The organism is Nostoc sp. UHCC 0870 (assembly GCF_022063185.1).
Taxonomy (GTDB): domain Bacteria; phylum Cyanobacteriota; class Cyanobacteriia; order Cyanobacteriales; family Nostocaceae; genus Trichormus.
Window position 1 is genome coordinate 5,976,858 of record NZ_CP091913.1, and the last position, 57,671, is coordinate 6,034,528.

At 39.6% G+C, this 57,671-nt stretch carries 45 protein-coding genes and 1 CRISPR repeat array (2 of these 46 cut by a window edge); of the genes, 32 read left to right on the top strand and 13 right to left on the bottom strand.

Annotated features, from left to right (window positions below; genetic code table 11):
- Positions 1-3,217: the 3' portion of a beta strand repeat-containing protein gene (locus L6494_RS25360; RefSeq protein WP_237990496.1), read on the top strand. It extends 575 nt beyond the left edge of the window; 3,217 of the gene's 3,792 nt are visible here — the last part of the coding sequence; its start codon lies beyond the left edge, outside the window; the stop codon is at positions 3,215-3,217.
- Between the two features lie 468 nt (positions 3,218-3,685).
- Here the strand turns inward: L6494_RS25360 and L6494_RS25365 are convergent, their stop codons facing one another.
- Positions 3,686-4,084 carry a PEP-CTERM sorting domain-containing protein gene (locus L6494_RS25365; RefSeq protein WP_237990497.1) on the bottom strand — a complete coding sequence of 133 codons (399 nt, stop codon included), beginning with the start codon at positions 4,082-4,084 and terminating at the stop codon, positions 3,686-3,688.
- Between the two features lie 400 nt (positions 4,085-4,484).
- Here L6494_RS25365 and L6494_RS25370 point away from each other — a divergent pair, with 400 nt between their 5' ends.
- The 5 genes from L6494_RS25370 to L6494_RS25390 all read left to right on the top strand — a co-directional run bounded on the left by L6494_RS25370 (position 4,485) and on the right by L6494_RS25390 (position 9,750).
- Positions 4,485-4,778 carry a hypothetical protein gene (locus L6494_RS25370; RefSeq protein WP_237990498.1) on the top strand — a complete coding sequence of 98 codons (294 nt, stop codon included), beginning with the start codon at positions 4,485-4,487 and terminating at the stop codon, positions 4,776-4,778.
- The gene (locus tag L6494_RS25375; protein WP_237990499.1) at positions 4,741-6,048 is read left to right on the top strand and encodes an NB-ARC domain-containing protein; all 1,308 of its coding nucleotides are present in this window, start codon (positions 4,741-4,743) and stop codon (positions 6,046-6,048) included. Before L6494_RS25370 ends, L6494_RS25375 begins: the two co-directional genes overlap by 38 nt.
- Positions 6,049-6,367: 319 nt before the next feature.
- Positions 6,368-7,849: a serine hydrolase gene (locus L6494_RS25380; protein ID WP_237990500.1), complete on the top strand. Its 1,482-nt coding sequence runs from the start codon at positions 6,368-6,370 to the stop codon at positions 7,847-7,849.
- Between the two features lie 210 nt (positions 7,850-8,059).
- Complete coding sequence (locus tag L6494_RS25385; protein ID WP_237990503.1) at positions 8,060-8,671, top strand: DUF4129 domain-containing protein; 612 nt, start codon at positions 8,060-8,062, stop codon at positions 8,669-8,671.
- Complete coding sequence (locus L6494_RS25390; RefSeq protein WP_237990504.1) at positions 8,668-9,750, top strand: DUF4350 domain-containing protein; 1,083 nt, start codon at positions 8,668-8,670, stop codon at positions 9,748-9,750. Before L6494_RS25385 ends, L6494_RS25390 begins: the two co-directional genes overlap by 4 nt.
- 210 nt (positions 9,751-9,960) lie before the next feature.
- Here L6494_RS25390 and L6494_RS25395 read toward each other — a convergent pair whose 3' ends face one another.
- On the bottom strand, positions 9,961-10,941 hold the full coding sequence (locus L6494_RS25395; RefSeq protein WP_237990506.1) for a magnesium transporter CorA family protein: 981 nt from the start codon (positions 10,939-10,941) through the stop codon (positions 9,961-9,963).
- Between the two features lie 210 nt (positions 10,942-11,151).
- On the opposite strand from L6494_RS25395, the gene L6494_RS25400 reads away from it, so the two are divergent.
- Entirely contained in the window at positions 11,152-11,853 is a 702-nt protein-coding gene (locus L6494_RS25400; RefSeq protein WP_237996276.1) for a Uma2 family endonuclease, read from the top strand.
- Positions 11,854-11,968: 115 nt separating this feature from the next.
- On the top strand, positions 11,969-12,919 hold the full coding sequence (locus L6494_RS25405) for an AAA family ATPase (protein WP_237990507.1): 951 nt from the start codon (positions 11,969-11,971) through the stop codon (positions 12,917-12,919).
- Positions 12,920-12,974: 55 nt separating this feature from the next.
- Here L6494_RS25405 and L6494_RS25410 read toward each other — a convergent pair whose 3' ends face one another.
- The 4 genes from L6494_RS25410 to L6494_RS25425 form a co-directional block, all read right to left on the bottom strand.
- A complete protein-coding gene (locus tag L6494_RS25410) occupies positions 12,975-14,753 on the bottom strand; it encodes an ABC transporter ATP-binding protein (RefSeq protein WP_237990509.1) in 1,779 nt (592 codons plus the stop codon).
- Between the two features lie 82 nt (positions 14,754-14,835).
- Positions 14,836-16,590, bottom strand: a complete 1,755-nt coding sequence (locus L6494_RS25415) for an ABC transporter ATP-binding protein (protein ID WP_237990511.1) — start codon at positions 16,588-16,590, stop codon at positions 14,836-14,838.
- Between the two features lie 149 nt (positions 16,591-16,739).
- On the bottom strand, positions 16,740-17,081 hold the full coding sequence (locus L6494_RS25420) for a LysR family transcriptional regulator (protein ID WP_237990513.1): 342 nt from the start codon (positions 17,079-17,081) through the stop codon (positions 16,740-16,742).
- A gap of 333 nt (positions 17,082-17,414) precedes the next feature.
- Positions 17,415-17,987: a pyridoxamine 5'-phosphate oxidase family protein gene (locus tag L6494_RS25425; protein ID WP_237990514.1), complete on the bottom strand. Its 573-nt coding sequence runs from the start codon at positions 17,985-17,987 to the stop codon at positions 17,415-17,417.
- 435 nt (positions 17,988-18,422) lie between these two features.
- Here L6494_RS25425 and L6494_RS25430 point away from each other — a divergent pair, with 435 nt between their 5' ends.
- Entirely contained in the window at positions 18,423-19,415 is a 993-nt protein-coding gene (locus L6494_RS25430) for a glutathione S-transferase family protein (RefSeq protein WP_237990516.1), read from the top strand.
- Between the two features lie 28 nt (positions 19,416-19,443).
- On the opposite strand, the gene L6494_RS25435 is transcribed toward L6494_RS25430, so the two are convergent.
- The gene (locus L6494_RS25435; RefSeq protein WP_237990517.1) at positions 19,444-20,295 is read right to left on the bottom strand and encodes a WYL domain-containing protein; all 852 of its coding nucleotides are present in this window, start codon (positions 20,293-20,295) and stop codon (positions 19,444-19,446) included.
- Positions 20,296-20,394: 99 nt separating this feature from the next.
- Here L6494_RS25435 and cas3 point away from each other — a divergent pair, with 99 nt between their 5' ends.
- The 13 genes from cas3 (at position 20,395) to L6494_RS25500 (ending at position 37,063) form a co-directional block, all read left to right on the top strand.
- Complete coding sequence (gene cas3, locus L6494_RS25440; protein WP_237990519.1) at positions 20,395-22,611, top strand: type I-D CRISPR-associated helicase Cas3'; 2,217 nt, start codon at positions 20,395-20,397, stop codon at positions 22,609-22,611.
- Between the two features lie 275 nt (positions 22,612-22,886).
- Positions 22,887-23,132, top strand: a complete 246-nt coding sequence (locus tag L6494_RS25445) for a hypothetical protein (RefSeq protein WP_237990521.1) — start codon at positions 22,887-22,889, stop codon at positions 23,130-23,132.
- Positions 23,133-23,144: 12 nt separating this feature from the next.
- Positions 23,145-24,164, top strand: coding sequence for a PDDEXK nuclease domain-containing protein (locus tag L6494_RS25450; protein WP_237990523.1), 1,020 nt, complete (start codon positions 23,145-23,147; stop codon positions 24,162-24,164).
- 17 nt (positions 24,165-24,181) lie between these two features.
- A complete protein-coding gene (gene hepT / locus L6494_RS25455) occupies positions 24,182-24,619 on the top strand; it encodes a type VII toxin-antitoxin system HepT family RNase toxin (protein ID WP_237990524.1) in 438 nt (145 codons plus the stop codon).
- Positions 24,612-28,073, top strand: a complete 3,462-nt coding sequence (cas10d, locus tag L6494_RS25460) for a type I-D CRISPR-associated protein Cas10d/Csc3 (protein ID WP_237990526.1) — start codon at positions 24,612-24,614, stop codon at positions 28,071-28,073. Before hepT ends, cas10d begins: the two co-directional genes overlap by 8 nt.
- Positions 28,074-28,119: 46 nt before the next feature.
- Positions 28,120-29,136, top strand: a complete 1,017-nt coding sequence (gene cas7d, locus L6494_RS25465; protein ID WP_237990528.1) for a type I-D CRISPR-associated protein Cas7/Csc2 — start codon at positions 28,120-28,122, stop codon at positions 29,134-29,136.
- Complete coding sequence (cas5d, locus tag L6494_RS25470) at positions 29,136-29,843, top strand: type I-D CRISPR-associated protein Cas5/Csc1 (RefSeq protein WP_237990529.1); 708 nt, start codon at positions 29,136-29,138, stop codon at positions 29,841-29,843. Before cas7d ends, cas5d begins: the two co-directional genes overlap by 1 nt.
- A 20-nt stretch (positions 29,844-29,863) precedes the next feature.
- On the top strand, positions 29,864-30,475 hold the full coding sequence (locus tag L6494_RS25475; protein ID WP_237990531.1) for a 2OG-Fe(II) oxygenase: 612 nt from the start codon (positions 29,864-29,866) through the stop codon (positions 30,473-30,475).
- Positions 30,476-30,626: 151 nt separating this feature from the next.
- A complete protein-coding gene (gene cas6 / locus L6494_RS25480; RefSeq protein WP_237990533.1) occupies positions 30,627-31,445 on the top strand; it encodes a CRISPR-associated endoribonuclease Cas6 in 819 nt (272 codons plus the stop codon).
- A 125-nt stretch (positions 31,446-31,570) separates the two neighbouring features.
- Positions 31,571-32,161, top strand: a complete 591-nt coding sequence (gene cas4 / locus L6494_RS25485) for a CRISPR-associated protein Cas4 (protein ID WP_237990535.1) — start codon at positions 31,571-31,573, stop codon at positions 32,159-32,161.
- Positions 32,162-32,229: 68 nt separating this feature from the next.
- A complete protein-coding gene (gene cas1d / locus L6494_RS25490; protein ID WP_237990537.1) occupies positions 32,230-33,234 on the top strand; it encodes a type I-D CRISPR-associated endonuclease Cas1d in 1,005 nt (334 codons plus the stop codon).
- Positions 33,235-33,292: 58 nt separating this feature from the next.
- Positions 33,293-33,580 carry a CRISPR-associated endonuclease Cas2 gene (gene cas2 / locus L6494_RS25495; RefSeq protein ID WP_190701461.1) on the top strand — a complete coding sequence of 96 codons (288 nt, stop codon included), beginning with the start codon at positions 33,293-33,295 and terminating at the stop codon, positions 33,578-33,580.
- Between the two features lie 212 nt (positions 33,581-33,792).
- Positions 33,793-36,227: direct repeats of the CRISPR family, unit length 37 nt; unit sequence ATTGCAATTTCATTAACTCCCTATCAGGGATTGAAAC.
- A gap of 140 nt (positions 36,228-36,367) precedes the next feature.
- A complete protein-coding gene (locus tag L6494_RS25500) occupies positions 36,368-37,063 on the top strand; it encodes a type 1 glutamine amidotransferase (RefSeq protein WP_237990539.1) in 696 nt (231 codons plus the stop codon).
- Positions 37,064-37,141: 78 nt separating this feature from the next.
- Here L6494_RS25500 and L6494_RS25505 read toward each other — a convergent pair whose 3' ends face one another.
- From L6494_RS25505 to L6494_RS25525, 5 genes are all read right to left on the bottom strand, one after another.
- Positions 37,142-38,839 carry an alpha/beta hydrolase gene (locus L6494_RS25505; RefSeq protein WP_237990541.1) on the bottom strand — a complete coding sequence of 566 codons (1,698 nt, stop codon included), beginning with the start codon at positions 38,837-38,839 and terminating at the stop codon, positions 37,142-37,144.
- A 550-nt stretch (positions 38,840-39,389) separates the two neighbouring features.
- Positions 39,390-40,328 carry a DMT family transporter gene (locus tag L6494_RS25510; RefSeq protein WP_237990542.1) on the bottom strand — a complete coding sequence of 313 codons (939 nt, stop codon included), beginning with the start codon at positions 40,326-40,328 and terminating at the stop codon, positions 39,390-39,392.
- 106 nt (positions 40,329-40,434) lie between these two features.
- Positions 40,435-41,610, bottom strand: coding sequence for a GNAT family N-acetyltransferase (locus L6494_RS25515; protein WP_237990544.1), 1,176 nt, complete (start codon positions 41,608-41,610; stop codon positions 40,435-40,437).
- A 170-nt stretch (positions 41,611-41,780) separates the two neighbouring features.
- Positions 41,781-42,386, bottom strand: a complete 606-nt coding sequence (locus L6494_RS25520; protein WP_237990546.1) for a TetR/AcrR family transcriptional regulator — start codon at positions 42,384-42,386, stop codon at positions 41,781-41,783.
- A gap of 167 nt (positions 42,387-42,553) precedes the next feature.
- Complete coding sequence (locus L6494_RS25525) at positions 42,554-43,186, bottom strand: GNAT family N-acetyltransferase (RefSeq protein ID WP_237990548.1); 633 nt, start codon at positions 43,184-43,186, stop codon at positions 42,554-42,556.
- 199 nt (positions 43,187-43,385) lie between these two features.
- Here L6494_RS25525 and urtA point away from each other — a divergent pair, with 199 nt between their 5' ends.
- The 6 genes from urtA to hisC all read left to right on the top strand — a co-directional run bounded on the left by urtA (position 43,386) and on the right by hisC (position 49,747).
- A complete protein-coding gene (gene urtA, locus L6494_RS25530; protein ID WP_237990550.1) occupies positions 43,386-44,702 on the top strand; it encodes an urea ABC transporter substrate-binding protein in 1,317 nt (438 codons plus the stop codon).
- Between the two features lie 105 nt (positions 44,703-44,807).
- On the top strand, positions 44,808-45,968 hold the full coding sequence (locus L6494_RS25535; protein WP_237990551.1) for an ABC transporter permease: 1,161 nt from the start codon (positions 44,808-44,810) through the stop codon (positions 45,966-45,968).
- A 39-nt stretch (positions 45,969-46,007) separates the two neighbouring features.
- Positions 46,008-47,126: an urea ABC transporter permease subunit UrtC gene (gene urtC / locus L6494_RS25540; RefSeq protein WP_237990553.1), complete on the top strand. Its 1,119-nt coding sequence runs from the start codon at positions 46,008-46,010 to the stop codon at positions 47,124-47,126.
- On the top strand, positions 47,101-47,841 hold the full coding sequence (gene urtD / locus L6494_RS25545; RefSeq protein ID WP_237990554.1) for an urea ABC transporter ATP-binding protein UrtD: 741 nt from the start codon (positions 47,101-47,103) through the stop codon (positions 47,839-47,841). The genes urtC and urtD overlap by 26 nt, the downstream gene beginning before the upstream one ends.
- Before the next feature lie 67 nt (positions 47,842-47,908).
- Positions 47,909-48,607, top strand: coding sequence for an urea ABC transporter ATP-binding subunit UrtE (gene urtE, locus L6494_RS25550; protein WP_237990556.1), 699 nt, complete (start codon positions 47,909-47,911; stop codon positions 48,605-48,607).
- A gap of 87 nt (positions 48,608-48,694) precedes the next feature.
- Positions 48,695-49,747 (top strand): histidinol-phosphate transaminase, encoded by a 1,053-nt coding sequence (gene hisC, locus L6494_RS25555; RefSeq protein WP_237990557.1) that lies wholly within the window; start codon positions 48,695-48,697, stop codon positions 49,745-49,747.
- Positions 49,748-49,884: 137 nt separating this feature from the next.
- Here hisC and L6494_RS25560 read toward each other — a convergent pair whose 3' ends face one another.
- Positions 49,885-51,732 (bottom strand): bifunctional serine/threonine-protein kinase/formylglycine-generating enzyme family protein, encoded by a 1,848-nt coding sequence (locus tag L6494_RS25560; protein ID WP_237990558.1) that lies wholly within the window; start codon positions 51,730-51,732, stop codon positions 49,885-49,887.
- Between the two features lie 640 nt (positions 51,733-52,372).
- Here L6494_RS25560 and L6494_RS25565 point away from each other — a divergent pair.
- From L6494_RS25565 to L6494_RS25580, 4 genes are all read left to right on the top strand, one after another.
- The gene (locus tag L6494_RS25565) at positions 52,373-52,987 is read left to right on the top strand and encodes a hypothetical protein (protein WP_237990559.1); all 615 of its coding nucleotides are present in this window, start codon (positions 52,373-52,375) and stop codon (positions 52,985-52,987) included.
- A gap of 180 nt (positions 52,988-53,167) precedes the next feature.
- A complete protein-coding gene (locus L6494_RS25570) occupies positions 53,168-53,539 on the top strand; it encodes a hypothetical protein (RefSeq protein WP_237990560.1) in 372 nt (123 codons plus the stop codon).
- 409 nt (positions 53,540-53,948) lie between these two features.
- Positions 53,949-55,577 carry an iron uptake porin gene (locus L6494_RS25575; RefSeq protein WP_237990561.1) on the top strand — a complete coding sequence of 543 codons (1,629 nt, stop codon included), beginning with the start codon at positions 53,949-53,951 and terminating at the stop codon, positions 55,575-55,577.
- Between the two features lie 802 nt (positions 55,578-56,379).
- Positions 56,380-57,671: the 5' portion of a bifunctional serine/threonine-protein kinase/ABC transporter substrate-binding protein gene (locus tag L6494_RS25580; RefSeq protein ID WP_237990562.1), read on the top strand. It continues 1,282 nt past the right edge of the window; 1,292 of the gene's 2,574 nt are visible here — the first part of the coding sequence; its start codon is at positions 56,380-56,382; the stop codon falls past the right edge of the window.

The window sequence follows — 57,671 nt, forward strand, 5'->3', positions numbered from 1 at the left end:
GCGGGGTTTTGTTGGTGCTTATTACTACTCTGGTGGTGAATCGAAAGAAGCCTTTGGTTGGAGAACTAGAGTAGAAGCACGTCCGACTGACTTTTTGAATTTTGGTCTGTCTCTACAGCACGATGACTTATTTGATACCCGCTTGGTATTTACAATTGGTGCGAACTTTCCTGGTAGCGGTGGTAGAGGAACTAAACCTAAGAAAGATAGTGCTTTGTTGCGGATGGCAGAATCAAGCGATCGCCAATCTGCTATCTTAGTAACTAATGAACGCAGAAATGATACAGTTGTTGCTACTGGGACTAATAATCAACCACTGACAATTATCTATGTCGCCAATAACGGTACTGGTAACGGTACTTTTGAATCTCCATTGGGTAGTGTCACTAATGCAGTAGGCATAGCCAAAGCTAATAATATTATTTACGTTCTGGCTGACACCCCAACTACCATTGCTCCTTTTACTATCCCCGATGGTGTTCAAGTTTTATCTAGCGCATTGGCGCAAACAGTGAACACTCAACAGTTTGGACTGGTGACATTACCTTTGTCTGGAAATGGTATTTATCCTGTCATTACTGGTTCTGTGACTGCGGAAAATGGTTTGGTGACATTGGGTAACAACACAGTTTTATCTGGGTTTGATATTCAGGTGCAAGGTAGTGATGATGCACGAGGTATTAAGGGAACAAACATTAGTAATGTCAGAATTTTAGATAATAAAATTACTAATGCTTTGAGTGAAGGTATTTACCTAGAAAATGTCACAGGGATTGTAGAAATTGCCAGAAATACTATCACTGATACACGGAATCCCGCTACTGATACTAGCCTAGAAAGTGGAATTTTTGTTTGGAATTATCAAGATAATACTAATTTAAGCATTACTGATAATCGCATTGCGACTAATTTCAATGCCGCAGATTACAGAATTGATGGGATTGAGGTTAACCTCTGCCGAGATGTAGATCAATTATTTGTCAGTAAAACTTGTGCTAGTAATGCCAGTATCACAGCCACAATTACTAATAACCAAATCATTCATAATGGTCAAATTAGTGGTGGTGCTGATGGTATTGATATCAATTTAGGTAATTTAGGTAAAGGTACGTTCACAATTAGCAATAACACACTCACGAATATTCCTGATGAGGGTATTTCTATTAATGCCGTTGCCAATTCTGAAGGTGATTTCACCATTGCTAATAATATTATTACTAATGTTGGTGATAGTAGTATTGAGGTTGATTTATTCCTACCAGATCCTAATATATCGCCTGCGGTGAATTTGTTTAATAATAGCCGCACTCAGTTTGTGATCACAGGGAATACTTTGGATGGAACTGATAATGATGGTATTGACTTTGCTGTAGCGGATAATGCTGATACAACTATAACTATTGCTAATAACACTATCCAAAATATTGGTGATGGTGATAGTGGCGATCGCGGTATTCAATTAGCAGCAACAAATAATGCTATAATTCGCCCCACTATTACTAATAATACCATCACTAATGTTACTGGAGATGGCATCAGCTTAAGTCAAGTAACTGATGCGACAGTGACAAACAACAATCTTAATAATATAAATAGTGATGGTATAGAAATAGACAACGCTAGCGGTAATAACAATATTTCTAGTAATACCATTAGTAATGTATCTAATGATGGCATAGACATAAATGTCATAACTAATGCTAATATTACCAACAATAATATTAGCAATGCAGGTGATGACGGCATTTACATATACGATGCTAGCGGTGATAACAATATTTCTAGCAATACCATTAGTAATGTATCTAATGATGGTATAGACTTAGACGACGTAAATAATGCTAATGTTACCAACAATAATATTAGCAATGCAGGTGATGATGGCATTTACATAGACGATGCTAGCGGTGATAACAATATTTCTAGCAATACCATTAGTAATGTATCTAATGATGGTATAGACTTAGACGACGTAAATAATGCTAATGTTACCAACAATAATATTAGCAATGCAGGTGATGACGGCATTGATATAGATGATGCTAGCGGGAATAACAATATTTCTAGCAATACCATTAGTGATGTGTCTGGTGATGGTATAGAAATAGATGACGGAACTAATTCTAATGTTACCAACAATAATATTAGCAATACAGGTGATGACGGCATTGATATAGATGATGCTAGCGGGAATAACAATATTTCTAGCAATACCATTAGTGATGTGTCTGGTGATGGTATAGAAATAGATGACGTAACTAATGCTAGTGTTACCAACAATAATATTAGCAATGCAGGTGATGACGGCATTGATATAGACGATGTTAGCGGGAATAACAATATTTCTAGCAATATCATTAGTGATGTATCTGGTGATGGTATAGAAATAGATGACGGAACTAATGCTAATGTTACTAATAATAATATTACCCGTGCGGGTGATAACGGCATTGATATAGCGGATACTCAAGGGACTATCAATGTTGATAGCAATACTATCACTGATGCTCAACAAGAAAGCATTAGCTTATCAGAAGTGACAGGTACAGTGAGCGTCAGCCAGAATATTGTTAATGGCAATAATAGTAATAATGGGATTGCGATCGCTAACACTACAGGCACAACAAATTTAACTATTAATAGCAATCAACTCACAGAAAACTTTAATGATATCCGCGTAAGTTTATCTGACACAACTGGCACATTACAAATTAATGACAACACCATCACTAATAATGGTACTGCCATAGATGTACAGTTAGGAGAAAATACTAACTTAACCAGTGTTAGCCTCAACAATAACCAAATTACAGGGGTAGATGCTAGTATCACATCATCAGGTATTAATCTTCAAGCATTTGATAATGCGGCGGCTGATAATGTGACTGCTTCTGGAAATACTATCAACACTATCACCAATGGCGATGGCATGAATTTCCAACTCAATGGCACTAGTACAGCTACTTTCCAAATCGCTACTAACATAATTAGCAATATCAGGGATACTGATGCTGGAGACTTCAACTTTACTGACGGTATTAACTTTGAAATTTTTGATGCTGCTAGTTCAACAGTAGAACTATCCAACAATGTAATTGATCAAATTCAGGGATATGGTATTAGCGTTACCAATTTTAGCTCTGGTATTGTTAATGTAACCATTATGAATAATCAGATAACTAATACCCAAGACGGTGAAGTCTTTACTGCTCCCTAATCCCTAACTTTTCAAACCAGAGAGACGCAAACTTTTGCGTCTCTACAAGTTTTAGATTCTGGCTAAGAGGTTGTTTGAAAAGTCTCTATTGGTGTAACAAAACATTTTAGATCCCCCTAAATCCCCCTTAAAAAGGGGGACTTTGAGAAGCTTTCCCCCCTTTTTAAGGGGGTTAGGGGGGATCGACAAGTGCTTTCAAATGAGACAAATTAGGAAGCGATACCTGCGGTGGGCTACGCGTGCTTTGTTTGAGTTTTTACCCTAACCATCAGAGCATAACATCTGAAAGCGATCGCACCGAGATTTGACTTAGCATGATGCGATGGCTACGCCCGCCGCAGGCATCGCCTGATTTTGCTTTATTTACATTTGTTTACATTATGGAATAGAACGCCCAAAATCCAACATGGATGATGGGATTGGGTTTCTTTTCGTCCACCCAATCCACATTTTTTGCTACTAATGTGGTTAAGCTTTTTTGCTATCTTTTCTCTTTAACATTAGACCAAAGCCAACAGCCAAAATAGAACCAAGAGTAGTTAAAGGTTCGGGGACTGATTGAGAATTGGCATTTGTTACTGAAGCAGAAGTTCCTAATAAGACAAACTGATATTCACTATCATTTAAATAACTTTCCCACGACAGCCCTTGGGGAAGTTCAATTGGTTTAACTAATCCAACTCCGCCGGGTGATAATAATGATGATGGTATGTTGTCATTGCCGCTAGTGTTGTCATTGCCGCTAATAATGCTGGAATCAAAACTGGCGGCAAACGCAGGGGAGGCAATGGTGAAGCTGCTCAAACTCAAGAAACTAACAACCATAGCCTGATGAAGTCTGCGTGCCATAAAAGTTGTATTCAACATAATAAAACTCCTAGAAATTGGTGAAAGTGCTTGGTGAGTAAATGTCTTATTCGTTATTAGTTGGGAAGACTTAACCCCAATATGGGCTGAACCCTTAGCCTTTCCATGTCCTTGTGGAAGGGCTAAGGGTCAAACCCTAAAATACAAAGAAGTACAGCTAAGTAAAATTACTTATGACAAAAATTATAATACTTGGTTACTTACTAACTTCGGCTATAAAAATTACTGACTTATTATGACTTTCGACTAAGTTTAATGATTTTTAATTTTATTTTTAAAAAGGTAATTTAGTTAGTCTAAAAATCAATGAAATTATTTTTTGAGATAATATTCAATCCATATATATTTGCTTAAACGCTGTTGTAAACTCAATAGATATCCCCAAGAAACATCATCCCAAATGCCAAGGTCGTTGAAAGTTCGCCATGACTATATGGATCAAGTCAAAGTAGCACTGGTACGTAATGGCTACCCCAACCAAACAAGCTTGGCTAATGATACAGGACTAGCTCTAGCCACAGTTAGCAAATTCCTCACAGGGAAACCAGTTAGTCATGCAAATTTTGAAGAATTATCTCATAGATTAAATCTGGATTGGAGAGAAATCTCTATACCTAATCCTCAATCAAAAGTTTTAAGTAATAATATATATTTATTTGCAAAAAAAAAACACATCCTGGGGCGCAGCAATTGATGTTTCCTCATTTCATGGACGCGCACAAGAACTGACACAGCTAACCTCATGGATTCTAGAAGATGGCTGTCGCTTAGTGACAGTCTCAGGTATGGGTGGTGTGGGGAAAACGACTTTAGCCACTAAATTAGCATTATCAATTCAAGATCAATTTGAGTATGTCATTTGGAGGTCAATACAACATACTTCTCCAGGAAATGACCTTTTAACTGAATTAGTATCATTTTTATCCAATCAGCAAGAAACCAAACCCGACATTAATCTGCTGATTCATTATCTACGTACTTCCCGATGTCTATTAATTTTAGACAACCTAGAAACAGCCTTAGATGGGAATTTGAGGGGAAAGTATCGCTCAGATTATCAGGTATATAGTGATTTAATCCAAGCGATCGCCAAAGCAAACCATAATAGCTGTATGGTTTTAACATCTAGAGAAAACCCAACTGAAGTTTTTACAGTAGAGGGAGCAGGTTTAAAGATGCGTTCCCTCAAGTTGGAAGGTTCTCAAGAAGCAGCTCTTCACCTACTACAATCAAAGCAACTGCTAGGTTCAGATGAGCAAAAACAGGAATTGTGTCTTCTCTACAGTCATAATCCTTTACAAATAAATATGGTGGCTAATGCCATCATCGGGCTATTTGATGGCAACATAGACAAATTCCTAGAGCAAAATACCTTATTACTCAGTAATATCAGTCAATTAATCAAGCAGCAGTTACATCATATTTCTGACCTAGAATGGCATATTATGTACTGTATAGCTATTAATCAGCAAGTAACAAATATTGATACCTTAGCTAAAAGTATTTGGCTGACTGTTCCTAAATTCCAACTTTTGAATGCAATAGAGCGATTGATTTGGTGTTCATTAATTGAAAAACAAGCTCAAGGTTATATCCAAAAGCATACTGTGATGGAGTATGTAGTAGAGCGGCTGAAAGGGCAGATTTTAATTGAACTGATAAATAAAGAATTTCTATTGTTTAATAAATATCTACTGTCTACGGAAAACACAAAATATTGCGTCATAGAAAACCACACTTCAGTAAATTTAATAGGCATCGCAGACCAATTTTGTAATCATTTTCCGTCAAGAATAGCTCTCAAAAGACACATTCAGGGCATCATAGAGGAAGTGCAAACTTTTCGGCAGGGCTTATCTGAATATGGAATATCTAATCTTATTCATCTCTGTAATTATCTGAAAATTGATTTAACAGAAGCGCAAAAAGAGATACTACAATATTGCATTAAAGAGATTACATAACTCTTATTGTAAAATTTTTGGTCGATACTCTTGACAAAATCCTGATCTGAGCGAGTGAAACAGCCCTGCTTCCCTTGTAGGTCAGGAGTTGGGGGTTAGGTTTGAGAGAAAGTTGCACACGGCGTTAAGATAAGCAATTATTTCCCAAATTATTTAATATGACATAAACTAAACACAAAAATGCTACTAAGTAGTATTTAGGGAACTGGGTAGACCAGGATATATGAAAAAGGGTCTAGAGTCTAGGGACTAGAGGCGAGTAAAGTTTCCTCTGCCTCCTGACTTAAACAACAATTAGAGTAAGTTACAAGGAGTAGCAGTGTCAGAGTCAGGTGACAAACTAAGAAATTTTTCGCAGCGACAACCTGTAACCCGTCGCCAGCGATCGCATAAAGTTCAAAAAGGCGAACCGAAAAAAGTTAAAATTCCTAATCAGCAGCGTGCAGCGACAGGTGCGGCAGTCGTCACACGCTTGGATAATAATATTTTGCCTCCCCCCATTGCTCCTGGGACGAGAAAGTCCAAACAAGGACTAATGATGCCAACTGCCGTCAAACCCATGCCTACTGCAACTAGGCAGATGCCAACCCCGCCTAGAAATGTCAAGGTAAAAACAGTACGAGTGCAGAAACAGCCCTCACCAAAAATGGGTAGACGAGTATCAAAAAAAACGCGGTTAAAGCCAATGGCTAGAGCGATTTTGTACGCCATCCGCCTATTGATTGTAGGAGTTGGTATTGGTGCTATTGTCGGTACGGTATTATCAGTCTTAGACCCCGCCAACCACACCACTCCGACAAATCCAACGACATCTAACAATAGTGGACAAGTGCAACCAAAACCAGGCACAACTAACTCATCTACTGGCTTATACCTCTCCCAAGAAATCCCGACTTTAAAAAATGCCGTCCAAGAGTTGGCAGCAGCTAATCCCAATCTCACCCCTGGGGTGTTCCTAGTGGATTTAGACACCGGGGGATACGTAAATATTAATGCTGATAACAGCTTACCTGCGGCCAGCACAATTAAAGTGCCAGTTTTAATTGCCTTTTTCCAAGATGTAGACGCTGGTAAAATTCGCCTAGACGAAATGCTGACCATGCAGCAGGAGATGATGGTTGGTGGTTCGGGAAATCTACAATCCAACCCAGCCGGAACGCAGTATGCTGCTTTAGAAGTGGCAACTAAAATGATCACCATCAGCGACAACACCGCCACCAATATGCTGATTACCCGCTTAGGAGGGATAGAAGCAGTTAATCAGCGTTTTCAGAGTTGGGGACTGACCAGCACAGCCATTCGCAACCCACTACCAGATTTACAAGGCACAAACACCACCAGCCCCAAAGAATTGGGGAATTTGCTGGCTATGGTGAGTCAGGGCAAATTAGTTAGTATGCGATCGCGTGATCAAATACTTGATATAATGCGGCGCACAGAACGAGACCATCTCCTACCTTCTGGGTTAGACCAAGGCGCACGCGCTTACCACAAAACAGGCGATATTGGCACTATGCTAGCAGATGCTGGTATAATTGATACCCCTACTGGTAAGCGTTACATTGCAGCCGTCATGGTGCAACGCCCCCACAACGACCCCCGTGCAGAAAAACTCATTAGCTCAATTTCTCGTACTGCTTACCAAGCCTTTAGCCAAAGTCCTCCCACACCTAGCAATACCACCAGTACCATACCCCCAACTGGTTATCAATCTCCCATTATCGCTGCACCTGCACCCCAAACACCCATTAGTGGTTATCAACCGCCTGTAGTGAATCAACAATATTACCCACCCAGATAAGTCAAAGCAATTCGCAATTCGCAATTCGCAATTCGTAATTCGCAATTCGTAATGGACTAACGTCCCGCTCCGCTCTAAGCGCAGCTATGCCGCAGGCTTTACGCAATTGCAATCAGTGGAGGCTTGAACCCACATAATTACCAATTACCAATTACCAATTTGGTCAATAGGTAAAGGGTAGGGGGTGGAAAACAATATCATCCGTTTTTTATGTCTACAGAAGCTTTTGCAAAAACTAGCTGGGAGTGGCAGTTATCTCAGTTCCAACAACAAATAGGAGAATGGTTAGAATACCAGTCTTACCGCTTTGAAAGAGTTCTACCAGAATTGTCTCCTGACTGGAAACTTAGTCCTTGGGTGACTAATTTATTGAGCTTTTTGTTTTGGTTGGTAATAGCTTTATTCTTGGCTATAGTAATTTGGCGTTTATGGCGAGAATTCAGCCCTTATATATATGCGTGGCTGGGTAATAATGGTAATTCTGTCCGTTCTCGGTCAAAAGTGCCTAGTGAAAATGTCTCTATGACAACTTTGTTAGAGCGATCGCAAAAATTGTATCGTCAAGGTAACTACCGTGAGGCGTGTCGTTGTCTTTATTTAGCCATTTTGCAACACCTGCACGATACAAAAATTCTCCTCCACCAACCCAGTCGCACTGATGCAGAATATCTGCAATTGCTCAGATCATCTAGTCAGACTTCCATTCAACCATACGAAACTTTGATGGCGACTCACGAACAATTATGTTTTGGGAATGGGGAGATGTCACCAGAAAATTATGAGCAGTGTCGCCAAGCTTATCGGGAGATTACACAGCAATGAAATCTTCAAAACGTAATGCTTGGCTAGGTGCGATCGCCATCGCCGTAATATTTATACTAAGCTTCATTTCTGCCCCCACCACGAAAATTTACATAGGTTCTAGCTATAGCCGCGCCGCCGATGGCTATGGTGCTTGGTACGCTTATATGCAGCAGCAAGGAACTACCATTCAACGTTGGCAAAAACCCCTAGAAAAGCTAGAAACTGAGAAAAAACCAGCTACCCTTCTCAGGGTCATGAGTTATCTGAGAGAGCCAGATTTGTTACCTGATGAGCAAGAATGGTTAGATAAAGGCAATGATTTAATAATTTTAGGTGTGCGATCGCGAGTTAGTCAATCTGATTTTCAGACGTTGCAAACATCAGCAGTGGGTGAAGTGAAGATTGCTACACGCAGACGTTATCAAAAAGCTAAACAGGACAAAATTTTGTTAGGCGATCGTTTTGGGGCTGTGGTTTGGCAAGATACACGCAAGCAAGGTAAAGTCATTTTTTCTACCACTCCCTATTTAGCCGCCAACGCCTATCAAGACGACTTGAATAATTTTAAATATCTAGCCAGTTTAATTACCCAAAACGGCAATCTATTATTTATAGATGAATACATTCACGGCTATAAAGATGCTGATGTCAAAGAAACAGAAGGTCAAGGAAACCTGATCAATTATTTGGCACAAACTCCTCTATTAGCTTTACTTGTACAAGCTGTTATTTTATTGTTAGTGCTGATTTGGTCGCAAAATCGCCGTTTTGGTCAACCAAAAGCTTTAGAGACACCAGTTATAGATAATAGTGAAGCATACATCCAAGCTTTGGCAGGGGTATTACAAAAAGCTGAATCCAGCGACTTTGTTGTCGAAATGCTCGGTAAAGAAGAACAATTACAACTCCAAAAAGCGTTGGGGTTAGGATCAGTGCCGCTAGAACACCAAACTTTGCTAGACTTTTGGGTGGAAAAAACAGGTAAAAATGCCGCAGAATTATATACTGTCTTAAAATTGCCAGCACGCAAACGTCGTGTCAGTCAGCGAGATTTATTTAACTGGCTGGCAAAATGGCGAACATTGAGGGAGTTTTAAATGAGTAATGAGTAATGAGTAATGAGTAATGAGTAATGAGTAATGAGTAATGAGTAATGAGTAATGAGTAATGAGTAATGAGTAATGAGTAATGTTCAATCGGACACTAATTGTCTTTAATTTTGAATTTTGTAGCTTGCTTCCCGATAGGGTATTTTGAATTTTGAATTGGAGCGTTCGCGTAGCGTCTCGTAGAGAAGCGATTTGACACTACAACCAACGTTGTTGTTTAGCAAATACAATACTACCAACTACAATTAATACCATCACACTAATCACAGCAGGATAAGACCAAGGTTGCTCTAGTTCTGGCATATATTTAAAGTTCATCCCGTAAAAACCAGTAATGAAAGTAAGTGGTAAAAATATAGTCGAAAGGATCGTTAAACGATCAATTCGCTCACTGGTTTGACTAGCAATGTTATCGCGTTGAATTTCCATTAATTCTGACATCCAAGCCCTCAAAGCTTGATATTCTTGCCAGAGATTATCAACTTGATAAACTAATTCTTGATTAAATAATGCTTTTACTGGCTGAGTAATCCACTGGAAATCTTCATAATTCATGCGAGCTAGAAGCGACTTGATATTTTGAAAATTCCGCCGACCAGAGCGAGTAGATTGCCTCATTGCAGCAATTTTATGGTAAGTTGTTTCATCAGCAGAAATCGCTAATACTTCGTCTTCTAAATCATCAAGTTGTCGAGAAATATATTCAAATACACTATGATAATTGTTTAAAATATCTTTTAAGATTAAATATAAAATATAATCAACTCCCCAGTTTTGAACATCTATAGTTCGCTTTTGAATATTGTTGATTAGTATAGTTAAAACTTTAACTTCCGTTATTTCAAAAGTAATAATAAAATTTCTGCCTAACACAATACTACCACGCGCCACCTGAAATTCTTGATTTTTTACTTGATGCGTGAGGATTTCATAGCCATCAAATAAGCAATCTTCCATATCTTCATCAATTCCTGTAAGGGAACGGTTGAAAATCATGTCAATTCGAGATGGATCGAGTTGGAAGTGTTTAATAATTTTTGCAGTTCCAGTCCGATCACGAAATTGAATACAGCGCAGCCAGATATTATGAGAACCATCAATTTTTTTCAGCACCGTATCAACATCTTTGCTAGCAAACAATTCTAGATGATTCTGAGAAAAAGTTAGGAGGGTGAGCATATAGAGATCCTAATTCATTTTTGATAATTACCAATTGATAATTGACAACAACTCATGCTTTCCATAAATATCACGAATTTGTTGATCGCGCATGATTTATGGGGTTAGCGATTGAGTTAATACTCCACACCTATGCAGGCGAATCGCTTCTCCAAAAATCGCTATAATTTGGGTGAATACACTGGTGGAAAAGATTTGGGGCAACTAGTCATGTTAAACTTCAACCTACCAAGGTACTTACCTTCCGCCGACGAACTACCTGACTCTGATGAAACACCAGTGGATAATGAACTGCAAGAACTCATCCCAGGACTGCTAAAAGCAATTTTGCTGCTACTGTGGTCTGAACGCATGGACTGGTTCTTTGGGGTAGATATGGGGATTTATTATCACCCTGATAAACCTCCCATTGTCCCAGATGGGTTTCTCAGCTTAGGAGTAGAACGATTTTATGATGAGGAACTGCGTCCCAGTTACGTGTTGTGGGATGAACAAGTTTTACCCATGTTGGTGTTAGAAGTCGTCTCCCAAAACTATCGCAAAGAATACAGCGATAAATTAGATGACTATGCAGCTTTAGGTGTACTTTATTATGTGATTTATTCTTCTCGTCGTCGCCGCAAACCTCATTTAGAAGTACATAAATTAGTTAACGGTAAGTATGAGTTACAGCCGGGAAACCCCGTTTGGCTACCAGAAATTGGTTTAGGAATTGGTTGTGAAAGGGGAAATTATTGTGGAGTAACGCGGGAATGGATGTATTGGTACGATGAAGCAGGAAAGCGTTATTTCACACCAGAAGAACAGATTAAACAAGCACAACAACAGGCTAAACTTGCAGAACAACGCGCTCAAGAGTTGGCGGAACAATTAAGAGCGTTGGGAATAAATCCAGATCATCTGGATAAATAAGAGGTATTGGGGAAAAATTAAGTCAAAAGTCATAATTTATGCAAAGTTAGATTATATACTGACCTGACAGCAGTCATAATTGAACCCTCATATCCCCCTTTCTGCACTGAAATTTATGAGCGAAACCCGTCCAGTCTTAATTAACCTTGGTGAAAAACTTAACCAAATTATCGTCGGACAATCCCGCCTAGTACACCAGCTACTCATAGCACTATTATCAGGCGGACACATTATTTTAGAAGGTGTGCCAGGAACGGGTAAAACTCTCCTTGTAAAAGTGTTAGCGCAACTTATTCAAGCAGAGTTTAGCCGCGTGCAATTAACACCGGATGTCTTACCGTCAGATATTACTGGGACAAATATTTTTGATTTAAATAGTCATAGTTTCACGTTGAAAAAGGGGCCTGTATTTACCGAGGTTTTATTAGCAGATGAAATTAATCGTACTCCCCCCAAGACACAAGCAGCTTTGTTAGAAGCAATGGAAGAGATGCAAGTCACGCTGGATGGTGAAAGCTTGCCATTGCCGGATTTATTTTGGGTAATTGCTACACAAAACCCCCTAGAATTTGAGGGGACTTATCCTTTACCAGAAGCGCAACTAGATAGGTTTTTATTCAAGCTAGTGGTAGATTACCCTGACCAAACCGCCGAAAAGCAAATGTTATTAAATCGTCAGGCTGGTTTTGCTGGGCGACGCTTAGAAATTAATCGGTTGCAAGCAGTTACAACAGTAGCGGAAATTTTACAAGCAAGACAAGCAGTTAAAAGCGTCAAGGTATCTGAGGCAATTATTGACTACTTGTTAGCATTGGTAAGAGCATCACGCCAGTCAGTTGATTTAGCTTTGGGTGCGTCACCCCGCGCGACTGGTGCTTGGTTACAGACTTCTCAAGCTACGGCGTGGTTAGCTGGACGAGATTTTGTCACCCCAGATGATATCAAAGCAGTTGCATCGCCTCTGTTGCGTCATCGTCTGATTCTCAAGCCTGAAGCAATGCTGGATGGATTACAAATTGATGCGGTAATTGCATCGGTAATGAATCAAGTACCAGTACCCAGGTAGTAATCAATATCTATACTTAGCTAAATCTCAACTGGCTGAACTAACTATTATCCAGTCAACCTGTAGATACTTCTATTGTTGTCGCACCCAGTTGAAGAGCATAAAGATTGGCATAAACACCTTGCTGGTGAATCAGTTGTGCATGAGTACCCCATTCCACAATTTCCCCTTGCTGAATCACTAACACCTGATCAGCTTGGGTGACGGTGCTAAGGCGGTGAGCAATGACAAAGCTGGTACGACCTTGCAATAAACGGGCGATCGCATCTTGTACGAGTGCTTCTGTACGGGTATCTATACTACTGGTTGCTTCATCCAAAATCAAGATGCGGGGATTGATTAACACGGCACGCGCAATACTGATCAGTTGTCTTTGTCCTTGGCTGAGAGGCGCACCCCGTTCACCCAACTTAGTTGTGTAACCCTGGGGTAGAGAGGTAATAAACTCATGCACATTGGCCATTTGTGCCGCCGCTTCAATCTCGGCTTGAGTAGCATAAGGCGCACCAAAGGCAATATTTTCCGCTACAGTCCCACTAAACAAAATATTATCTTGCAAAACAATCCCAATCTGACGGCGTAGACTCTCTTGGGTGACACTACGCACATCAATACCATCGATTTTTACTGCACCATCGGACACATCATAAAAACGCAATATGAGGTTAATGATTGTCGTTTTACCTGAGCCAGTATGCCCTACCAATGCCACCATCTGTCCTGGATGAGCGTGTAAATTTACTCCTTTAAGAACTAGTTGTTCTGGGTTATAGCCAAACTTGACATTCTCAAATATCACCTCACCTTGAATGGGAGGCATTTTGGTAGCATCCGGTGCGTCTTGGAGTTGTGATGGTTCATCTAACAGCAGAAAAATTCGCTCTAGTCCGGCAAAGGCAGACTGAGCTTGGGTATAAAACTGACTGAGGATTTGGATGGGGCGGAAAAATTGCTGCACATAAAGTAAAAAGGATGTCACCACACCCACTGTCGCCCCACCTGTGACAGCGAGATAGCCACCGTATGCTAATACACCTGCTGTAGCTAGAGTGTTCAGAAAGTCAATCGACGGTAAAAAGGCCGAAGTAATTGCTACTGCTTCCACGTTGGCATCACGATTAGCAGCATTAAGCAGATCAAATTCTGCAATGTTAAGATGTACACGATTGAATGCTTGTGCTTCCCGCACACTGCCGATATCTTCTTCCAACTTGGCAGAAAGTTTTCCAATTGTCTGTCGTGTAACGCGAAATTTAGTCCTTGCCCATCGAGCAAACAAGCTAGTAGTAAAAATCATCAGTGGTACAACTAAGTTGCTTAACAGGCCGAGTTTTAGGTTGATTGAGAGCATCGCAATCACAATGCCAACCAAACTAAAAGTATTGCCTAGCATTTGAGCAACGGTTTGTCCAAAAGCTTGATTGACAGTATTCACATCATTGAGCAACCGACTCATTAAATCGCCAGCTTCACTGCGGTCAAAAAAGCTGAGTGGTAGACTCTGGATTTTGAGGAAAATATCTTGTCTCAGTTGCGCCAGCAATCGTTGCATAATCCAGCCGACGCGAATAATTTGACCCCGGATTGCCCAGATACCAAATCCATAGATTAAACCTAGTAGTCCTAATAGTCGCAGCAACCCCTGCAAATTTCCTTTTGCTATGAGGTTATCAACTGACCAACCTAGCAAGAATGGCCCAATCGCTTGGGTAGAAGCACCGATTAAGACTAATGTCAGTGCTACGGGAATTTCTTTACGAAAGGGGCGCAAGTATCCTAAGAAACGCCGGATGGTGGAAAGTTTTTGAGTTTCCTCTTGCTCAGATGCAATCACTAGAATTTACCCCTTAGTCATTAGTAGTTTTTCCCCCATACCCCCATACCCCTACACCCCTATCCCCTACACCCCTACACCCCTACACCCTCACACCCCTATCCCCTTGTTTCTTAACTTGAGATTCTAAAATCGCACCGTAGAGTGGGCTGGTTTGCATTAATTCCTCGTGAGTGCCTTGGGCTGCTAATCGTCCTTGATCTATCAGAAAAATGCGATCAGCATTTTTGACGGTACTAATCCGTTGAGCCACAACAAAAGTTACACAAGCTTTTTGGCGCATCATGTCATCTAATGCGGCTTGAATTTCGGCAGCCGTTTTCGCATCCACGGCTGAGGTACTGTCATCCAAAATCAGAATACTATAATCTGTGAGTAAAGTCCGAGCGATCGCAATCCGTTGTTTTTGTCCACCAGATAACCCAACGCCCCGTTCACCCACAATCGTCTCATAACCATCGGGTAGACTGGTAATGAAATCATGGATTTGGGCAGTTTTGGCTACCTCAATCACCTCCTCTAGTAGTGCCTTGGGTTTGGCGTAAGCGATATTCTCACGCAGAGTACCAGAAAATAATGTAGTTTCCTGAAATACGATACCGATGTGTGTTCTCAAACTTTTCAGTGTAAAATCTCGCACATCCCGCCCATCAATGCGAATCGCGCCTCTGGTGACATCATAAAAGCGAGGAATCAGGTTCATAATCGTACTTTTGCCAGAACCTGTCATCCCTAACACGGCAATTAGCTCTTTGGGCTTAGTTTCAAAAGATACATTCTTCAGGATTTCGGTAGTTGCGCCAGGATAGCGAAAGGAGACATTTTCAAATGTGATTCTGCCGCCACAGGTATCAAAGGCGATCGCATCGGGGCGATCGCGAATATCGATTGTGGCATCTACCACCTCATAGATGCGTGCAGCTGAAGCTGCTGCTTGGGCGATCGCAGGTGCAGCAAAGCCTATCAGCAAAATTGGTTGGAAAATCAATACTAGATAGGAGTTAAACGCCACTAGTTCGCCAATGGAAAAGCTGTCCCTAATGATTTGCGCTCCTCCGTAGCCAAACACCGCCAGCGTCACCAAATTACTCAGCAAGAAGATAAACGGGAATGTACTACGGATGGCACGAATTGTCTTCATGTTAGCCGTGACTAATTCATCATTGAGGCTGGTATAACGCGACTTTTCTGCCGATTCCCGCACGAAAGCTTTTACGACCCTGATACCAATGAGATTCTCTTGCAATACAGCATTTAGCTCACTCAGTTTTTCTTGTACCTGTCGGAATATTTGGTCGTTACGGGTGACGAATCGCGCCATTAACCATGCGGATAAGGGTACTACCGTCAAGGAAATTAACGCCAGTTCCCAATTCATCACCAGCAACAGTACCGCAATCGCCACCAATGTCACGACTCCACCGATGACTTGAATTAAACTAGTGCCAATAAAGGTGCGGATTTGCTCAATATCATTGGTGACGCGGGTTAATAGTTGCGAAGTCTGTGACTGGTCATGATAGCTAAAACTGAGATTTTGAATCTTGCTGAAAATCTTGTTGCGTAGGTCATAGGCAACGCCTTGAGAAGCTGATTCTGCTAAATAACTTTGACCAAAGTTAAATACACCACGAGCGATCGCTGCGGCTACCATCCACGCAGCACTGTATATAACTATCTGTAAATCTTGCTTGACAATGCCCTGATCTATTGCCCAGCGAAATAGTTGAGGAGTCACCGCATTTGTAACTGTCAAGAGCAGTAGACTGATCAAAGCCCCCAGCGAAATCAATCCGTAATTCCTCAAACTCCCTAGCACACGCCAGATTGCTTGCATTGACGAATTTTCCTGGGGTTCTGATGGTGAAACCACTGGAATTTCTCCCTCATGTGTTTTTAAAATTATCACCTACAAACGAGTTTAAAAGGCCAGAGGAACTGCTGGGGTAGTTTCTTAAAAGACTAAACGTGGCAGAATGGCTGCACTTAATCCTGACTCCGAAAAGATGCTACCCGCACATGACCACCATGTAAACCTTTGTGCAGGTTGGCTTCTTGCTGCATCATCTCTAGATGCTGCATTGCTTGACGAGCATGATGTAAAATTCGCTCTCCCGCCGAGGTCAAAACTGCACCGTAACGACCTCTAGCAAATAAAGGTACACCTAGTTCTTCTTCTAAAGTAGCGATCGCATGACTAACTGCTGGTTGAGTAAGTTGTAATTCTAAAGCTGCTTCACTGAAATTGCCGCGCTCCGCTACTGCAACTACGGCGCGAAGTTGGGAAATTTTCATGGATAATTTATGAGGATAAATATTGGCAGGCATACGAACGTATAAGTCTAGAGGTTCATATCTGTCTCTGGATTGAACAAATTTACAAGTATCAACAATATGACGAAATAACTCTGGTGATTGGTTATTAGTTATTCTTCTAAATCCCCATTTCTTCTTACTAAATTTAGTTTCATCTTTTAAAGATATCCCACCAACTTAGTTAATTTTTTCACTCCCTAGCATGATTTTTCTACCCAACTTTTGATATAAACGCAAGGCTAGATTAGTTTGTGGGATACTGACTAAATGTTCCTCAAAAATCGGTCTGACTTGAAAAAGGGGTGTAGGGGTGTAAGGGTATAGGGGTGTAAGGGAAAGACTTTTTCATGTTTTCTTGTGTACGTAGGGTAATTTACTCAGGGGAGTAGCCAACCCGTCAATACTGACAATATTTTTCTGTTGTTGATACTCTTTGACTCCCTCTTCTCCTTTTTTATCCGCCCAATTGACTAGAGTTTGGCGTTGACCTTTATATTCATAAAGTGGTACACCAAACCCACAAGATGTCTGCACACGTTCCACATCAACAACGATAATCTGACGAGTTCCAGGAATTGGGGGAAACAATGAGTATAATAAATGCCAATCAGGGGAACTTGGTAAAATTGTTCTGCCCCGTCCATAGAGACGTAATATACAAGCAGGTTCTGCAAAGGCGCAAAACATTAAAGTAATCCGCCCGTTTTCTTCGATATGGGCTGAAGTTTCGTTACCACTACCTGTTAAATCTAGATAAGCTACCTGATGGGGAGAAATCAGGCGAAAACCATCTAATCCTTTAGGTGAGAGATTTACATGACCATCAGGACTCAAGGGTGCAGAAGCAACAAAAAATATTTGTTGGGCTGCAATAAAGTCTTGCAGTTGTGCTGTAATACAGTCAAAAACTTTAGACATAGACTTTAACAATTCAAAATTCAAAATTCAAAATTCAAAATTAAATCCAAAGAACCCCACCCCCAACCCCTCCCCGTTCACGGGGCTACGGTGTATACACAAGTTATCGAATCACAATCAGTCCTCTGTTTACCCCACCCTAACCCTCCCCTTGGAAATGGGAGGGAACTAGATTTTCCGGTTTCCCCCCTTTCCAAGGGGGGATTAAGGGGGGTAATTCGACTTGTGTGTACACGGTAGGTTCACGGGGAGGGGAGACAAAGCGTAGCTGTGGCGGGGTGGGGTTGAATGACTATTGGAAGCATAACTAATTATTTGAACCTGATCTGATGCAGTTAAGTCTGATGGCGAAGTTAGCACTATACATTTTTCCGCTAGCATTCTATCAGGCGCAAGAAAAAATCTGGATTTACTCCACAGGGTTAGCTATCTATCATGACTAGTATCACCAAAACTCAGAAAAAGGGCAAGTCTTTACCTCCAAAGCTTATCATTGGCATGGGTAAATTTGTGTGGACAACCCTTTGGCAGATAATGATGTCAAAACTTGCTCCCCGGAATCAATCAGGAGAATATATTCGCCCTAGTAGCGAATTTAGAAATTTTATCAAAACCGGGGAAGATAGCCCCTATCCACCAGCAACCGGACGTTATACCCTTTATGTAGGTATGGGTTGTCCTTGGGCGCACCGCACCTTAGTAGTTCGGGCGTTGAAAGGATTAGAAACTGTGATATCAATATCGGTGGTTTCTCCTTCTGCGAAAACGGGCGGCTGGGTATTCGACACTCCCGAAGAAAATTGCTCTACTCTAGCGGAGTTATATGCTCTTGCGAAACCTGGTTACAGTGGACGCTCTACAGTGCCGGTATTATGGGACAAACAAACAAAGACTATTGTGAATAATGAGAGTGCAGATATTATTGTGATGCTGAACTCGGAATTTAATGAGTTTGCTTTAAATCCCACACTGAATCTCTACCCAGAGGAGTTAAAACAGCAGATTGACTCTTGGAATGAGAAGATTTACACCTATGTCAACAATGGCGTATATCGTTGTGGTTTTGCTCAGACACAAGAGGCTTACAACAAAGCTTGTGATCAGCTATTCACAACTCTAGATGAGATTGAGGCTGCATTGGCTCATAGTAAATATCTCTGCAAAGATGATGTCACTTTAGCAGATGTGCGGCTGTTCACTACGTTGTTCCGGTTTGATATTGTCTATTATGGTTTGTTTAAGTGTAACTGCCGTAGAATCAAGGATTATGAGCATTTGAGTGTCTATTTACGTAACTTATATCAGCTAAAAGGTGTTGCTGATACTTGTGATTTAGACAGTATAAAGCGAGATTACTACGGCAATCTTTTTCCCCTCAATCCCAGTGGAATTATTCCCTCTGGGCCTGATATGTCTTATTTGAATTAGACGCATGAGGGTTTTAGGAAAAAAGTTGTCAGTCATAATTTTGACAACAACTTAAAAGCTTTTCTTTGATCAGCGATCGCACATTGTCTGGCGATACAATCACACAATCGGGGGTATATTGCATGATTTCCCGAATAAACCAAAATGTATTAGGTACACGCCTCACAACTCGCCGCACTCGTTGTTTGTCTGGTAGCCACTCATTGAAAATATCTTGGGGTTTGGCTTGATAAGCAAAAGCTAAGTTATTTAATAAGTGCATTTCCACTTCGATTTGGTCTAAGTGCGATCGCCATTCACCGTCAATTTGCGTAACGGCAGCATCTAGTATGCGGTCTAAACGAAAACACCAATTATGGGTAAGTTCTGGGATATCCAAGTTTCCTGCTGTCTCCTCACACCAGCAATCAAGATACTCTCGCTTTTCGTGGGGGGTAATTTTGGCATAACGCACTGTAAAATTAAATACTCGTTCGGCTGCATCTTGATAGGAAAGTTGAAAGGGTTGTTCACGGAGAATATAGCGGTCTATTTGTACCCGCCAAGCTGGGGGCGTGTTCCCTAGGAAGGCTTGAATTTCGTTCCGCAGTGGGGTTGATAATTCGCCGCGTTCTAGTAATAATTCAGCAATAATTTGTGCTTGTTCAACTTGTCCAATATCGGTTAAAGCACCAATACACCGATGTAAGGCGCGGATGCGCGATTCTTGCCAATCATTATTTTTACCAATGATTAACTGACGTTGTGCGATCGCTTTGATGAGTTTGGAGATATTGGGATCATCTCCCCACATCATACCGAACTCACGCGCGATCGCTTCTAGTTCGGCTTTATCTCGTTCTGTTACCGACAGGGTTATAGACTGACCTTTACGACTCATGAAAGTATACGGACACTTTTATACTTATTTATCTTGCCAACTTTTATTTTGCGTGCCAATATAGTTTTTAACAACCAGTTACGGACACTATTTAAGTTTATGTCCGAAAATTACAAAATCACTCTCAAACCCGTTTATTCCCAAACAGTCCCCACACCTGATGGGGTGCAAATACCTAAAGATTGGTCACTATCTTGGCATCAAGTCGCTACCTTAGAAGCACTACGCAATCCCAATATTGACGTAGTATTCAACACTGCTATGACAGGCGACGGTAAAAGTCTCGCCGGATACCTGGATATTTTGCAAAGACACTCTCCGGTTTTAGGGCTATATCCCACAAACGAACTCGCCAGAGATCAAGAAAAACAAATTAGAGGATATATTGATAAATTTCAGCCTGAACATAAACCGCGTGTTAATCGTTTAAGTGGACAAGAATTAGAAATTTATGCTGAAGAAGAAAACTTAAAAAAAGGAGTAGCTTTAGAAACTCGCGCTGGGCAATCTGAAATTTTGCTGACCAATCCTGATATTTTTCACTATCTACACTATGGGGCATATTTACTTTATAAAGATAATCCAGATAAACTCTGGAACAGAATAGATAAGCATTTCAATGTCATTCTTTTTGATGAATTCCACGTATTCCAAGCACCACAAATCGCCAGTGTAATCAACACAATGCTATTGATTCGTCACACCAACAGAAGTAAAAAGTTTTTATTTCTTTCTGCTACACCAAATCCGCAATTAATTGAGAGACTTAAATTAGTAGGTTTTCGCTGCCATGAAATCAACCCACTTGAAGAGGATAAATATCAATTTACTGATAATCTTACTAAATCTGAGCATCTAAAAACCCAATCTTGGCGAAAAGTTGTAGGGAAAATATCATTGCAGTTTATCTGTTTAGAATCTAAGCCTAAAGCTTCTGAAACTTGGTTAAAAGATAATGCAGCATTGATTTTAGATCATTTACAAAAGTATCCAGGTAGCAAAGGTGCAATTATTCTTAGTTCTATTGCTGCTGTGAAACGATTAAAGGATTTTTTTACACCTTTTCTCCAGCCGTATAATTTCACAGTTGAAGAAAATACTGGTTTATCTGGAAAAAAAAGTAAAGAAGAATCGTTAAATGCTGATTTAGTTTTGGGAACTAGCACTATTGATGTGGGTGTTGATTTCACAATCAATTTCTTGTTTTTTGAATCAGCCGATGCAGGTAATTTTATCCAGCGTTTAGGGAGACTAGGAAGACATGATGCTTATGAACGTAACGGACAGCAGATTAATTTTACTAACTTTACTGCTTATGCACTTGTCCCTGAATTTTTGGTGAAAAGGCTTTTTGAAAAAGATGAGAAGGATGAAGCACCACCATTGAAGTCAGGCGAAGTTTATGAACGTCCATTTTTTCATGATCAAATTAGGGATAAATACCGCAAAATTAATGATTTTACAGGCTATTACTTTAAATGGGGTGTTGTTCAATCTATGCGACTGGTTCGACAGTTGGGACATCCTAATATTAGACAGCAATATGCAGCAGGTAGTCAGGAAGCACTAAAGAAAGATTGTGAGATAGTTTTCAGCACTGATAAAAGACAAGCCAATCTTAAAGCAGCTTTTGTCCGTAGCAAAGAATGGGAAGAAAAATGGCACAAACTTTCAGGAACAGATAAGGGAAATCCGATTTTAGAGGAGGCTGTGAGTTTTCGGGGTAAGAGTCCTTTACTGTGTGGAATTTACGATAATACCGAGCAAAATGAGGCTGATAAGTTCAAAACCTACGATTTACCAGGAATTCTCAGCAACTTGGAAATTGAACCGATGAAGGGGACAGAATTTGAACGGTTGCGACAAGTAACAGCAGAACGCGCAGATACAACTATTCCCAAAGGCAGATTTAAAAACTGTCTAGGATTTATGAAATTACTTCGTTATCGAGAAGAAAGACTAGATTGGAAATTTACTTATCCTGGAGACTTGAAACCCTTTGCTGATACTTGGGATGTCCAGGTGTTGTTGGGTATTCAGGTTTGGCAACCTGCAAACTATTGGATTAGTGAAATTAACAAGCAATTGAAGAAACAGGCATTAGTTAGTTATCTGCTGCCTTTTCCCTTAGAGAGAGTACGTCAGCAAGGACGATTGCCAATGCACTTTCAGATTTACCCAATTAGTGACCAATATAGTGTTCTAGACAATACACCACCATACTGTATTGCCTTTGGGCAGTCTGCACTATTGCTAGACACCTTGACACATTGGTTTAAGAGTAAAGGGGATGAGATATGGATAACGCCGTGTTGAGATCCCTAATAGGGATTCGCTGCTTTGTCAGCAGGGTGGGTTCAGTATCAGTGAATTATGAGTCTGTGTTTCAATCCCTAAGAAGGGATTATTTAAAGACCCCACCACTATAAGATAGCACGAAAGAGGCATTCACAGTCGAATTTACTTATGGTTACAGAATCATTATTCACAGATATTGTAGTGATAGAGTGCTTTTTCGATAAAAATCAATGGTCTCAGAAAAAATAGTATGCTAGGCTCTAAAGTGATCCTTTAAACCAGGAAACACTTAGATGCAAAGCCAAAACTCTGACCCCTTAGACCAACTCCGTTATGCCATCAATGATCTGATTGATCGCATTAAAGTGCAGCAGCAGCACAATATCATTCAAGATAATCGACTCTCAGACCATGACCATAGAATTGAGGAAACGGAGGAATCAATCCAATTGTTATGCAGAAAATTTGCTCAATTCGACTATCTAATTGGGAGAAATCAGGAACTAGAAGAAAAAAACGATTTTTACTATAGAGATTGAAATATTGTCATTATGAGTAATTCTATTTCTGACGATTACAGAAATCTACTTATGGAAGTACAACAACGGATTCGTTCAGCCCAGTACGAAGCATTAAAGGCAGTTAATCGGGAAATGATTAACCTGTATTGGGATATTGGGCAGATGATTGTTATCAAACAACAGGATGCTAGTTGGGGTAAATCAGTAGTAGAACAGCTAGCAAAAGATTTACAAGCAGAATTTCCTGGTATTAGCGGTTTTTCTGCTCGAAATATTTGGAATATGCGGAATTTTTACGTCACATATCGCCAAAATGAAAAACTGCAACCATTGGTTGCAGAAATTGGATGGACTCACAATTTGGTCATTTTAGAAAAGTGCAAAGATGACTTAGAACGAGAATTTTACATTAGAATGACTCGGAAGTTTGGTTGGACAAAAAACGTTTTAATTCACCAAATTGAAAATCAAACTTATGAAAAAACTCTGCTTAATCAAACTAATTTTGATCAAAGTATTTCAGCAGAGATAAGTAACCAATTAAAGCTAGCAGTTAAAGATGAATATACTTTTGATTTTTTGGAACTAGCAGATGAACACAGCGAACGACAGCTAGAAGAGTCAATTTTAGGAAAAGTTCAACCATTTTTACAAGAAATGGGTGGAATATTTGCCTTTATTGGTAGCCAATATCGTTTAGAAGTTGATGATGAAGAATATTTTATAGATATCCTATTATATCATCGCCGTTTAAAATGTTTGGTTGCAATAGAATTAAAAATTGGTAAATTTTTACCTGAATATGTTGGCAAAATGCAGTTTTATTTAGCTGTTCTAGACAACACGGTAAAGCTACCAGAAGAAAATCCTTCTATTGGCATTATTCTTTGTAAATCCAAACAGAGAACTATTGTTGAATATGCACTAAAGGAATCTAATAAACCAATTGGTGTTGCAACTTACCAAATAGTTTCTAAAGTACCACAAGAATTAAAAAATCAACTTCCAGATCCAGAACAAGTTGCTAAACTCCTAGAAGGATTTGAATAAATATTTGGAATTTAAAAATGAATATAGATAAACTCACTTTAGCCAAAATAAAATTAATCAGAAAATATTACCAGACTTTAGAAAATTTTAGTTCTATTAGCCTTGATGATTTCTTGGATGATTATTATCAACAACTTCTTGCAGAAAGACTCTTGCATCTAATAAATCAAGCCGCAGTAGATGTCAATCACCATATCTTATCAAAACTAAATCCTGGAAATCATAATAATAACTTTGAATCTTTCACAGAGCTTACTAAATATAAAGTAATCACACCAGAATTAGCAAAGCAGTTAGCACCATCAGAAAGACTAATAAAACATCTAGTTTATGAATATGATGAGATAGATCCAAGTCAAGTTTTCAGAGAAGTTAATTTTGCTTTACAGCAATATCCACTTTACCTTAGACAAATCAACACTTATTTAATTTCCTTGAATCAAGAACATGGCTAAAAAAACCAAGAAATCAGATGAATATCAACAACTATCACTCTTAGAAGCAGAAACAGAAAATGATTCAACTTCCGAACTATTAGATGATGATTGGATGTCTGGAGATGATTCTGACTTTCAAGAAACATCTAATCTAAAAGTTGAAACACAATCAGCAGAACTCTTAACCCTAAAATTACTGCAAGATGCAATTAAATCAGAAAACGATGATGATTTAATTATGCAGGAATTTAGTGATTACGTTTTACCCAATCTTTTACGGGTAGCAGTTGGAGTTACAGCCAAAGGTGGCAAATTTTTTGATTATTTCGATGAAAAGAGAGAAAGGGAGATAGATGATTTCCACAAAAATAATTTAGGAAAAAGTCACAAAATAAAAGAGCCGAAAAAACTTAATCGAAGAAATGCAGGTGATCAATCTTTAAATACTCATTTACTCAATGGTTTACTACCAGCTAATTTAATAGAACGTTGTCTAAATAAACTTGATACCACTGCAAAAAGGGTAATTCGAGAACAAGAAAGACGTTTATTAATTGCTGGGTTTATTTTACATGATTTTGAAAAGTTTGATTATCGGTTATTTCCTGAAATGCCAGATAATTATAAAGCAATCAGCCAAGATAAAGAGCAAGACATTCGCAAGTTATCTGTAGATGCCCATCGCAAAATTATAGATATTATAGTCTGTGAATTGGGTCTTGATAAATTTGTTAGTCCTGATGAAGCAACAGCATGGCAAGAATATCGAGATGATTTGTTATTTATTGCCTACAATGCCCAGCGTCGAAATGATACAAATCTCAATGTTTCTGAGTATGGTTTACAGCCAATAATTGATGATTATATCCTGATATGTCTTGCTGATTTAACTTGTTTAGCTGATTTACTTTCCTCAGTTATTAAGCATCCTCAAGATGCAGAACACCAGGGATTAAATGGAATTCTCCACAGCCTCAGTGATGGACAATTAAAATTTACCTATCACAGTATTGCTGAAAATAGAGGGGTTTTAACTAATGTAGTTAACAATGCTTTAATTCAGGCTCATACCAGTCTGAATACAGATGAGCATACCTACTATGAACCTTTGCTATATCTGCCTACGGGTGTAATTTATTTGGCTGAACGTCATGCACCTCCTATTTCACCGCAAGATTTACCAAACCGGGTAGTTGATAATATTAAATCACTTTGTGCAGGACAACTGCGCCTGAGACAAACGGGTTTTGGTAGAGATGGGAAAGGCATGAAATATGCCGAATATTACAACTTATTTTTTGATTCTCCTGGCTTGATGCAGGTAGCTTTAGATGCAACTTTACGCATCTTAAACCCAAACAAAGTTTCAGTTGCTAAAAGTCGCAGTGATAATTTAATTAAATTTCAAAAACAAGGTGTTTTACCTGCTGACTATGACTTTAAATTTGATGATGATATCCGCATTGACCAAATAGCAGAGTTTGGTGATTTAGTTAGTCGCAAAATTTGGGATGAAACCGTAAATCGGATTGCGGATATTCGCAAGAAAAATAAAAATCTGTCAGAAGTACCAACTTTAGAGTTAACGCACAAAGTTGCAGAATTTTGGAACTTGACAGGATACTTACCCCAAATTAGAGAAATTCAGCATATCAACGAAAGTCTCAAAGAAAATAAATTAAAAGGCAATACTGGAGGCGTACCTTATGAATGGTACTATCTCGCAGCTAAATATTTAGAAAATCATCCTGGGATTGAGAGTGTTCGTGAAACTTGTCAGCAAGTGATTCAATATCTCACAGGCTTAATTTCACCCATCATTGCACAGTACGAATTACCCGATGGTTGGGATGATTTAAGACTTTGGGTATCACGCGTTGTGATGTTACCCAATACGAATCGAGAAACATCAGATAAAACTCAAGTCGATACATTTTTAGCTGAGTTGAATAATTATAATGCTGCCAAAAAACCAGGACGGGGAAAACAATTAATTTGCTCAATCTCCCATTCTGCTTATACAGTAACAGAACAGATGGAATCGGCAGTTTTATTTACGCCTCAAGTTTATACAAACAAGCAAATGTTAGGAGGTTCTAACGCTAAACGCAATATCTCTAGTATTGCAGGTGTGGAGATGATGCTGAGGCAAATTTTAATGAATCAAACTCAAGCCGTGGGTAAACGATTTGAAGATGGGAAATATCGCTATCTCTATTTTTACCCGACTTATTATTTCACACCAGAAACCAATAAGTTTTTACAGAAAGCCTACAACGGTATTGCTCAAACTCGTTTTGATACGAGCATCCGTAACCACTTTATTAGTAAAGATTTACAAGCAAACTTAGAACGAGAAAATTATCAAAGTGTAGATGCTTTCTTAATTGATGAAAACTTAGAACGTGATAAAGACCGTACATTTAAACTGTCTTATCCCGAAGACCAACCTTTAACATTTTACTTCATGGCATTACCGCCAGGACGAGATAGCAGCGATACCGAATCTTGGATAATGCCTAGTTGGTTAGCGTTTGCTTTCCCAATGATTTTAGATGTTAAAACTGTGGTGTCTGAGTCACCAATTCCGCCTTTTAATGATGGTGCTGAATTTGAAGAAAGCGTTTTTCTGGATAGTGCGCCTCATGCTTTCCGTGCATTAGTCAGACGCGATCGCTTTCGTCTAGATTACATCCTGGAAGGTTGGGATGAAAACGGCATCCAATACCCCGCACCTCTAAATGTGCTTACCGCCGCCTATGCAATTCACCTTGATGTGAATGCTAGACAAGGTAAATCTGGTTATGATGCCAACTGGGGTAGATTTACTGAACTGGCAAAGGATTTTGAAACCAGTCCTTTGTACGTCTTTTATTACCTCAATCGTTGGGTGCGTAACCAAGGAGTAGAAACAGCACGCATCGAGAAAATTAGGCTTTATGCCTATCATTTTTATCCTTGTTTTGATCCTTATGTGCAGTATGACATGAATACGAAAACGTTGATTGTGAAAGAAGAATCAAGTCTGAATCATCCTAAGAATTTAACAGAGCTTTATCGCCGCTTTTATCGGGCAAATAAGCGTTATAATCCTAAATCTAACGCTGTGTTAAAACCTATTGATATTGCGGCGGAAACTATCCTTAAAGCTGAGTCGAGTGTATTTCAAGGAGAAACCTTAGTTGTAGGAGTAGCAGCAGAAGTTTTCAAACTCATGGATCGCGTTCATGCTTCCACTGCTGAAGGACGCTGGGTAATGAGTAAACGGGAAGAAGAAAGACAAGCTGTGTTGGATTTTGCTAAGTATTTTGTCATCGAAGTATTTGAGAAAGCATTTGCAGGCGATCGCGCACGTTTAGCAGGTCGTCAACTCAATTTAATTCGAGACACTTGTGAGTTTCTTTACCGTCTAGAAGATGACAAAGAAAACGCAGGTAAAGACAATAAGCCTACCGAATCTGATGATGCTTAACAAGTGATCTTACCTCAACAATTACTAAATTATTTGGAGATTAATTATGGCATTGCTCAAAACTCTTGATTCACAACTATTCCAAGCAGAAATTCCTTACAAACCAATGGGTAAATATGCCCACTTTCTCACAATTCGCATCACTGAATCTTACCCTTTATTTCAGACAGACGGAGAATTAAATAAAGCACGAGTCAGAGCCGGGGTTAAAGATAAGACAACAATTAGCCGTTTGTCAATGTTCAAGCGTAAACAATCTACCCCAGAACGTTTAGTAGGGAGGGAATTACTTCGCAAATATGAATTAGTCAAACCTGAAGAATGCGAATATAACGTCAACTTTGCAATGGATAATCCTGACTGTATTATTTACGGTTTTGCGATTGGTGATTCTGGTTCAGAAAAATCAAAAGTTGTAGTAGACACAGCATTTTCAATTACTGCGTTCGATGAATCTCACGAAACCTTTACTTTGAATGCTCCCTTTGAAAATGGGACAATGGCTTCTAAGGGTGAAAATGGTTCTAAACCTGGTGAAGTTACTAGTCGAATTAATCAACAAGACCACATCAGACCCCAAGTTTTCTTTCCTAGTATCGTCACCCTAAAAGACCCCACAGAAGCTAGCTTCCTTTACGTGTTTAATAACATCTTGCGGACACGTCATTATGGAGCGCAAACAACCCGTACAGGTAGAGTGAGAAATGAGTTAATTGGGGTTGTATTTGCTGATGGAGAAATTACTAGTAATTTACGCTGGACTCAAGCAATATATGACCAGATGAAAGCTAATAATTCTTTAAATTCTCCTGATCCTCTGGATGAAGATGAAGTAATTACTGCTGCTAAAAATGCCATTGAAACTTTGATGTCTGAAGAATTTATTGTACATACTGATTTTATTGGTGATGCTTTTGAACCTCTATTAAAAGAAGTGAAGAACCTCACTACTAGCGAAACAGGAATTAAAAGTATTTTACAAAAAGCTGATGCTGAAGCTAAAGCTTATGCTAATAAACACATTAGTAAAAAGAAAACTGCTGCGAAAGCGGGGAAAGAGTGATGGTATTGATTTACCGTTGTCAATTAGAATTGCATGACAGCCTTTATTATGCCACGCGTGAAATTGGGCGATTGTATGAAACAGAGCCAATCATTCACAATTATGCTCTCTGTTATGCACTGGGTTTAGTTGATAGCCAAATCTATTGTACTACCGTGGCTGAAGAACATTCCTATCGCTATTTCTGTCCTGAACAAGTACCAAAATATGAAGAGCATTTAACGCCGCTTAATCAACAGGGTATTTATGTTACTCCTGCATTAGCTATTAGTCATTCTGCAATTCTCAACACATGGAAGTATGCTAACAATAACTATCATGTGGAGATGGAGAAAACGCAGAAAAACATCCCTAGTTTTGGGAGAGCCAAAGAAATAGCACCAGAAAGTCAATTTGAGTTTTTTGTAATTTCTCAAAAAGAACTCAAATTACCAAAATGGCTTCGCTTGGGTAAGTGGATGAGTAAAGCTGAGTTGACAGTTGAGCAATTACCTAAACCTCAAAATGCTGAAGGTTTATTCACCTGCAAACATCCCTTAAATCCTTTAGATGTGATGTTTTCTAATCAAGTGATTAGCTACGATGTGGTGAATATGCCTCCAGTTAGTTTAATTCAGAATGTGCAAATGCGAGGGCAATATTACCAATTTACTGAGATGAAAGACATCAAAATTCCGGCTCGAATGGCTTATCATTTTCGTAGTTAATAATTACTGTGCGATCGCTTGTGAAACACTATCAACAACAACCCAACGCCTTCCCCAGCGATTATCTCAGCCACTTGTGGGGAGAAATCCATGCTTGTCCTTACTTTGCAATCAACAACCTCAACCGCGATTTTGTGGGGACTAAGGGATTTTCTGTGGTGTTTGTGCGATCGCACCTCTCTACAGTAGAACAACAGTTTCCTTACTTCAAGCCTTACCTAGATTTAGCTCTCCAGCCTAACTGTAACGCTTTCTACCTCAACCCCTTACTACTCAAGGAAGGCTCTCGCGTTGATCCGCATATAGATCGCTCTCTGCGTTCCTACTGCAAAACCATAGAACCGCCTACCCTTGTGAGTGTTCTATATGTGCGTGTACCTCTCAACATGGAAGGGGGAGAATTGATACTCAAAGCGCACAAACGCCAACTTGGACAAGTTAAGCCTCAAATGAATACTTTACTATACTTTCAAGGTGACTTAACCCATGCTGTCAACCCTGTCAAAACCCCCGGATATCGTCTGAGTTTGGTTTGCGAACAGTATAGTTTAAGTGATGTAGAACTCCAGGAAATCCCACCCTTTACAGTAGAGTCGCGGGTTGCTCAGTCTACAACAAAAAAACGTAAATAGGCTTTTGAATTTTGAATTTTGGGCGTTGCTGATTAGTGGGATGATTTTTGTCTCACGCAAAGGCGCAAAGACACAAAGAATCAATATCCTGTTTTGTACAAAAGTCTCAATTCATCCCGCATTTATGCAACGCCGAATTTTGAATTAATATATGCCTCATAGCCTGATTCTCAACCTACTTCCCCAGTCTCCCATCTACCCCCAATTCCTCACAGGTAGACACTACCATGCTTTATTCCTCACCCTAGTTAGTTCTGTTGATCCAGCCTTGGGAGAATATCTGCATAACTCCAAGGCGGATAAAGCCTTTACCCTCTCACCCCTACAAATACAACAACGAACAAAACCAGATCACTACAGTTTGCAATTAAGTCATCAAAAACCCATCCCGGCTGGTACTCCCTGCTGGTGGCGCGTTTCCCTGCTTGATGACACCCTATTTAGTAAGCTAACTCCACTGTGGCTAAATCTCAACCCTGAACACCCTTGGCATTTAGGTTCAGCCAACTTGTATATTACCAGCATCCAAGGTACACCCCAATCAATACAACCCTGGGCGAACGCTTGCAGCTATGCTCAATTATATGAACAAGCCAGCGAGAGCGATCGCGCCTTAAACTTCCTCTTCGCCACCCCCGTAGCCTTCCGCCAAGGGACATACGATACATTTTTACCCACTAGAGAATGTATCTTTAACAGTCTTCTCAGCCGTTGGCAAAAATATAGCGGAATTGAACTCAGCAATATATCATTTGACTCAATTTATCCCAGTTGTTTTAATATTAATACCGAAATAGTTCGCAACTACGACAGCAAATTTATAGGGTGCATTGGTGAAATTGGCTATCGAATTTTAGGAGAGATTGAACCTAATACAATTAAACAAATTAACGCTTTAGCTGACTTTGCCTTATACGCAGGAATCGGGCGAAAAACAACAATGGGAATGGGAATGGTCAGAAGGAGATAGGGGAAGATTTTCATCATTACTTGTGGACTAACTCGGCATTAATGAGAGTATCAATTAACTCTCTCTGCGTCTCTGCGCCTCTGCGTGCATAAATCATATCTACCACGATCCTAAATAAAAAATCCATGAAAGATCATGATTACATTTCAATCGCAGCCTTGAACCAATACGCCTATTGTCCTCATCGCTGCTGGCGGATGTTTTGTGCTGGAGAATTTATTGATAATCAATATACAATTGAAGGCACAAGTTTACATGAACGAGTCCATACAGTTGGAGAGATAAATCGTGAGGATACTTGGCAAGTTCGAGCAATTTGGTTGAAATCTGACAATTATAAACTAATAGGTAAATCAGATTTAATTGAAGCCGAAAATGGTGAATATTATCCCATCGAATACAAGCGGGGACGCAAAGGTGAATGGGATAATGATGAAATGCAAGTTTGCGCTCAGGCTTTGTGTTTAGAAGAAATGACGGGTAAAACTATCAACACAGGCTACATTTATTATGCTCATTCACACCAACGTCAGTTAGTAGAAATTAATCAAGAATTGCGTCAAACTGCGATTTCTGTTATTGAATCTGTGCAGCAGTTGTTATTTACGGGTAGGATGCCAACTGCTATTAAAACTAAACGTTGTGATGGGTGCAGTCTTTACGCTTCATGTTTACCTCAAGCAATTGATAAAGTTAGGCGTTATCAAGAAGCTTAGGTGACAGGTGACAGGGGACAGGAAAGAGAATGGACTTTCTTAAATGCAACTGAATTAGGAAACATACTATGGGAACAGTTTACATTACTCAAGATGATGCTTTTATCGGTAAAATTGATGAGCGTCTTAACGTCAGGTTTGATAAAAAGACGATTTTAGATATCCCACTTTTAAAAATTGATGGGGTTGTAGTTTTAGGACGTGCGACTGTTTCACCGGCTGTAATTTCGGAATTACTTCAACGTCACATTACATTAACATTTCTGACTGATACAGGTCGTTATTTGGGACACTTACAGCCAGAGGTTACTAAGAATATATTTGTTCGCAAGGCGCAATGGCAAGCGGCTGGAGAATCACCGCAGGCTATTCATTTGGTACAAGGTTTTGTCAGAGGTAAACTAAAAAATTACCGTCATTTATTACTGCGTCGTCAGCGAGAAACTACAGATTTAGATTTATCCAAGAATATTACTCGCATTGAGCAGGCGATCGCACCAATTGACGCAACACATAATATAGATTCCCTGCGAGGCTTGGAAGGTGCAGGTAGTGCGGCTTATTTTGGTTGCTTTAATGAGATTATTCGCGTGATGGAATTTGAATTTACTCACCGTAACCGCCGGCCACCTAAAGACCCGGTGAACTCCTTACTCAGCTTTGGTTATGCTTTGCTGCGTCATGATGTCCAAGGTGCAGTTAATATTGTTGGTTTTGACCCATATTTAGGTTATTTGCATTGTGAACGTTATGGGAGACCATCTCTAGCACTAGATTTAATGGAAGAATTTCGTCCTATAGTCGTTGATGCGGTGGTGTTATCTGCGTTAAATAAACGTTTGTTGACACCTACGGATTTTGTTACAGAACCTTTGAGTGGTGCGGTTTCCCTGATTCCTGAAGCGCGAAAAACATTTTTGAAGTTATATCAACAGAAGAAGCTTTCGGAATTTAAACATCCAGTATTGGGACGTAAATGTACTTATCAGGAAGCCTTTGAATTGCAAGCTCGATTAATGTCTAAATATCTCATGGGTGAAACGGAAAAGTACCCTCCTTTGGTTTTGAAGTGAATGTAAGGGATTGGGGACTGGGGATTGCACTTCGACACTTAAAAGGTAGACAGTAGACATGAATGTTGTTATTTCTTACGATATTTCAGAAGACAAGCGACGTACTAAAATCCACAACATCCTCAAGTCTTATGGGCAGTGGGTGCAGTATAGTATATTTGAATGTCAGCTAAATGATACACAGTATGCTAAACTGCGATCGCGCCTCAATAAGTTGATTAAAAGCGATACCGACAGCATCCGTTTTTATTTCTTATGTGCTTGCTGCTTTGGTAAGGTTGAACGTATCGGCGGCGAACCAGTCCGCGATGACACCATTTTCTTCGCCGAATGCGCGGATGGGTAGGTGTTGAAAAGGCAGTTTCTACAAAAATGGTTGCAACTCTCTCTGTATAAGACTTTTAACGATTAACTCATGTTAAAATACCCGCGCACCTTATATAGACTGACTTTTAGCCATTTTTGTATTGCCGTTTTGCGATCGCTTGTGTTATCATTCCACTATCCGCGATTCAGTACCTTGAAAACTTCATATAGCTTGGCTTTCAGGCTTCCGCTATTGCAATTTCATTAACTCCCTATCAGGGATTGAAACAAGGGTGAGAAAATTTATTTTGATTTTAAAAATGGATTGCAATTTCATTAACTCCCTATCAGGGATTGAAACTCTGGCATCTTGAATAGAATCATATTCGTAACTAGATTGCAATTTCATTAACTCCCTATCAGGGATTGAAACAAAAGCCTTCGTAGAGATGCTACAACCCTAAAGTAATTGCAATTTCATTAACTCCCTATCAGGGATTGAAACAGCCCAATTTGAACGGCTAGACGACTGAAGCTAATTGCAATTTCATTAACTCCCTATCAGGGATTGAAACGCATTGTGAGAGTGGGGGGCAATTTGGAATTGAAATTGCAATTTCATTAACTCCCTATCAGGGATTGAAACGTTGGGGATGATGAAGCAGACAGGACAGCAGCATCATTGCAATTTCATTAACTCCCTATCAGGGATTGAAACATTGGAAACGCTTAGGGTCTAGATGTAATTCGCTATTGCAATTTCATTAACTCCCTATCAGGGATTGAAACCAGGCGAATCAAGAAGCAAGATATCAGGATTTACGATTGCAATTTCATTAACTCCCTATCAGGGATTGAAACAAAGTACAGGTAAGGTGGGGAGTTGGGGAGAGTGATTGCAATTTCATTAACTCCCTATCAGGGATTGAAACATTAAGTCGATGCTGTAAGTCTGGTAACTCTGGAATTGCAATTTCATTAACTCCCTATCAGGGATTGAAACAGGAGTACAAGTACAACCAGGATTATAAATAATATTAATTGCAATTTCATTAACTCCCTATCAGGGATTGAAACGCGACGGATTCATCTATGGGTGCTGAAGCCCGGTATTGCAATTTCATTAACTCCCTATCAGGGATTGAAACAATTCCTTCAATTATCAGGGGGAACAAGCATCTTATTGCAATTTCATTAACTCCCTATCAGGGATTGAAACAATATAGATTCCCCTATACTGCCACGCAAATCATGAAATTGCAATTTCATTAACTCCCTATCAGGGATTGAAACGAGAATTCTTAACTGACGCTACTTGTTGTCCAATATTGCAATTTCATTAACTCCCTATCAGGGATTGAAACAACGCATTGAGAAAGCCTACCAATTATTTTTTAAAATTGCAATTTCATTAACTCCCTATCAGGGATTGAAACTGGGAATTTTCTAATCGAAACATTCCACCCCCAGATTGCAATTTCATTAACTCCCTATCAGGGATTGAAACGATACCTTAATTCGCGACATCGTATCAGAAGCATCATTGCAATTTCATTAACTCCCTATCAGGGATTGAAACATCTGCTGCTACTTTCTTGATGAAGCAATATAAGCGTATTGCAATTTCATTAACTCCCTATCAGGGATTGAAACGTGGTTGCGTGACAGGTGGAGATGCAATTGTTTGATGGGCTAATTGCAATTTCATTAACTCCCTATCAGGGATTGAAACTGACCATTTGCTTATTAAGCTTGATCATTGCTGCATTGCAATTTCATTAACTCCCTATCAGGGATTGAAACACTAGCCCCTGATTAGGTAACGACGAAGTAACGATAAAATCGCATTGCAATTTCATTAACTCCCTATCAGGGATTGAAACGGATCTATCCCTAAGCGATGCAATTGAACCATTGCATTGCAATTTCATTAACTCCCTATCAGGGATTGAAACCCCCAGCCGCACCCAAGACAATCATATTTAGGCGGCGGGATTGCAATTTCATTAACTCCCTATCAGGGATTGAAACTGAGATTTTCCCGCTTGGTGGTTTCGTACAAGTCAGCATTGCAATTTCATTAACTCCCTATCAGGGATTGAAACGGGCGAGTGCCTTGGGCATCCACCATAAAACCACGCTATTGCAATTTCATTAACTCCCTATCAGGGATTGAAACATCAACGTGGCGTGCTAAGTCTTGGTAGTTATCGAAGCTATTGCAATTTCATTAACTCCCTATCAGGGATTGAAACTAAATACTTGCGGTAGTTTAATAGAGGTAATACATTGCAATTTCATTAACTCCCTATCAGGGATTGAAACAGGTAGAACCTTCATCAACTCTTCAACATCCTCAAGTATTGCAATTTCATTAACTCCCTATCAGGGATTGAAACTGGGTAGCCCGATCGCGGACACAATGCGGTAAAATTGCAATTTCATTAACTCCCTATCAGGGATTGAAACAATTAGAATCTCTTGATACTGAACTGTATTTGCGGTTATTGCAATTTCATTAACTCCCTATCAGGGATTGAAACACAAAAAAGATTACCTGAAAGAATGGCAGTTAAATTGCAATTTCATTAACTCCCTATCAGGGATTGAAACAGAGAATAAATATTGGTATTACCGTTATTGCTGGATGATTGCAATTTCATTAACTCCCTATTAGGGATTATTGCGTCTTTCTTTGCGCCTTTGCGCCTTTGCGCGAACCAAAAATAGTCTTATTCAGCAACACCAAAATATTGATGTAACAGATCAAACTATCATAAAAGAAGGGCTAAAGCCCTTACTACAAAAGAATATTGGGGAATTAGAGATGAAGATACATTACTTGCAGCACGTTCCCTTTGAAACACCTGCCAGTATTGAAAAATGGGCATTAGAACACAAACATTATCTTTCCGCCACCAGATTTTACGCAAACGAATCCTTACCGCCAGTAGAGGATATTGATTGGCTAGTGGTGATGGGTGGCCCAATGAATATTTATGAAGATAATCAATATCCTTGGTTGACACAAGAAAAGCAATTTATTGCCCAAGCAATCCAAGCCAATAAAACAGTAATTGGGATTTGTTTAGGTTCGCAGTTGATAGCAGATGTTTTAGGCTCTAAAGTTTATCCAGGAGAGAATAAAGAGATTGGTTGGTTTCCCATAGAACTAACAAATGAAGCGCAAAACTCAACTATTTTTGGTGCATTACCGCAGAAATTTACAGTGTTTCATTGGCATGGTGATACCTTTGATTTACCGCCGGGTGCAACTCGGTTAGCCTACAGCCAAGCGTGTCAAAATCAGGCTTTTATTTATAATCAGCGAGTGTTAGGTTTACAGTTTCACCTAGAGTCAACTAAAGAGAGTGTTAGTCAAATCATTGCAAATTGCGGTGATGAATTGGTCGAAGGTAAATATATCCAGCAAGCAACAGAAATGCTCGCTCAAACAGAGGATTTTGAAAAAATTAATATTATCATGAATAGTATATTAGATAACCTGGCTCGTAATTCATAATTGTTTGTAGTAAGGACTTTAGTCCTTTTCAATTTTAAAAATAAGGGCTGAAGCCCTTACTACGAACATTATGGAACATTAGTATTGTGGAGAAATAGTATTAGGTTCAGTACCTAAACCTTGTGCTAATTCTGTAGAGGTGAGAGACTTAACGATACTCAAACCCAGCGAATGGCTAGAAATGGTTTTAGCATAAGCTGCACTCAGATAGGGTGCATATTCTGCATTCTTAGCTACGTAGGTTTGGAAGAAAGGTAAACTCAAAATGTTCATGTAGCGGTGTGCTTGTACTGCATCCCCAACTAAATCTGGAGATAAGGGTACTTGCTTACTGCTGGGATGACTATTCCCAATGGTGGTGAAATGAGTTCCACCAACAAGCATGGCGAGATATTTTTGGGAACTAGCTAACCAAGAAAAGGGTAAAATTTGCTCATACAAAGCTGGTGCAATAGTATCTTCACTACTACCAATCAGCATGACAGGGACTTTAATCTGATTAATCCCAGACTTGCCGAAAATAGAACTGGTGATGGGGTTAACTGCGATCGCAGCTTTGACTCGTTTATCTTGTAAGCTATCTAGCAGGGATTTATTTTTCAATCCCAAGGCGCGACACTGAAACAATAAAGACATATTCCAGGTTTTGTTGAGTTTCTCTGGTTTACAGTCTTGTTGCAACTGCTCAAAGTTAATCTTACCGCCAGCTAATACTAAGGCTGTGTAGCCTCCCAAAGATTGTCCAAAAACACCAACTTCTTGCAAATTTAGCCTACCTTTAAACTGACCATCAGACTGGTTACTGATTTCCAGTTGATTCAAAACATACTTTATATCTAAAGGTCGGTCTTGAAATTCCTCTGGTGTTATGACTTCATTTGCTTGTTGACTCACACCCCGCGCTTGTTTCGCATCGCTACTGGGATGGTTGGGAACAACTACAGCAAACCCGTGAGAGGCTAGGTGTGTAGCCAAATATTGAAAGTTACTGCTATCTGAACCCAAACCATGAGAAATGACAATTACAGGCGCAGTCTTTTTAATGCGGGGGAGATAAACATCTGTTAACAATAAGCGATGACGTGCAGAGTCAAAAAACCTGAGTGTATGTTTTTGCGCTGCAATTTTGCCGTGATTGGCTAAATCTGGTAATTGAGATAAACCTTTGGTATTGTGGATGCTAGAAGCTTCCAGATTAGATTTATTGGTAACTACTGCGATCGCTTGGTGAGTTTTATTAACGATTTTCTGTAATTCGCTAGCTATGGTTAAACTTTGGGCTAAATTAATGTAGATACCGTTAGTAGGATATTTGCGTAATAAATTTAATAAAGTTAACCCTTCCGGTTCACTAGCTGCTAATACTAACGCTGAACGTAAAGCATTTAATTCTGGTTCTGTTTCTATGCTTTTACTTTGAATTACCTCCCCCAACCGCCGCAGTAAAAATTCTCCCTGGGATGTGTACAAAAATTGCGACAACACTACTGGACTAACTTTCACGGGAGTATATAACATTTGCCGCAATTCTTGAAACTGTTTCTGGGGCAAATATTGCTGATAAATCGCTAATTCTTCATTAACAAAACCTGTTTTGGCGTATACTTCTAAAGTAGCGACAGAAATAGATAACTCTAAACCTGAATAAGAAGTATAGACTCTTTCGGCTGCTATGACAGGATGATTTACTCCCGATGTTGGGAGTAGTGTTGATAGAACTAGCAAGAGCGAATGTTTGCTCACGCTGCTAGTCCATTTACTAAATAGACTATTCATTGCTCAACTGTTTTGGTGGTGTAATGCTGATTGTTGGTAGTAATGCTGACACCCCAGTTGATTGGAAGAATTCGTAGTTCGTAAAACCTTAAATTTGAGTTGGATTTATTGGCTTGTGTTGTATAAAGTTATTCTGATAATTCAGAATCTCAATGATTTTTTGTGGTGATTAGGTGATGAAAACGCAGTTTCTCAGGAGATACACAGGTAGAAAAAGATTCACCCTTGGAGAGACTTAAATTGATGCTTGACACTAACGTTAGTAATCATAACAAATGTTAAAAATCACTGCCTCAGTAGTTTTGATGTAGCTTTAAACGTTAAGTTTTCTTGAGAGCATCCCACCAACAGAAGTCCCCCACTATTAACAATTCAAAATTCAAAATTCAAAATTCAAAATTAAAGACAGTTGGAGTTAGGGATTTAAACCCCAACTCAACTGATACTACGTGTAGACGTAGGGGTCTTAAACCCTTGAATTTACGATAATAAAAAAAACAGATATTTCTATCCTGTCACCTATCACCTATCACCTGTCACCTGTCACCTGTCACCTGTCACCTGTCCCCTGTCCCCTATTTTTCTTCAATGCGATCGCTATTGAACCAGCTACTACTAAAAATGCACCGAATACACCTAAAATTGTCAGCCGTTCTGGAGGTATTAAATTAGGTGCAATTAGTGAAGTAACTTCTACAGAAATTAAAGTAAAAATCGGTGCTAGAGCTAATACAGCACTTACTCTTGATGCTTCCCAATGTTCTAAGGATTCCGCAAAAGCACCATAGGCAATGAGCGTATTTAGACCACAAAAAAATAAGGTTACTAAATGAAAATTACTGAGTGTAATAATGGTTTCTACCTTAGCCAAGGGAGTAAATAATACAACACATCCGCCATAAATCATTAACATAATTTGGGCAGAAGATAGAGATTGTAATAATTGCTTTTGGGCTAAAGCATAGATTGCCCAAACTACCGCACCTAACACTACCAAAGAACTACCGAAAATATAGGTACTAGTGGAAGTAATTAAATTAGTGAATTGGGCGCGAAAAAATAAAACATACCCTAAAGTTAAGACACTTACACCCATCCATTGCTGCAAATTGTAGCGTTCTTGAAAGATGACTAAACCACCAAAACCTAACAATACAGTAGCTAATTGAATAATCACTTCAGTATTAGCGGCAGATGTTAACGCTAAACCGTGCATAAAGAAAAAGTAATTACCCGCTAACATGAGGGTAGCGATCGCTAACAATTTCCAACCATTAGCACTCAATTTTCCTAACTGCGGTAATTGACCGCGCATCCCCAAATACGTAGCCAGCAAAACAAAGGACACCAAAAAGCGAAACCAAATCACGGTGTAAACGTCCAAAGTTTGCAGTACAACCTTGAGTGCGATCGGTAGTACACCCCATAAAGAAACAGTCAATAAAGATAACGCTAGCCCCAAACGCCAGCGACCAGAACTATAGTGCATAATAATTCGTAATTCGTAATTCGTAATACCCTACGGGTTCGCGTAGCGTTCCGTTCGCGCTAGCGTTGCGTAGCAAAGGAAAGGATTGCGCCTACTTAATTCGTACTTAAAAGAAATCCATCATCCAGGGAGAGACACCGGCAAACATTTGCGTAGCGGTGGTGAGTGCTGTGGCTGTTGCATCTAGTTTTCCGGCTAGCTGCAACTGATAGGGTGTAAATAGGCTGGAATATAAGGGTGCTAATCCTTGAATATCTAGCTTGAACTCGCCTTTACCGCCTTTGGTGACTTCACCTCGACCATTGGCAACAGATAAAATAAATTTACCTTGGTTGGCACTGAGTAAGTTATCTTGTATATCTAAATGTAATTCTGCTTCCACTCCTGGCGGATAACCACGGGTGGCTAAGGCTTTGCATACATCAACTATTCTTAGCATCCAGCGATCGCTCTGGCAAATTTTAGCTGTTTGCTCTGGTAAAAGTAATGTCAGAGAATCAGTAATTGAACTCTTCCAGCGCACTTTGTCAATTTGGGAACGATGATTAGCCAGAAATGACCAGAAAGTGACTGCTGCATCAGGGGAAAGAATCACCCAATCTTTAACTTGCAGAATAGAACCATCTTTGCTACGTTCTTGAGTGAAGATGATGTAACCTTGGGGTTCGTCTTTATCACCAATTAAGTAAGTATATAGAGTTTCTTGAGCTTCTGTGTGAATTAATCCTTGCCAGAGTGCTGGATGTCGGTCTAAATAGCCGTGAGTGAGTTTTCCCTGTTGCTGATGTAGGCTATGAAATAGATCATAATCTTTCGGGTCTACAGGTTGCACAGGTAAAGATTGTTCACGTATTTGAATACTTTGTGTAGGAATTTCCCAAGTGCAGTAACTCCCAGCTTGTTCATAGCCTGCTTTGCGGTATAGGCGTTGTGTAGCTGGATAGAGGACTGAAATTGGTATATCCTGGGCGTGGATTTCCTGGAGAGCATTTTGGATTAGAGCGATCGCAGCTCCATCGCCACGGTATTCTGGAGCAATACCCACAGCCGCAATTCCCGCCATAGGTACACGCTGACCACTCCACCATTGACCCATCGAGTAAATTACCAAGCCACCAGCAACTTTTTGATCTCGATAGATAACACGAAAATTATCTAAACCAACAAGATTGGCATAAATTTCACTGTCACCAGCCGACATGATAAAACATTGTTCGAGGATAGGTCTTAGTTGTTGAATATCCTCTTGCTGGGCTTTGGTGTATTTAAATTGAGGTGTCAAGTCGCTTCGCTCCAATTCAAAATTCAAAATTAAAGACAATCAGTGGGGGCTTGGCTGTAGGTGCTGTAGGTATATCATAGCCCCCTCCTTGCTTGCGGGGGTTGGGGGTGGGGTTCTTGTACCTAACTAAAGCGAGAACCGCTATACATATTTACTAAAAACCAACAAAGTCAACACCCTACCCGTATCCCCTTCACAAAAACATCTACACAGGTTTCAATATATTCTTCACTGCTGTAGCTATGGGGCTGGAGTTTAACTTCTCGACACAGCATTCCAGCTAAAAGCATTCCCCTAAACATATCAACGGCTGCGACTAGATTAATCTCAGGTCTGACAGTTCCACGTTTTTGACATGATTGCAAGTAAGCTACCAGTTTTTCACCCAAAGGCTTGGCGGCTTCTTCTATCACTTGCTTGGCTGCTTCTGGATGGCGTTTGGCTTCCCCAATAAAGGTACGAATTAAATCTTCTTGCGCCTCTAGCATGGTGTTATACAACTGGGCATAATTTTTTAAATCAGTGCTTAAATCCTGTGTCCATGCTTCCGGGTTAGCAAGGGCTTCGGTTTGCAGTGCTAGAGCATTTTCAATTACTGCTTTTAACAGTTGCTCTTTACTCGCAAAGTGACGAAATAATGTTACTTCATTCACACCAGCTACACGAGCTATTTCACGGGTAGTTGCGCCTTGAACACCCAAGCCAGCGAATACTTGTGAAGCAGCCTCTATCAAACGTGTGCGGGTCAGAGTAGAAGAACGGACAGTTTTAATCATTATTTGATTTTCAGTAATTGCGGGCATTGTTAAATTTCATGAAAAAATAGTTTTTAATTGAGATAAATTGGCTCAGAGATGATGGATTAATCTTTTTTAAATGAAAATCAAAATTTAATTTCTCGGAAGAATATTAACCTCAATTGTACTCAGCACGGGGTAACACCTCAACTCCCCACTTCCCACTCCTTACACATCTCGGTGACAGGAACTACTAACCCACGTCCTAAGTGATGAGGTACTCTTTGAATAGCAATAAATCCCAAGCGCAAATAAAAACCTTCAGCATAAAGGCTAGCAGTTGTGGTGACGCTATCAAAACCCTGCTGAGATGCTTCGCCACAAAAATGTTCTACTAAAGCCCGCCCAATTCCCTGTCCTTGATAATGAGGATGGACATATAAACTAATTAATTCATTCAAAATAAAACTGGCGAATCCTGTGATCATCTCATCTTCAATGGCTACTCTGATAGTCTCTAATTTCAGATGCCTTAAGATATTAGAGCCATCTGGCTTATCGAGGTAATTACGCCAAGCTAAAAGTTCTTTACGAGTATAAAAAGTTGTAGGCAGGGCTTTAATAGCAGCAATATGGATAGCACTTAGTACCCATGCGTCTGTTTCCTTTGCAGGTCGCAGGGATATTTCCTTGGGATTCATTGTTTCTAGGGTGGCATTAAAATTGTCTGCCTTAGCTAAGAGAGATTGTAATTGCGATCGCCACTCCTCAACAAGCTGATTTGTCCAATTTTTGCTGTAAGTATAACATTTATCACATAAATTTCTGTTAATCTTCATCTAAAAACATTAATTTTCTGTTGTACAAAATACCGTTTTTGTATACCATATAACATTTCACAGGTTAAAAATCGAACTAATATCACAGTTTAAAAGTTAATCTTGTGTGCTTGGCTGCCATCACTATTCCGTATTAAACAGGTCAAGCTTGATGCTGGCTTGTAGTAGCTAATTCAATCATCGGGAAATTAATCAACAAATGAGTAGACAATTTAACCGACGTAGGTTTTTAATTTACAGTTCTGCAACTATTGGTAGCAGCATTCTGCTGAAAGCTTGCGCCAATAACACCCCAACCGCTACGGACACTCCAGCTACAACTGGAGGTACTTCTCCTGTCGCTGCGGCTAGTGGTAATACCATCAAAATAGGGATTCTGCACTCCCTCAGTGGCACAATGGCTATTAGTGAAAAAAGCGTTGTCGATGCTGAGAAATTAGCCATCAAAGAAATTAACGCGGCTGGTGGTGTTTTAGGTAAGCAAATTGAAGCCATTGTTGAAGATGGTGCTTCTAACTGGGATACTTTTAGGGAAAAAGCCACTAAGCTAATTGATCAAGATAAAGTAGCTGTAGTGTTTGGTTGTTGGACTTCAGCTAGCCGTAAAAATGTCAAGCCAGTCTTTGAAAGCAAAGACCATATGCTGTGGTATCCCGTACAGTATGAAGGTCAAGAATGTTCTAAAAACATTTTTTACACAGGTGCAGCACCAAATCAACAAATTGAACCTTCTGTTGATTGGTTGTTAAAAAATAAAGGCAAAGAATTCTTTTTAGTAGGCTCAGATTACGTTTTCCCTCGTACTGCTAATACTATTATTAAATCTCAATTAGAAGCTTTAGGTGGAAAAACAGTTGGTGAAGATTATTTACCATTAGGTAACACAGAAGTTACACCAATTATCAGCAAAATTAAGCAAGCTTTGCCTAACGGCGGGGTAATTTATAACACCTTGAATGGTGATAGTAATGTAGCTTTCTTTAAACAGTTGAAGGGTGCAGGCTTAACACCAGACAAATATCCTTCTATGTCTGTCAGTATTGCGGAAGAAGAAGTTAAAGCAATTGGGGTTGAGTATCTCAAAGGTCATTATGCTGCTTGGAATTATTTCCAAACAGTGGACACTCCTGCTAATAAGAAATTTGTCGAAGCTTTTAAAAAAGAATATGGTGCAGAACGGGTAACAAATGACCCAATGGAAGCTGCATATATTGCCGTTTATTTGTGGAAGCAATCAGTAGAAAAAGCGGGTAGTCCTGATTTAGCTAAAGTGCGGGCGGCGGCTTATGGTCAAACTATAGATGCACCTGAAGGTAAAGTGACAGTCAATACTAATCACCACATATCTAAAATTGTGCGGATTGGTGAAGTTAGAGATGATGGTTTGTTTGATATTATCTATGCTACACCTGCACCAGTTGAACCAGTTCCTTGGAATCAATTTGTGAAAGAAACTAAGGGATTTGCTTGTGATTGGTCAGACCCAGCGAAGGGCGAAAAATATAAAAAGGCCTAATTCAAGATAATTCGTAATGGGCTGCGCCCCGCTACGCTAACGTAATTCGTAATTCTTAATTAATTATGAATTACGAATTAGTATGATAGCTTTTGGTAAAAAAGAATGTTAACAGGTTTTTTAGATGCTGTATTTAATGGTATTAGCATCGGTTCTGTATTATTAATTGCAGCCTTGGGATTAGCCATTATATTTGGCTTGATGGGTGTGATTAATATGGCGCATGGTGAATTGATAATGTTTGGGGCTTATACAACCTTTGTTGTGCAGAATGTCTGTAAACAATTGGGCGGGTTTTGGTTTGAAATTTATATATTTTTAGCGTTAATTATCGCTTTCATTTTCACCGCATTTATTGGATTAATTCTGGAAAGAGGTGTGATTCGTTACCTCTATGGGCGACCCCTAGAAACTCTGCTAGCAACTTGGGGAGTTAGTTTAATTTTTCAGCAGTTTGTTCGCAGTGTGAATTGGGTAATAGTAATTGGCTTGGTTTTGTTTTCTCTATTATTTTTTGGGGGTTTATGGGTTTTAAATTCCCGCACAAATTTAGAGAGGATTCGTAACTGGGTTGTAGTAGTGATTTTCTTGTTATCTTCAGGGGTGACAATCACTACAACTAACTTATTGAGTCAAACTTATCAGCTAGCAGTCACTCAACCTTGGTTCGGCGCACAAAATGTAGACGTAACCGCGCCTAGTTGGTTACAAACTGGCATATCTTTAGGTGGTGTGCAATTACCATTTGCTAGGTTATTTATTATTGCTTTGACAGTAATTTGTGTGGGAGGAATTTATCTATTCTTACAGCGTTCTAGCTGGGGATTAAGAATTAGGGCGGTGACTCAAAACCGCAGTATGAGTGCTTGTTTAGGTATCCCCACTCAAAAAGTTGATGCGATTACTTTTGCTTTGGGTTCTGGTTTAGCTGGGGTGGCTGGGTGTGCGATTAGTTTACTCGGTTCTGTGGGGCCAAATACTGGACAAAACTATATTATCGACACATTTATGGTTGTGGTTGTCGGTGGGGTGGGTAACTTAGCCGGTACTATTGTAGCTGCTTTGGGAATTGGCACTGCTAACTTTTTAATTGGTTCGGGGACTTTGGCTTTGTTGTTCTCTCCTGTGAAGCCTTTAGCAGATTTCTTGACGTTTTTTGCTACTACAAGTATGGCGAAGGTGATGGTATTTGTGCTGATTATTGTATTTTTACAGTGGAAGCCTGGGGGGATGTTTCCGCAAAAGGGTCGGACTGTTGATGTTTAATTTTTTTTATCTCACGCAGAGACGCGGAGGGCGCAGAGGATGAAGAAGGGAGGACGGTTAATATTAATTGAGGTTGGGGTGGTGGTAGCGATCGCACTTATCCTAATTTTAATTATGCCATTGGTGCTGTCAGAGTTTCGCTTGAATTTGTTGGGGCGATTTTTGTCACTGGCGATCGTGGCGTTGGGGATTGACTTGATTTGGGGTTATACTGGGTTACTCAGTTTGGGACATGGTATATTCTTTGGTCTGGGTGGATATGCGATCGCAATGTACCTGAAGCTGCAAATCCCAGAGGGTGAGTTACCTGATTTCATGGGGTTGTATGGTGTAACTGAACTTCCCTGGTTTTGGCGACCTTTTTATTCTTTTCCCATAACAGTAGCGGCTGTGGTGATAGTTCCAGGCTTGCTGGCGGGGTTGCTGGGATATTTAGTATTTCGCAATCGGATTAAGGGAGTTTATTTTTCAATTCTGACCCAAGCTGCAATTATTGTATTTTTTAACTTTTTTAACGGTCAACAACAATTTTTCAACGGGACAAATGGACTGATAGACTTCAAAACTCTGTTTGGTGCAAATGTCAATACTCCGCAAACAAAATTTATTTTCTATATCCTTACAGTATTTTTTCTCGCCGCTACCTACGGGATTTGTCGCTGGTTGACAAGTGGACGCTTTGGACGACTTCTAATAGCTATTCGAGACGATGAAAGCCGCGTAAGGTTCTCTGGCTATGACCCTACAGATTTTAAAACCTTAGTCTTTGCAGTTTCAGGTGCGATCGCAGGCATAGCAGGAGCATTTTACACCCTACAAAGTGGTTCTGTCTCACCCAGGGCAATGGATATTGCTTTTTCCATTGAAATGGTGATTTGGGTAGCTGTGGGCGGACGTGCTACATTAATCGGGGCAATAGTGGGGACTTTATTAGTTAATTATGCCCGTACTTTTTTAAGTGAACAATTTGCCGAAATCTGGCTATTTTTCCAAGGCGCATTATTTTTAATAGTCGTGACAGTCCTTCCTGACGGACTAGTCGGATGGTTGCGTAGTCAAAACATTGCCCTTTTCAAACGTCCTCAACAAATTTCTACATATCCCAGCTTAGAAGAAGACCCAGAAGTGCAACATGAACGGCAAAATCTTGGAAACTGAAAACGTTACGGTGAGTTTTGACGGTTTTAAAGCCATCAACCAACTAAATTTTAGTATGGATGTGGGTGAATTGCGAGTAGTAATTGGCCCTAATGGTGCGGGTAAAACCACATTTCTGGATGTAATTACAGGTAAAGTCCAACCAACTATAGGACGAGTTTTATTTAAAGGAAAAAACCTGCGTTCTCTACCTGAACATCAAATTGCACGGCGGGGGATTGGGCGTAAATTCCAAACACCTAGAGTTTATCTCAACCTAACCCCACGGGAAAATTTAGAAATTACCAGCAACCGCAATAAAAGTGTTTTTTCTACATTGTTGGGGCGTTCTCATTCTACTGAAAAAAATAGTATTAAAGGTTTATTAGAAACCATTGGTTTAACTCCTAAAGCAGACATCCCCGCCGCGTTATTATCTCATGGAGAAAAGCAACGTTTAGAAATTGGGATGTTAGTAGGACAGTCCCCAGATTTATTACTTGTTGATGAACCAGTCGCAGGTTTAACTGATGAAGAAACCTATAATATTGGCGAACTACTTTTAACATTAGCGCAGAGTCATTCAATTTTAGTCATTGAACATGATATGGAATTTGTCCGCCAAATCGCCAAAAAGGTCACAGTTTTACATGAAGGTTCGGTACTCTGCGAAGGTAATTTTGAAGAAGTCCAAAATGACCCCCGTGTGATTGAAGTTTATCTAGGACAGCAGTGATAGGTGACAGGTGACAGGTGACAGGTGACAGTGGGAATAGGAGAGATACACTAATGACTATTAACAAATGCTAAACATATCTAACCTTAACGTTTACTACGGTGAAAGCCATATTCTCCGCAACGTAGATTTAACTGTACCAAATGGGCAAATGGTATGCCTAATTGGACGTAATGGTGTAGGTAAAACAACCCTACTCAAATCCATTATTGGATTACTCAAACCTCGCAGTGGTACTATTAACTTAGCCGGGAATTTAATCAACTCCAAATCACCAGACCAAAGGGCAAAGCTGGGGATTGGTTATGTTCCCCAAGGACGAGAAATTATTCCGCGTTTAACAGTTAAAGAGAATCTCCTATTGGGATTAGAAGCTAGACAGAAACAGGTTAAAAAAGTCGAAATTCCCGAAGAGATTTTTAGCTTATTTCCGGTGTTAAAAACCATGTTGTCGCGGATGGGTGGTGATTTAAGTGGTGGACAACAACAACAACTAGCGATCGCGCGTGCTTTAATGGGACAGCCTCAACTACTCGTCTTAGATGAACCCACTGAAGGGATTCAACCCTCCATCATCCTCGAAATTGAAGCAGCCGTCCGTCGCATCATCGAAACCACAGGCATTTCTGTCTTACTAGTAGAACAACACTTACACTTTGTCCGCCAAGCCGATTATTACTACGCCATGCAAAAAGGTGCTATTGTAGCCTCTGGTTCAACCGAAGAACTAAGTCAAGACGTAATTCAAAGGTTTTTAGCGGTATAGAGGCTTTCCATCATGCGAATAAAACCTCCCCTCCCCTCCGCGTGAACCTCCGCGCCCCTCTGCGTTTAAAAATGAAAGAATATCACCATGTCCAACTACTTCCGCGCCAACGTTAACGCAATGGCTAGCTACATTCCTGGGGAACAGCCCCCACGGGGTACACAAATCATTAAACTTAACAGTAACGAAAACCCCTATCCCCCCTCACCAGCAGCATTAGAAGCACTGCGAACTATTGATGGTGAATCGTTACGGCGATATCCAGAACCCTTTGGCGGACAATTTCGCCAAGCTGTCAGTCAAGTTTTAGGAGTTCCCAGTGATTGGGTAATTGTCGGTAATGGTAGCGATGAAGTTTTGAGTATCGTCATTCGCGCCTGTGCTGAACCTGGACGCAAGGTAGTTTATCCCATGCCGACCTATGTGTTATATCGCACATTAACTGAGATGCAGGCGGCGGAAATTCTGGAGATTCCTTATGCAGAAAACTACAGTTTACCCGTTGCAGAATTAATTGCCGCAAATGGGGCTGTAACATTTATTGCCTCACCAAATAGTCCTTCTGGTCATATTGTCTCGAAAGATGACTTACGAAAACTAGCGAGTAGTTTGTCTGGGGTATTGGTAATTGATGAAGCATATGCAGACTTCGCTGATGAGAATGCGTTGGATTTGGTGCAGGAATACGAAAATGTGATGGTGATTAGAACCCTATCTAAAGGTTATTCCTTAGCGGGATTACGCTTAGGCTTTGGCATTGCCAATCCCAAATTATTGCCAGGATTGTTTAAAGTCAAGGATAGTTATAACATTGATGCGATCGCCTGTGCAGTTGGTACTGCTGCTATCACTGACCAAGCTTATAAAAATGCCTGCATCGCCAAAATTAAAGCCTCACGCCACAAGTTAACGCAAGACTTAAAGCAATTAGGCTTTCGCGTGTGGGATTCTCAAACCAACTTCTTATTAGTCCAACCACCTCAAAATAACGCCGAATATCTCTACCAAAAACTCAAAGCACAAAAAATTCTCATCCGCTATTTCCCACAGCCAGGACTAGATGATAAACTACGCATCACCGTTGGCACTGATGAGCAAAATCAAATCTTAGTTACAGCATTATCTAAGGAAGGTTTGTAGTAAGGACTTCAGTCCTTATTTTTTCCCTACGCCAACGCGTAGCGTGTCGTAGCCTCTCGTTCGCGTAGCGTCTCCCGTTAGGAGAAGAGAACGAAGAGAGGACTAAAGTCCTTACTACGAACTTGATAACAAGAATTTTACTGACTAATAACCACCCGAAACCCACAAATTCTTAATCCCCCGTCTGACTCATTCCAACTGCGGCTAGCACTGCGACATAATTCTGCACCAAAGTTCCAAGAACCACCGCGCAAAACTCGCCGATATATATCACCGCCTTCCTCCCACACACTACCGTTGGTGGGTGCGCCATTATAATTGTTGTGCCAAGGGTCAGCACACCATTCCCACACTAACCCGTGCATATCATACAATCCAAAGGCGTTGGCTACCCGAAAACTACCTACATCAGTTGTTTCCTTCCGATGGCGGTTTTTGGCTTCTGTGCTGTAACTGTCGCCACTGCTAAAGTTAACTAACTCAGAGGTGATGGTTTCGCCAAAGTGAAAAGATGTAGTTGTATCAGCGCGACAGGCGTATTCCCATTCTGCTTCGCTGGGTAAACGATACTCACGCCCAGTTTTGTCTGAGAGTCTGGCACAAAATTCTACAGCTTCATGCCAAGATACATTTTCCACTGGTCGATTTTGACCTTTAAATTTAGAAGGATAAGGATTTAGGGGTTGCTTGATTTTGGGTAAAGCCGCGACCGATCGCCATTGGGCTTGTGTAATCGGATACTTGCCCATAAAGAAAGGTGCGATCGCTACTTCATGTTGTGGGCGTTCGTCAGCATCTCCTTCAAAGTTGGGTGAACCCATCATGAATGCACCCCCTGGAACTTCTACCATTTCCAAAGTGATGTCTTTGCTGATGTCTTCTATAAAGAATTGGGCAATATTGCGATCGCGATTTACTTCTCTTCCACCTGTATCTATTGTCACCACATCAAACTCACAGGTTTTTAAAGGTGGTAGTGGTATTTTAGTTTTTTGTAAGGTTGGTGGTAATGGTACTAGTGTCGGTTGATTAACTAATAATATTTGCGTTTCAATATCAGGTAGAGTTGTACCTTTTAAATCATTTAAAGCTTCTATCGCTGATTGATATCGATCATTAGGTAAATGTTGAATTAATTTATCTAAAACTTTGCTTAAATTATCACTAACAACAATACCTTTTTTCTCTAAATAATCTTGCCACAACCACTTAGCATTCATCGGATCATAAAGACCATCATCAATATGTCCGTAAAGATTTTGGTAGGGCAAACATTGAGTTAAAAGACGCACACAAGTTACACCCAAAGCATATAAATCACTAGCAGGACAAGCAAACCCCGCCATCTGTTCCGTTGGGGCATAACCAAGGGTATAAATAACTGTTGCTTGTCTAGCTATACTAGTTTGTGTAACTTGTTTAGCACCACCAAAATCTATTAATACTAGTTTGCCATCACTATCACTACGAATAATATTTTCTGGCTTAATATCCCGGTGGATTACATTACAAGAGTGAATAAAATCTAAAACTGGTAACAAATCAAATAAAACTTGTCGAATTTTCCCCTCATCAAAGGGTTGTTGCTGCACCTCTTGTAAGAGAGTTTGCCCTTGAATAAATTCCTGTACCAAATATAAGCTTGAACCTTGTTCAAAGTAAGCCAATAATCTGGGAATTTGACTATGATTTTCACCCAGTTCATATAACCGAAAGGCTTCTTCTTTAAAGAATTCGGCTGCTTTGCTACGTTGTCCTGTTCCCCGAACTTGGGGGAAAAATTGTTTGATGACGCAAGGCGCATTTAATCTGTCTACGTCTTCAGCTGCATAAGTTTTACTAAAACCACCTTCACCTAATAGCCACAATACACGATAGCGGTTTCTCAGCAATTGGCCAAAGCTGCTTTGTCCGCAAGTCATGCAAAATTTATTGCTATCAGGATTGAATGGATTTGAGCAATTGGGATTTTGGCAAATTTGCATAATGAGGTGAGGAGAGCATATTTTCCAAAGTTAGCCCCAATATTATTGAATGGGAAACTGATATTGAAACAAATAAAACTTTATGATTGCTTGATATATACTGCTATGAAAAGATACATATCAAACATTTTGATTCATTTGTTACTTTCTAATGGTTACTCTACATATTAGCAACCATATTTTTATGAATAAAATAATAATATAACTAAGCCGTTTAACTTGTCAATAGTATTTGAATATAGTGATTGTTTATAAACCTATTCGGGTACAGATAGGTGTTTATTCACTAAGTATAAAAATATAATTTACTGGCATTATTTTAAATTTAAAACCACTTTGGTAAAATTTGGTAATTTTGATACAAATAAATTCAAGTGATATTTAGGGCTGCATTCATTTAAGCAAGCATAAGCAACGCAGTCATTAGCCATTATGGGAAAACTGATCCTTAAGTGAACTGTTATCTGATCCAAAACAGAAAAACTGAACATTTTGCTGATCCTATCTTTCCTTTTTTCTCAACATTATACTTTGTATCAAAAGCAATGCGAGTGCAACTCATTTGGACTGAATGGTAAGGCACTAAGAAAAGGAGTCGCACAGCAGAATATCAACTTAACACGGAAAAGAGGATCAGGTTATGTCACCTAAAAATACACTAACAGCCATTGCGATAACATTGACAACAATGTCTGTTGGCATCCACAACCCAGCAACTGCCTTGGTTAAGCCACCCATCTCTGTAAACGAGACGGTAACTATTAATCTTAGCAACCAGAGACCTAAACAGCCAAATGTAATTACTCAAAACGATACCTATAGGGGGCCAGACAGGGATTACACAATTAAGATGCCAGGTACAGTTACAAACAATACAAACGATCAATTAACATCTGTAAGTTCTATTACCAACACCGTATACACAATTTTGTCCAAGTATTCAGAAGCAGCTACTCAGTTAACTCCTTCACAAACTCGGCAAGTTTTGCATAGTTCAATGCTGGAAACTATTGGTCGTACTGGCCTAGTGATTAGAACGAATAATTATCAAATTGAAGGATATCCTGGCTTAGAACTAACAATGCAACACGCCGATGGCACGCTGGGTAAATATCGTGCCTTTGCAGTTAATCAGCGTCTTTATTTTATGGGAGCTATAACAACAAATAAGTTCACCAGAGAATCCATTGATTTCTTTGATTCTTTTCGTGTCTATCCTGAACAAATCCGTTACTCAAATCCTGGTGTTTATTAATAAATAACCCTGGTATTTGGATCGCAATATTTCTCAAATCCAGTAAGCCACAGTGAGTTATATGTAGGTTGAATTGAGGAACAAAACCCAACATTTCCGGGGCTTTGTTTAGTTTCACGCTGATTAGCCTGATTTTATTTACATCCTGAAATTCATTCTCAATCTAAGGAGAAGTACCAAATGCTTTCCAAGTTAGTTCGTAATACTTTTATAGCTACTGCTTTGACATTGCCAATGTTACCAATAGCTGGACAGAGGACTCTAGCAAATGATATCCGTGATTTCGTAGTATACAACAACAATGAATTAAGAATTACTCGTTTCTATGTCTCTTCACAAAAATCTGATACTTGGGGGTCAAATATTCTTAATTCAGCCCTATTGAGTGGCGAATCGACAACAATAAAATTTCATGATAACAGCAATCAATGCGTTTATGATGTTAAAGCTGTTTACAGTAACGGAACTTATGATGTCGGAAGGCATAATCTCTGCTCAACTTACTTTTTGTACTTTTATGGAGATGGAGGTGATTATTTTCCTAGAAGATAAATAAGCGATTCGTTAAATATAATGAAAGTTTTCCATGACTACATAAATAACTAGATAATTGAGTTATTTATGTAGTCAGCTATTTTAAAGAAAATTTCATTTTGACAATATTGAATGTTTTGAATTTAAGGGTTGAATATATATAGCCTTTCCTAAATGAGGTATATCATAGCCCTCTCATTGCTTGCTCTTAGGAGGTTGGCGGTGGGTTTCTTGTACCTCACTAAAGCGAGAATCGCTATAGCTAAAGCTAAAATTTAATCGACGAAATGAATTATGTTTGTGATATTATTTTTACTAATTAATAAATTGTAATCTAGTTCTGATTTTGTTAAGGACTAAAGTCCTTACTACGAACTTGCTTATCCATCAATTTAAACTTGACCCACTACTACTGCTAGGATAAAAAATGTTTAATTTTTTTATAGTTCCTCGGAAGTTAATTGTTGCTGTATTCATTTTGCTATTAACTCCCTTAGCAAAGGTTAATGCTGAAGATTCTCCACCAGTTTCAACCACTGATAAAAGCACTGATTCCCTTCCAAAAATTAATCAATATGCTCAACTAGATGCTGCACCTGTTACCTCGGTGAATCAGCTTTCTGATGTGCAACCGACTGATTGGGCATTTCAAGCGTTACAGTCTCTAGTCGAGCGTTATGGTTGTCTGGCGGGATACCCAGATGGGACTTTCCAAGGAAATCGCGCCATGACTCGCTTTGAGTTTGCAGCCGCCTTAAATACTTGCATAGACAAAGTTAGTCAACGCCTGAGTGCTGATATTGTAGACTTGGTTACTCAAGAAGATTTGGCGACTTTGCAAAAGCTACAAGAGAAATTTTCTACAGAACTTACTACATTGAGGGGTAGAGTTGATGCTTTGGAAGCACGTACCGAACAGATAGAGCAACAAAAGTTTTCCACCACCACAAAACTTAATGGTCAGATAATATTTGCTGCAACAGATGCTTTTGGGGATGCTAGCCGTAGTGGAAATGGGGATGAAAGTAATCTCACGTTTTCTAGTCGGGTGCGCCTTAACTTTGATACCAGCTTTACTGGAAAAGATCGGCTGCGTGTAAGACTTCAGGCGAGTAATGTGGTTAATCCCATCGCACCTGGAAATGAGACTCGTTTAAGCTTCCAATCGGGTAGTAATACAACTAATGATGTTTTCCTCAGTAAGCTGGAGTATTATTTTCCTTTAGGTGAGACAATCAGAGTTTTAGTTGGTACTGGTTCTAATACTTACCTTGATGATGCAGATGTGATTAATCCTCTCCTCCAAAGCGATGCAGATGCTACTATTTCTCGCTTCGGTCGATACAATGCAATCTACCGCGAAGGTGGAGATACGGGTTTAGGTATAACTTTTAACCCAAACGGGAATTTCAAAGCAGAGATGTTTTATTTAGCCGGTAATGCCAACAACCCTAGTAGCGGCCTTTTTAACGGTAAATATGGTCTGTTGGGACAGATTATATTTTATCCCAACGCCAACGCCAAAAAGAACACAGATACCAAAATTGCCTTCACTTACGTCAATGCTTACAACGAGAACGGTTTAGGACATAATACTGGTAGTTTAGCCTCCAACTTGGGCGGTAGAAAAGTTTCCTCTAATTCCTATGGGATTGAAACGAATGTCAAAATTAATAATGGACTGCAAGTTGGTGGATGGGTAGGCTATACCAATGCGCGGGCTTTAACTGGCGATGTCAAAGGTAATGCTGATATTTGGAACTGGGCTGTGACTCTAGCCTTTCCTGATTTGGGTAAAAAGGATAATTTGGGCGGGATCATTGTGGGGATGCAGCCTAAATTAACTGGTTCTTCTGCACAGTTATCTGGTTTACCTCGTCGTGATCCCGATACAGGACTTCACATTGAAGGGTTTTATCGGTATCAAATCAACGACAATATCAGTATTACGCCTGGTTTCATTTGGCTAACATCACCAAACCATAACGAGCAGAATGGCGATGTTTTTGTGGGAGTAGTTAGAACTACTTTTAACTTAGAGAACAACAAAAAATAAATTATCCGCAATTGATGGTTGGGTAGGGTGCGTCAGGATGAATAGTTTCTGAGTATAGTTAGTTTCTATCGCACTGACGCACCCTACAGTTTGGATATTTTTTTATCTGGAAGTCCCTTATACCAATTCACAAAAACCTTGATACAGATGTAACCCCTGAAAGCTTTGCTGCATCTAAGTTTTTTAATTGCGAATTGCGTTAGCGGAGCGGGGCGGGAGCATCGTTGCGTTAGCGGAGCGGGACGTTAGTCCATTGCGAATTGGTATTAGACCCAACTTTTCGATAAACAAGATTGTGTAAATAACCTGACTTGATTAAAAAAGTTGGGGTTGTGAAATGCTCATTTTTTTCTCTTCAAAGTTTATTATCTTTTACAAAAAACATTACTTGCAAGATGTTAGGAAAAGAATTATTATACTAAAATACTTACGTGAGTAATAATTCTGAAAAAGCAAGCGTAAATTAATCTAATTTTTACTAGCCTACCGATCAGCTTTTACCTATATAATCTTTGGTTTTAATATTATGACCGCTTGTATAAAAATTATCAATTAGATACCCCATTAATCAAAGAAGTCAGGTATCTGAAGATATCGAGGCTTTCTAGATATCTAAGAGGTTGTTTGAAAAGTTTCAGGAGGGATAAAAATGTCATGTTGACTGGAGTCCTTCGCTTTGCTCAGGACTGCATACTCCTAGGTCGCAGCAAGCTACAACATGACAAAGAAACAGACTTTTCACACAACTCTAAAATATATTCTTATCAAGATGTAATTTCAACTAAATTTCAGAGGTTAATCAATGGAAGTTTACTGCACTCGTCCAAGTTGTCCACAACCTGAAAATACTATTTCAGATGAAGATATAAATGCACGCTCTGGGAAAGAAATATGTTGTCCTAGTTGTGGAATGCCATTGATTTTACAGGGGCGTTTTGTAGCTATAGAGTTATTAGGAAGCGGCGGATTTGGTAGAACTTTTAAAGCTAAAGATATTAGCTTTCCAGATAAGATACGTGTAATTAAACAGTTACATCCACAAAATCCACAAGGAAGACTCGATCAGATAAGAAGAATGTTTGCCAGAGAAGCAAATATTTTGGACAACCTAAGACATCCACAAATTCCCAAACTTTTAGATCATTTTACGATAGACGTTGGAGAGGAATCACAATTAATTCAGGAGTTTTTTTACTTAGTACACGATTATATTGAAGGATCTGATTTAGATCAGGAACTCAAGCAGAAGAAAAGATTTGCAGAGCATGAAGTTATCAACATTCTCAACGAAATTTTAAATATACTTAAGTATATCCATAATTATGAAGGTAATAATCAATATACATACCTACATAGAGATATTAAGCCTGCCAATATCATACACTGTAGTACAGATGGAAGGTTATATCTAATAGATTTTGGTGCAGTTAAACAGATAGCAGAAGGATTACGAGATGATACAACAATGTATCCCCGAACTCACGCGTTTGCATCGCCTGAGCAATTACGTCATGAAACATTATCCCCTGCATCAGATTTATATTCTTTAGCTGCAACTTGTATTTGTTTATTAACAGGAATTACAGATACTCATGAGCTTCATCAGCGTCTTCAGAATTCAAGTTGGAAATCACTTGTGAAATTAGGTGACAAGCGTTTTGAAACAGCCTTAGATGAAATGCTCAGAGAAGAACAAGAACAACGTCCTCAATCTGCTCAAGCGGTTCTTGATATTTTATCTGCTAAACATGAAACTGAAAAAACTGTAAAGCCCCCTGGTATTAAACAAGATCGGCATCCTCTAGTTTCTTGGTTGAGGATGTTTATTGATCGGGTAGTGCGACTTCTTCAACCTTGGCGTTCGATCATAAAGTTTATCTTGACATTGTTATTAGGAATGGCGATTTTAGCTGCTGTACACTACTTCATTAATCCACCATCACCACCTGATGCTAAATATTTTAGCCGGGGAGAAGACGAATTAATTCCTGCCAATGATAAGATCAGTCAAAATTGCTCAATAGCTTACGGTTATAAAAAACAAGGTATAGAAGCCTTAAAAAAATCCAAGGATTTCGGTGAGGCTCAAAAACA

Bases quoted from the DNA above. Each gene is read 5' to 3' on its own strand.
- L6494_RS25520 (WP_237990546.1), bottom strand. From the start codon at position 42,386: ATGATTAAAACTGTCCGTTCTTCTACTCTGACCCGCACACGTTTGATA.
- cas3 (WP_237990519.1), top strand. From the start codon at position 20,395: ATGTCCGAAAATTACAAAATCACTCTCAAACCCGTTTATTCCCAAACA.
- urtD (WP_237990554.1), top strand. From the start codon at position 47,101: ATGAACGGCAAAATCTTGGAAACTGAAAACGTTACGGTGAGTTTTGAC.
- L6494_RS25395 (WP_237990506.1), bottom strand. From the start codon at position 10,941: ATGCTCACCCTCCTAACTTTTTCTCAGAATCATCTAGAATTGTTTGCT.
- L6494_RS25505 (WP_237990541.1), bottom strand. From the start codon at position 38,839: ATGAATAGTCTATTTAGTAAATGGACTAGCAGCGTGAGCAAACATTCG.
- urtC (WP_237990553.1), top strand. From the start codon at position 46,008: ATGAAGAAGGGAGGACGGTTAATATTAATTGAGGTTGGGGTGGTGGTA.
- cas6 (WP_237990533.1), top strand. From the start codon at position 30,627: ATGCCTCATAGCCTGATTCTCAACCTACTTCCCCAGTCTCCCATCTAC.
- L6494_RS25450 (WP_237990523.1), top strand. From the start codon at position 23,145: ATGAGTAATTCTATTTCTGACGATTACAGAAATCTACTTATGGAAGTA.
- L6494_RS25435 (WP_237990517.1), bottom strand. From the start codon at position 20,295: ATGAGTCGTAAAGGTCAGTCTATAACCCTGTCGGTAACAGAACGAGAT.
- cas5d (WP_237990529.1), top strand. From the start codon at position 29,136: ATGGTATTGATTTACCGTTGTCAATTAGAATTGCATGACAGCCTTTAT.
- L6494_RS25400 (WP_237996276.1), top strand. From the start codon at position 11,152: ATGTTAAACTTCAACCTACCAAGGTACTTACCTTCCGCCGACGAACTA.
- L6494_RS25510 (WP_237990542.1), bottom strand. From the start codon at position 40,328: ATGCACTATAGTTCTGGTCGCTGGCGTTTGGGGCTAGCGTTATCTTTA.
- urtE (WP_237990556.1), top strand. From the start codon at position 47,909: ATGCTAAACATATCTAACCTTAACGTTTACTACGGTGAAAGCCATATT.
- L6494_RS25500 (WP_237990539.1), top strand. From the start codon at position 36,368: ATGAAGATACATTACTTGCAGCACGTTCCCTTTGAAACACCTGCCAGT.
- cas4 (WP_237990535.1), top strand. From the start codon at position 31,571: ATGAAAGATCATGATTACATTTCAATCGCAGCCTTGAACCAATACGCC.
- L6494_RS25420 (WP_237990513.1), bottom strand. From the start codon at position 17,081: ATGCCTGCCAATATTTATCCTCATAAATTATCCATGAAAATTTCCCAA.
- L6494_RS25425 (WP_237990514.1), bottom strand. From the start codon at position 17,987: ATGTCTAAAGTTTTTGACTGTATTACAGCACAACTGCAAGACTTTATT.
- urtA (WP_237990550.1), top strand. From the start codon at position 43,386: ATGAGTAGACAATTTAACCGACGTAGGTTTTTAATTTACAGTTCTGCA.
- L6494_RS25430 (WP_237990516.1), top strand. From the start codon at position 18,423: ATGACTAGTATCACCAAAACTCAGAAAAAGGGCAAGTCTTTACCTCCA.
- L6494_RS25575 (WP_237990561.1), top strand. From the start codon at position 53,949: ATGTTTAATTTTTTTATAGTTCCTCGGAAGTTAATTGTTGCTGTATTC.
- L6494_RS25565 (WP_237990559.1), top strand. From the start codon at position 52,373: ATGTCACCTAAAAATACACTAACAGCCATTGCGATAACATTGACAACA.
- cas1d (WP_237990537.1), top strand. From the start codon at position 32,230: ATGGGAACAGTTTACATTACTCAAGATGATGCTTTTATCGGTAAAATT.
- L6494_RS25405 (WP_237990507.1), top strand. From the start codon at position 11,969: ATGAGCGAAACCCGTCCAGTCTTAATTAACCTTGGTGAAAAACTTAAC.
- L6494_RS25415 (WP_237990511.1), bottom strand. From the start codon at position 16,590: ATGCAAGCAATCTGGCGTGTGCTAGGGAGTTTGAGGAATTACGGATTG.
- cas2 (WP_190701461.1), top strand. From the start codon at position 33,293: ATGAATGTTGTTATTTCTTACGATATTTCAGAAGACAAGCGACGTACT.
- L6494_RS25560 (WP_237990558.1), bottom strand. From the start codon at position 51,732: ATGCAAATTTGCCAAAATCCCAATTGCTCAAATCCATTCAATCCTGAT.
- cas10d (WP_237990526.1), top strand. From the start codon at position 24,612: ATGGCTAAAAAAACCAAGAAATCAGATGAATATCAACAACTATCACTC.
- L6494_RS25365 (WP_237990497.1), bottom strand. From the start codon at position 4,084: ATGTTGAATACAACTTTTATGGCACGCAGACTTCATCAGGCTATGGTT.
- L6494_RS25390 (WP_237990504.1), top strand. From the start codon at position 8,668: ATGAAATCTTCAAAACGTAATGCTTGGCTAGGTGCGATCGCCATCGCC.
- L6494_RS25370 (WP_237990498.1), top strand. From the start codon at position 4,485: ATGCCAAGGTCGTTGAAAGTTCGCCATGACTATATGGATCAAGTCAAA.
- L6494_RS25525 (WP_237990548.1), bottom strand. From the start codon at position 43,186: ATGAAGATTAACAGAAATTTATGTGATAAATGTTATACTTACAGCAAA.
- cas7d (WP_237990528.1), top strand. From the start codon at position 28,120: ATGGCATTGCTCAAAACTCTTGATTCACAACTATTCCAAGCAGAAATT.
- L6494_RS25570 (WP_237990560.1), top strand. From the start codon at position 53,168: ATGCTTTCCAAGTTAGTTCGTAATACTTTTATAGCTACTGCTTTGACA.
- L6494_RS25385 (WP_237990503.1), top strand. From the start codon at position 8,060: ATGTCTACAGAAGCTTTTGCAAAAACTAGCTGGGAGTGGCAGTTATCT.
- hisC (WP_237990557.1), top strand. From the start codon at position 48,695: ATGTCCAACTACTTCCGCGCCAACGTTAACGCAATGGCTAGCTACATT.
- L6494_RS25445 (WP_237990521.1), top strand. From the start codon at position 22,887: ATGCAAAGCCAAAACTCTGACCCCTTAGACCAACTCCGTTATGCCATC.
- hepT (WP_237990524.1), top strand. From the start codon at position 24,182: ATGAATATAGATAAACTCACTTTAGCCAAAATAAAATTAATCAGAAAA.
- L6494_RS25535 (WP_237990551.1), top strand. From the start codon at position 44,808: ATGTTAACAGGTTTTTTAGATGCTGTATTTAATGGTATTAGCATCGGT.